We start from the raw sequence: 56,897 nt of genomic DNA, 5'->3' as shown, positions 1-56,897 counted from the left end.
AATTACCAAACGCTGCGCGAGCCGTTTATCAACTATGGGGAGCTGATGGCGGGCTGGCAGTCGGTGGGTAATTCCGACACGTACTGGACGGTGCAGTACACGCGCCTCTTTGCCTACGGCGAAAGTGCCCTGGTGCAAACTTCGCTGCACAACGACCTCAGCGCCAGCATTACGCAGTTTTTTGGCCTTGCGACGGCCAGCGCCAGCGCCGACGTGTTTGTGGGCAATACCCACGACTTGGTGCTGACTTTTGACCTGAGCCATCCGTTTCGGCTGCCCGTGCTCGCCCACGACACGCTGTCGATAGAGCCTACGGTGGAGTTTGGGGCCGGCAGCCAGCACTTCTACGCCGCCTCGCTCGCCACCACCAGTCAGGTAAGCAGCAAGCGGCGCGGCATCGTAACGAGGTCTGTGGAGCCGGCTACCCCGGCTTTTAGCTCGCTGGGCTACACGCTTTCGCTGCCCGTTACGCTGGCGGCCGGGCGCTTTAGCGTGGCGGCCACCCCTAGCTACCTGGTGCCGCTGCACGTGCCCGCGGGCGGTTACGACGCCTCGTTTTTTTACCTCACGGTGGGCCTTTCGCGCACGTTTCGGTAGGCTGGCTAGGCTGGCAGCGCGGCCACGGGCGCCAGGTGCAGCTGGTCCAGTATCTGCTGCACCAGCTGCTCGGGCGTGTCTTCAATGTTGAGTTTCAAGCCGTAGGCGGGGCGCTCCAGCGTGGCCAGCTGCGAGGCGAGCATATTGGCTTTCATGTAGTGGCCCAGGCGGTTAGCAATGCGGGCGCGCAGCACGGCGGGGTCGCCGTCGAGCAGCACCCATTGAATGGGCAGGCTGGCCCCGGCCTGCAGCGTTTGGCGGTAGCTTTCCTTGAGCGCCGAGCAGGCCACCACGGCGCCGCCGGCCACTTCCCACTGGCCAAAGTCCTTGGCCAGGGTGGCGAGCCAGTCGGCCCGGTCGGCGTCGGTGAGCGGCGTGCCGGCCGCCATCTTGGCCACGTTGGCGGCCGAGTGAAAGTCGTCGCCATCGTAGAAAGGCCGGCCGAGGCGCCGGGCCAGCAGCTCGCCCACAGTAGTTTTACCGCAGCCCGACACGCCCATGATGAGAATGATTGGTTGGTTCATGGCCACAAATAACGCCCGCTAGGGATTACCAATGCCGTCGGGCGGCGGGTTGAGCGGGACCTCGGGCGCAGGGTGGGCGGTGCGCCAGGCCCGCCAGTCCCGGTGCGCCCGCCGCAGGTCGTGCCAGATGGGGCCCACAAACAGGTTGAGGCGGTAGCTGTAGTACCAGCCATCAAAATCCTCTTTATAATCTATCTCTTTGAGCGATACCCGGTAGCCCACCGCCCCGCTGACCCCAACCCAGCGCGTGGGCTTGAGCAACACGCCAAACCCGATTTCGGCGGGAAAAAATAATCCTTTATTGTCGGTCGAGACGTTCCCTTTTTCGTCGGTAACGGTGTAGTGGCTGCGCCCCAGCCCGATATCGACCGGAATACTCAGCTCGATGAAGCGGCGGCGCAGAAAAATATAAGTGAAGTTTGGGGTTAAATACCTAAGATTCAGCTCTGGGCTAAAAGTATCCTTGAGCTTGGCATTCTTACCTTTGCCCGAGTAGGTATACAGCTGCGAGTAGCTACGGCGCAGCGTGTAGCCGCCCAGGCCCAGGCGGTAGGGCTTGCCGCGCGGCAGCAGGCCCAGGTTGAGGCCGATAATGCGCACAGCCGATGACTGCACGAAGGAGTTGCGGTTGTCAATACTCAGGCTAGGCAGGAAGCGCGGGCCGCGGTGCTGGTACACGGCATTGTCGGTCTTAACCACTCGCTGCGCATGGCTACCAAAGGCTAGCCCAATCGCAAACAGCCCACAACCGCCCGCCCGTAGCACAAAACGTGGAATAAATAGCACGTTAAAGTAGCAATATTAGACTGAGTAAAGGAGTAGTCAGCAAGATAGGTAGCCGGTGCTAATTACCACGCCTAGACAATAGCCTAGCCGCTCGGGCCGGCCGCTCGGCCAGTGCTAAAGCCGGAGTGGGTTACTTACTTCTGTCGCCCCTTACCCAGTGCTGCTTGGCCCGACGCCTTACCTTGTTTGCCCGCCACTCACCGGGCTGGCCCTTGACACTACCCAGCCAGCGGCAGCGTAAGCGGGCTAGCAGCAAGCGCGACTGCGCCCGCAGGTGCCCGCAGCAGGGCCGGTGGGGCTAGCGCGCCGCCGTGGGCAACAGGCCTTCGTCGCAGGCCAGGGCAAAGGCGGCATAATCAGCCTCCACGGCGGCCTGAGCCGTGGCCGCAAATGCCAGTATCTCGCCGCCCCAGCTACCTACGGTGGCGCCGCAGTCCCGTAGGGCATCGGGGCCGGCGCTACCCCGGTGGCCCGCCGCCCGCAGGTGAGCCCAGGCCAGCAGATGCCCAAAATCGGCTAGCGCTTGCTCGAAGCCAGCCGAATCGGCGGGCAGGCTGTCAAAGTTCAATTTATCGGCCACCGGCTGCAAGGCTCGCAGCACGAAGGGCCGCCCACCGAGCTCCAGGTCTTGCAGCAGCGCCGGGCACACCGCCTGCAGGTAGCCCTGCGCCGCAACTACGCGGGCCGCTTCGGTGGGCCAGGCAGGCTGCGGCACCGGGCTAAACGGAGCCGGCGCGGCCGGCAGGGCCAGCTTCAGGTCCAGCAGCCGGGGTAGCTTGCCGGGGTGGCAGCTGCGGGCCAGCAGGGCGTAGCGCGGCACGCCCAGGCTACCTACGCCGGCGATGCGGCCGGCCACGTCGAGCAGGGGGCCACAGGGCGGCACAGCCTGCGCCAGCCGCCAGTTTTCAACGGCGCGCAGCACGGCTAGGTGCTCGGCCGGCGGCAGGGGGCGCAGGGCGGCTACTTTGTGGGCCCGAAAGTGCCAGCCGTTGCGGCGGCTCGTGCGGCTGGCCAGCAGCTCGCGCTGGCGGCGCTGCTGCACAGCCTTGAGCAACTGCCGCACCACACCCCGCGCCGTGGCCCGCTCCAGCAGGTAGGCCTTGCCGGCGGCCAGCGCCGCGGCATAAGCCCTCAGCAGGAGTTCGGCCTGGGCCTGCTGGGCAGCAGCCGGCAGGCCCAGGCGGGCCGCCGCTAGCCGCACGCTCACCAGCAGGCGGCCCACATCCCAGCGCAGTGGGCCTAGCGCGGCTTCATCAAAATCATTCAAGTCAAAATAAACCAAGCCGTTATCGCCCCGGTACGAGCCAAAATTCTCGATGTGCGCGTCGCCGCACAGCCAGCCTACCGGCCCGTCGGCCAGGGCCGGCGCCGCCCCAAAGCGCGTGTAGTACAGCGGCGCACTACCCCGGAAAAACGCTAGCGCCTCGACGCGCATCCGGTGGTAGCGAATGGGTAATAGCGCGGGTACCCGCCCCGCATCGTGCAGTTGAAAAAAGGCGGCAATGGCGGCGGGCGTAGCGGGAATTTTGGCGGCAGACATAAGCAAGCAGGCGGCTGGGCTTAAAAAGCCAGCAACTTAAGCAGCTTTTCTAGTCATTGGCTGAAGACTGGCCCGGCCGCTCTACAGCGGCCGCAGCAGCACCCTGGCGGGGGCGCCGTCGCTGCCCACAATAGTGAGCGGCAGGCACAGCAGCTCGTAGTGGCCGGGCTCGATGTGCTGCAGGGCTAGCCCCTCAATCACGCAAATGCCGGCATCGAGGAGCGCGTGGTGGGCATCGGCCTTGCCCACGGAGAGGTAATCGACGCCCACGCACACCACGCCCAGGTCGCGCAGGTAGCGGGCCGCGTCGCCATCCAAGGCCACAAAATCGGGCTTGAACGGCTCGGTGCTCCAATCGCTGCCGGAGATGCGCGTTTTAAATAAAATCCGCGCCCCGGTCCCGGGCCTGATAGCCAGCTGCTGCACTTCGGCCAGACTAATGCTGGTGGGGTCGTGGATTGTTACCACGGTGGCCGGCCCCATGAGGCGGCCCAGGTCGAGGGTAGTCGCATCGCCGGCACCGGTGGTGAAGTGCAGCGGCGCATCGACGTGGGTGCCGGTGTGGGCGCTCAGGTGCAGCTCGGTCACGTTGGCGGCGTCGCCCCGGTCCTGGCTCAGGGTGCGGGTCACGGTCACGCCGAGGTTGTCGGGCCAGTGCACCATCTGGGTGCGAATGGGCGTGGTGGCATCGAGCCAGGGAGCAGGTACGGGCATAAGGTTAAGGTTCTTGGCTTTGGCGTTGGCCATTCATTATTTTGGGCTGCAAGAGCTTGGCGATGAGGCCCGTCCAGCCGGTTTGGTGGCTAGCCCCGAGGCCGTGGCCGGTATCGCCGTTAAAGTACTCGTTGAAGAGGACGTAGTCCTTGAAATTGGGGTCGTGCTGCAACAAGTCGCTGTCGCCGAAGCAGGCGCGGCGGCCCGTGCCGGGGTCGCGCAAAAAGAGCTTGGTGAGGCGCACCGTGAGGGCATCGGCCACGTCCAGCAGCGTCGAGTACTGGCCCGAGTGCGTCGGGTATTCCACCTTAAAATCTTCCCCGAAGTAGTGGTGAAACCGCTGTAAGGCCTCAACCAGCAGGAAATTAACCGGCATCCAGATGGGGCCGCGCCAGTTGGAGTTGCCGCCAAACAGGTCGGTTTCCGACTCGGCCGGCTGGTAATTTACCGTTATCTCCGTGTCTCTGAACACGTAGGGCTTGTCCTTATACACCCGCGACAGGCTGCGCACACCGTAGTCCGACAAAAACTCCTGCTCATCCAACATCCTGAACAGCAAGCGCTTCAGGCGGTGGCCCCGCAGCAGGCTGAGCAGGCGGCGCGCGCCCTTGCCCGGCTCCTGCCAGTGGCTCACCAGCGAAGCCAGGTGGGGCCGGTTATCGAGCAGCCAATTCATGCGCTCCAGAAACAGCGGCGCGCTGGCCAGCAGGTCTTCGTCGAGCACTTCCACGGCAAACATCGGAATCAGGCCCACCATCGTGCGCACTTTCAGCAGCTCGTGGCCGCCCTCGGGCGTGTTGAGGGCATCGTAGTAAAACTCGTCTTCGTCGTCCCAGAGGTTCAGCGCGCTGTTGCCCACGTTGGTCATGGCCTCGGCGATGTAGAGAAAATGCTCAAAAAACTTGCTCGCCAGGTCCTGATACACCGGATTGGTCTGGCTCAATTCCAGCGCAATGCGCATCATATTGAGCGCAAACATGGCCACCCAGGCCGTGCCATCGGCCTGCTCCAGGTAGCCGCCGAAGGGCAGCGGCGCCGAGCGGTCAAACACACCGATGTTGTCGAGCCCCAGAAAACCGCCTTCAAAAATATTGCGCCCGTCGCGGTCCTTGCGGTTTACCCACCACGTAAAATTGAGCAGCAGGCGGTGAAATAGGGTTTGCAAAAACTCCACATCGCCGCCGTCGCCGCGTTGCTTCTGGTCCATTTTATACACCCGGAACGCCGCCCAGGCGTGCACCGGCGGGTTTACGTCGCCAAAGCGCCACTCGTAGGCCGGCAGCTGGCCGTTGGGATGCATGTACCAGTCGAGGCACAGCAGCCGCAGCTGGTTTTTGGCAAACGCCGGGTCAATCTGGGCTAGCGGAATGCAGTGAAAAGCCAAGTCCCAGGCCGCGTACCAGGGGTATTCCCAGGTATCGGGCATTGAGATGATATCGTTGTTATCCAGGCTTTTCCAATCGCAGTTGCGGCCTCCAAGACGCTCGGGCGGCGGGGCGGGCTGGGCAGGGTCGCCGGCCAGCCAGCGCGGAATGCTGTAGTGGTAAAACTGCTTGCTCCAGAGCATGCCGGCAAACGCCTGCCGCTGCACCAGCCGGGCGTCGGCATCGGCAATATCCTGCTGGCTTTCCGCATAAAAAGCATCGGCCTCAGCTTGGCGCTGGGCGATAAGCTGCGCGAAATCGGCGAAGGGCTGCACCAGCCCGGCCGGCCCCAGCCGCAGCCGTACCTGCTGGCTAGCCCCGGGCGCCAGCGTGAGCAGGTAGTGCGCGGCAGCCTTGGTACCGGTGCGGGCCGGATTTACGGCATCTTGCTGGTTATTAACAACGTAATTATGAATACCATCCTTAAAAAAATGCTCGGTCGAGGGGGCGTTGAATAGCCGCTGGGTATTAGTATTGTTGTCGCAAAACAGCCATTCCGGCGCGCCATCGGCGTAGCAGGTCAGGGAATTCAGCTCGCGGTGGCTCAGTTGCACCGTGCCATCGGCGCGCGCCGTGAGGCTGGGCCGGTAGTTATCGTAGCCCCAGGCCCAGGTGTTGCGAAACCACAGCTGCGGCAGCACGTGCAGCACAGCTTCGGCCGCCCCCCGATTGAAGATAGTGTATTGAATAAGAATATCTTCGGGACCAGCCTTGGCATATTCCACAAACACGTCGAAGTAGCGGCCATCGGCAAAAATGCCGGTATCGAGCAGCTCAAACTCGGGGTCTCTGCGGGTGCGCTTTTTGTTCTCGCCCACCAGCTGCTCATAAGGGAAAGCGCGCTGGGGGTATTTGTAAAGCAGCTTCTGGTAAGAGTGCGTGGGCGTGTTGTCGAGGAAATAGTACAATTCTTTCACGTCCTCGCCGTGGTTGCCCTGCGACCCGCTTAAGCCAAAAAGCTGGTCTTTCAGAATGGCGTCCTGGCCGTTCCAGAGGGCTAGCGACAGGCACAGGCGCTGGCCGCTGTCGCAGAAGCCCGCTAGCCCCTCTTCGCCCCAGCGGTAGGCGCGGCTGCGCGCCTGGTCGTGGGTGGTGTAGTTCCAGGCATCGCCGTTGGCTGAATAGTCCTCACGCACCGTTCCCCACTGGCGCTCAGACAGGTAGGGGCCAAACCGCCGCCAGGGCTGCTGGTCGGTATCGGCTTCGAGAAGGCGCTGGTGTTCGGGGGTCAACTGGTAGAAGCGAAAAAAGCGTTGTCATTGCGAGCGCAGCGAAGCAATCGCACCAGAACCATACAAATAAACGAGCCGGATGCCGGCCGTTCGGGTGCGATTGCTTCGCTGCGCTCGCAATGACACGTTGCTTTGCCTTAGCCGCCCGTGGCAAAACCTGGATACAGGGTCATGCCGCCGTCCATAAAAATGGTTTGCCCGGTGATGTAGTCGGCCTCGTCGGAGCACAGCCAGGCGGCTAGCCCGCCAATATCCTCGGGCTCGCCTACGCGATTGTACGGAATGAGGGTCAGTAGCTTAGCTTCGGCCTCGGGGGTTTCCCAGGCCGTGTGGTTGATGGGCGTTTTGATGGCGCCCGGCCCGATGCTGTTGACCCGAATTTTGTGCGGGGCCAGCTCCTGGGCCACGCTTTTCATCAGCTCCATGATGCCGCCCTTGCTGGTGGCGTAGTTGACGTGGCCGGCCCACGGAATGACTTCGTGCACGCTGCTCATGCACACGATTTTGCCGGCGGCCTTGCTCACATCGGGCTGCACGCCCCGCTTGATAAACTCGCGGGCGGCTTCGCGCAGGCACAGAAACTGGCCGGTCAGGTTCACGTCGAGTACCTTCTGCCACTGCGCCAGGCTCATGTCGACAAAGGCCGAATCGACCTGAATGCCGGCATTGGCCACCACAATATGCAGGGTGCCAAAGCGTTGAATGGCCTGCTGAAACATGGTCTGCACCTGGTCTTCCTTGCTCACGTCGGCCTGGATGGCTACGGCCGTGCCGCCGGCGTCGGTAATTTCCTTTACTACGGCGTCGGCCGCGTCAGAATTACCGATGTAGTTGACGACGACCGAAGCGCCGCTGGCGGCCAGCGACTTGGCCACGGCGGCGCCGATGCCAGAGCTAGCGCCCGTTACGAGCGCGTATTGCCCCGCCAGGCGGGGAGAGGGGGAAGTAGGCATAAAGCTGGGAAAAGGGGCCGCGCGCAAACCGGCCATCGGCTGGGAGGCTGCGGGGTAGACGAGGTTTTGCCGGCTGAGGTTTTCCTTGCTGGTGTTAATGCTAGCCCCTCATTAATCCTTCACCGCCTTTTGCCCGGCGCGGGCTGGTGTATAGCTAGCCGATACCTTTGCGTTGTGCGTGAGCCGCTGCGTGCTACCGGCCAGTCCATGTTTGTTGTTATGCGTTCCCTTCTGTTTTGGCTTATGTTGGTGGCGGCGCTGCCAGGCCGGGCTAGTCTGCCCGCCCAGACCCTGCCCGAGGTAGTGGTGCTGGGGCACGCGGGCAAGCACACCGGCGTTTTGCGGCAGCTCGATTTGACGCCCGCCCAGGTGGCCCGCCTCAACACCCTTATCGACGAAGACAAAGCGCAGCGCAAGCAGCGCCTCACTCATCGCCCCGACGAAACCGAGCACGCGCGCCGCCAGGCGCAGGAGGCCGACTTTGAAACCAAAATTCAGGCGGTGCTCTCCCCTGCCCAGCTAGATAAATACCAGGAGCTGCGCGGCCTCAAGCCGGCGCGCCCGCTGCCCGAAATGCGGGTGCCGGGCAGCCGGCAGTAGCAATGCCTACGTCCAGCGACTGAGAAACTGCGCGAAGGCCTCTTTGTATTGCTCGCCCACCGGAATGGTTTCGTTCCCGATTTGCACGGTGAGGCGGCGCACGGCCTCGATTTTATCGAGCGCCACGATAAAGGAGCGGTGAATGCGCAGAAAGCGCCGGGCGGGCAGCTTCTCTTCCATCGCGCGCAGACTCATGAGCGAAAGCAGGGCGCGCGGCGTGCTCTTGAGGTGCACCTTCACGTAGTCTTTCAGGCCTTCCACGTAGAGAATATCGCTGAGGGACACGCGCACGAGCTGGTATTCTACTTTCAGGAAAATGTGCTCTTCCTCGGGCGCGGGCGGGGTGGGCGCGGCGGCCTCGGCGCTGGCGTGGGCTAGCTCGGCGTAGGCGCGGGCCTTGTTGGCCGCCCGCAAAAACTCTTCGTAGTTGAAGGGCTTCACCAGGTAGTCGAGGGCATCGACTTTGTAGCCTTCCAGCGCGTACTGCGGGAAAGCGGTGGTGAAAATGATGCGCGGCGCCGCCGCCTGCTGGCCCAGCACCCTGGCCAGCTCCAGGCCGGTGAGCTCCTGCATTTGAATATCGACAAACGCCACGTCCACTTTTTCGGCCAGCTCGTGCAGGCCTTTCAGGGCTTCCACGCCGCTGCCATAGCGGCCCACCAGCTTCAGAAAAGGTGTTTGCTCGATAAAGGTGCAGAGCAGGGCTAGCGCCAGGGGCTCATCGTCGATGGCAATGCAGGTGATGGGGGTCATAGGAAATTATAAGCTAAGCGCTGAGCATTGCCAGCACGAGCATGCGCAACAATAACAGGCAATCATCGCCTACTAACGGAAAACTAGGCACCCGACACGAGTAGTTTAAGGTGTATCTCAAACTCGTTATCGGCGGTTTTGGGCGTCACCCGCAAGGTATAGCGGCCAGGGTAGAGCAGGTCGAGGCGGCGCTGGGTATTGGTGAGGCCAATGCCATTGGAGCCGGCCAGGTCGGTGCCGACCATCGGAAACAGGGTATTGCGCACCTCTATTTCGAGCTGCTGGGGCGTGGGCTGGCGCAGGCCAATGTAGATGCGGCTGGGGGCAGTGGCCGCCACGCCGTGCTTGAAGGCATTCTCGACGAAGGGCAAGAGTATCATGGGCGCGATGAGCACCTCACGCACCGGCTCGGGATGGGTAAAGGTGACCTGCACGCGGTCGGTAAGGCGCAGCTGCATCAGGGTAATGTAGTCCTGAATAAAGGCCACCTCCTGGCTGAGCTGGGCGTGACCCGAGGCCGTGTCGTAGAGCACGTAGCGCATCATGCGCGAGAGGCGGTGCAGGGCCGCCCGCGCCCGCTCGCCGTCGATGAGCGTGAGCGAGTAAATATTATTAAGCGTGTTAAAGAAAAAGTGCGGGTTAATTTGGGCCTTGAGCAGGCTCAATTCGGCCTCAGTGCGCTCCTGGTCGAGGCGCTCGCGCAGGCGCGCCTCCTGCTGCCAGTGCTGCACCACCGTGATGGCCGTGCCAATGCCCAGCACGAGCAAGGTGATGAGCAGCCCCACTAAATCGAAGCGGCTGCCGCGCGCCGGGCGGGGTGGCAACCCACCGGGCCCGGCGCGCCGCTCGGCCTGCTCGGCCGCGTGAAACGCCTGGTGCATCAGCTCAGACAGGTGCAGAGTAGATTCGAGGAAGCGCCCCAGCAGCAGTATAATGGCTACCGTGGCGGCCAGCGCCAGTACAAACCAGCCGGTGCGCCCGCGCAGCAGCAGGCGCGGCACGCTCACCCGCGCCGTCACATAAAAGGCCCCCATCCAGAAGATGAGCAGCGCCCCCTGCTTTACCCAATACTGCACGGGCAGCTCAACCCGGCCCTGCATGGGCTGAAAAAGCAGCAGCGCCAGCGCCAGCAGTCCCCACGCCAGCACGTGAATCAGCGGCGTGAGAAAACGCTGGAAAGAAAAACCGGACATAGCACAAGTAGTAAGCAGGTCAAAAGTAGCCGCCCGCCCGGCCCGTCTGGGCCCGCACCCGACCACCGGGCCGATTGTGCCGACTGCGGCCCGGCTTTCACCGTTCAGCAAGTCCTCATTTCTTTGCTACTTTTACTAACCTGTCTACCTGTGCGCTTCTCTCCCACCCAACCGCACTTCACTCTTGCTACTTTTCCACTCCTCCCTCAGCCGGCTAGCCTGCCTGGGCCGCCGCTGCTGGCCCGGCCGCGGCCGGGCCCCCTGGCCCCACTTACTGGCCCTGGCCCTGCTACTGGCGCTGCCCCGCCCCGCCGCCGCCGCCGCCGAAGACACGCTGGTGGCTAGCCTCGCTCGCCCCGCGCAATTTCTCGATGACCGGTTTTACAGCGTGCTGGAAGACCCGGGCGGGCAGTTGGCCATCGGCCAGGTAAGCAGTCCGGCCTGGGCCGGGCACTTCGCCACGCTGGCCGGTACCCGGCGGCCGCCTAATATCCAGCACCCGCGCAGTGCGTACTGGCTGCGCTTCACGGTGCGCGCCGATGAGGGGCCGACTAGCGACTGGTACCTGGAGCTGTATGACTCGCACACTGGGGCCGCTACGCTATTTCGGCCGCTGGGCGTCGCGGCTTCCGGCCAGGTGCTGGCCTACGACAGCATTATAACCGGGGCCAACTATCCGTTTGCCACGCGCCCGCTGCCCTACAAGAATTTCCTCTTCGGCCTGCCCCTGCGCCACGGCCGGCCCGTGACGTACTACCTGCGCCTGCGCTCCGACTCGCCCACCAGCTTCCGGGCCATGCTGCACAGCGGCCCCGGCCTGCTGCCCGAAATGAGCCTGCAATACTGGCTGCTGGGTGGCTTCTACGGCGTGCTGTTTATTATGCTGGTTTACAACTTGTTTCTGTATTTTTTTCTCCAGGAAAAGTCGTACTTTTACTACGTACTTTACGTGCTGAGCGGCGCGCTGCTGTTTCTATCGGAAGACGGACTAGGGTTTCAGTATTTGTGGCCGGGCAGCGCCCCGGTTAATCACTTTATAGCCGTAGCGGCCCCGGTGCTGCTGCTGCTCACTTTTGCCCAGTACGCCCGCTCTTTCCTCGATACGGCAGCGCGGCTACCGCGCCTCGACCAGGCTATTCGCTGGGTGGTACCGCTGAGCGGCGCACTGCTGGTGCTCGATGCAGCCCTCATTCACTTGGGTTTCAGCTTTTGGCTTTATTTGCTGCCGTATGGGCTGCTGTACTACGCGGCCTGGCGCGCCTACCGGGGTGGGCTGCGGGCGGCACGCTACCTACTGCTGGCCCAGGCGCTGGTGGCGGGCAGCCTGGCTTTTCTCATCAGCCGCAAGCTGGGCATCGAGTTTTACAACAATGCCTATACCGTTTACAGCCTCAACATGGCGTTTGTGGTGGAGGTGGCCGTGCTCAGCTACGCCCTGGCCGACAAGATAAAGAGCCTGATGGACACTACCTTGCTTACGCAGCGCCGCCTGCTCAAGCAATTGCGTAAAAGACACCAGGCCCAGGACCAGCTCGTGGAGCAGCTCCGCGAAAACCAGGCGCTCAAAGACCAGCTTAACACGGAGCTGGAGGCGCTGGTGGCCCGCCGCACCGACGAGCTGCGCCAACAGAACGAAACCATTGCCACCCAAAACCGCGAGCTACTCGAAACCAACAGCCTACTAGCCCTGCAATCGGCCGCCATTGAGCAGCTCAACCGCGACCTGAGCCGCGATTTGCAGGACCAGAAGGAAGCCCGCCTGCAAGCGCGCGAGTTTGACTTTGGCGAGTTCAGCCAGCTTTATCCCGATAAGGATGCCTGCCTGCGCTACCTGGCCGACCTCAAGTGGCAGCACGGCTACCGCTGCCGCAAGTGCAACCACGAGAAAAGCTGCGAAGCCCGCGAGCCTTTTGCCCGCCGCTGCACCCGGTGCCGCTACGTCGAGTCGGCCACCACGGGCACGCTGCTCCAGAAGTGCAAGTTCCCCATCGTGAAAGCGCTCTACGCGGTGTTTCTGCTGCACGCTCACCGGGGCCGCTACGCCCCGGCCGAGCTGGCTAGGGTGTTGGAGCTGCGCCCCGCCACCAGCTGGGCTTTTGCCCAGAAAGTGCTGGCTGCGCTGGAGCGCCGCCGGCAGGCGCCCGACTACGAGGAAGGAGAATCGTGGACGCACGTGCTCTTCGACGACACAACCAATGCCGACGTGGAAACGCTGCTGGAAACCGCCTGATTTAACATGGCGCACCCATTAGCTACCGGGTACAATTCGCCATAAAACCGGGTTAATCATTTTTCAGAAAAATTTCTGTTTTGGTGCGTTGTTTTTTAGCCTTAGTCGCTCAGCGCCCAAAACACGGCTCATGACTTTTAAAGCCTCAATAGCTCGCATTGCGCGTGTGCACTAGGTGTAATGAGAGGTAGTACCAAAGCGATAAAAGCGCCTTTACGGGCTATTTTGAAGGAATAGGCCTCATTTTTTTACAAAACACTTTAGCTACTTTTGACCGGTAGATGTGGCTGCTAAACTTAGTAGTTCTGGCTAATTCTACCTCGTTTATGCAATCGTTGCCGGTCCCGCAACCGATTGCAGACCCTTTGCTCTGAAATGTTGGTCTTTGGCACAGCACTGTTAGCTGGCTAGCCACTTTTTTATTCCTTTCCCCACCCTTTTTTCACTCATAGTATGAAGCGAAAGCTTTACCTAGCCCCGTCGTTTCGACATACGGCAGTGCTGCTGGCCTGCGGGCTGCCAGTAGCTGCCGGGGCCACTACTCCTCACCTGCTGCCCACGTCGGCGCTGCACGTCCTGGTCGACGTGCCGGTGACGGGCCGGGTAGTAGGGCCGGATGGCAGGCCCCTTCCTGGTGTTACGGTGCTGGTACGAGGCACCACGGTTGGCAGCACTACCGATGCCGATGGCCGCTTTGCTCTGCGGGCGCCCGAGGGCAGCACATTGCTGTTCAGCTTTATTGGCTACATTGGCCAGCCGGTGGTAGTCACGAGCGCCAATGCCTCGAACGTGAGCGTGACTATGACCGAAGACACGCAGAAGCTCAACGAAGTAGTAGTAGTAGGCTACGGCACCCAGGAACGCGGCAGCGTGACGGGCGCCATCTCATCGGTAAACGGAGCAGAGCTAGCGCGTCAACCGGTTCCAGATGTAACGCAGGCCCTGCAGGGCAAAGTAGCTGGCGTAACCATTACCTCTAATGGTGGCACGCCGGGTGGCTCAGGTGGTAGCTCGGTACGCGTTCGTGGTATAACCTCGGCCGGCAACAACTCGCCCCTTTACGTTATCGACGGCTTCCCTATCGCCACAGCTACGGATGGCAGTGGCAATGCCATTGGTAACGAGTTACAAGGAATCAGCCCCGATGATATCGAAACCATTGATATCCTGAAAGATGCGTCGGCCACCGCTATTTACGGAGTACGCGCTGCTAACGGGGTAGTATTGATTACGACCAAGCACGGTAAGGCTGGCCAATCAAATGTCAATGTTAATGCTTATACCGGGGTTCAGTCGGTCGCCCGCCGCCTGAATCTATTAAATGCCCAAGAGTACGCCGTTATTAACAACGAAAGCCGTCTGGCTGCTGGCAAGCCTATCGTGGTAGACCGCCTGCGCGACCCGGCCTCGCTGGGCACTGGCACCGATTGGCAAGATTTGGTATTCCGCCGGGCGCGGATTCAAAACTATTCGCTAGGGGTAAATGGGGGCAGCGATAAGGCGAATTATGCCTTATCAGCCTCTTATTTCCAGCAGGATGGTATCATCATCGGCACCAATTTTGAGCGCTATACGCTGCGTGCCAACGGCGAAGTGAAAATAGGCCGGATGTTGAAGGTGGGTAACAACATTCAGCTTACGCACCTCTCCGACCGCCAGGTAACGACCAACAGCGGCGAGTACGGCACTATTCAGCAGCTTATCCGGATTCCGGCCACTATCCAGCCCTACCGCTCCGATGGGTACTGGTACGAGCCCACCGGTAGCACCGACAACTTTATTGAGGAGAACCCCCTAGCCAGCGCCCAGCGCACCGACCAGCGTTACGTTCAGAACCGGATTCTGACCACGTTTTACGCTGAGCTGCAGCCGCTGAAAGGCTTGCGTATCCGCTCCAACGTAGGAGCTGACCTGCTTTTTAGTACCTTCAACTCTTTTGCGCCTTCAGCTCCGCCGTTTCCCGGCGTCACGTCGCGCTACGCTACGGCGGGGGCCTCAGCCACTTCGTCGTACGGCCCGAGCTATCTGATTGAGAACACGGCAACTTACGACAAGCTCATTGCCGATAAGCACCAGGTGACCTTTCTGCTCGGGCAGTCGGCGCAGGAATTCAACTACAGCAATGTGGAGGCTTACCGCACGGGCTACCTACGCAACGACCTGCGCGTTATCAACGCCGGGCCCATTAACACCCAACTGGCCAACGCTGGTATCATCAGCTCGCCGCAGCACCTGGCCAGCTACTTTGGCCGCCTCAACTACGAGTTTGCCGGCAAATACCTGCTATCGGCCGTAGCCCGCTACGACGGCTCGTCGGTATTCCCTCCTGGTGAGAAGTTTGGCTTCTTCCCAGGTGCTTCAGTGGGCTGGCGCATCTCCGAGGAACCATTCCTCAAAGGCAACCGCGCCATCAGTAACCTGAAGCTGCGCGCTGGCTACGGCCGGGTAGGCAACCCCCTGAATGCCGGGCGCTTCGCTTACCTATACTCAATTAACTTCGGCATCACGTATCCGTTTGGCCCCGAGCCGCAAACCATCAACACGGGCGGTGCGCCCACGCGCTTGGCCAATCCCAATCTGCGCTGGGAAAATAACAACCAGACCAATATCGGGGTGGATGTGGGCTTCTTGGACAACCGCATTGAAGCCTCGATTGACTTCTACAACCGCAACTCGCCCAACCTGATTGCGCCCGTGCCAGTGTCTTTTGCTTCGGGTACTTACCAAAGCGTGAATACCAACGCGGCCTCCGCCTACAACCGGGGCATCGACTTCTCGCTGACGACCCGCAACTTTATTGGCTCGAATGGCGGCTTCAACTGGACTACTTCGGTAACGCTATCGGCCTTCAAAACCAAGCTGGAATCGCTGGGCCAGGGGGTACCTTACAACGGGGCTGGTACCCTAGCAGGCGACGCCATCGTGCGCTACGACGCTGGTCAGCCCTTCGGCTCGTTCTACGGCTACGTGGCCGACGGCCTGTTCCAGACGGCCGATGAGGTAGCCAAGGCCCCCAAACAGGAGAACGGCACGGCCCCCGGCGATATCCGCTTTAAGGACCTCAACGGCGATGGGGTGATTACTGCTGCCGACCGAACATTTATTGGCAAGCCCAACCCCGATTTCACGTTTGGCATTACCAATACATTGAACTTCAAGGGCTTTGACCTAAGCGTGTTTATCAACGGGTCGAAGGGCAATCAGATTTACAATCAGAACCGCTACCTGCTCGAAAGCGCGCTTTACGGTAGCTTCAGTGGCGGCTCTATCGTGCTCAACCGCTGGACCGGCCCGGGCACCAGCAACGACGTGCCCCGTGCTATCGACTCGGACCCCAACCGCAACCTGCGCGTGTCGAGCCACTTTGTAGAAGACGGCTCGTTTGTACGCCTCAAAAACGTGACGCTGGGCTACACCTTGCCCGCTAGCGTGCTGAGCCGCATCTCGTCAAAACAAATTCGCGTCTACGTTACTGGCCAGAATCTCATCACGTTGACGCATTACACGGGCTTCGACCCGGAAGTAAGCGCTAGCGGCGTCGACCTCGGAATCTATCCGCAAGCGCGGGTGTTCACGGGCGGCGTAAATATTGGATTCTAACTTTCACGCTCTTGTCTATTCCCACTCAACAATGTTTACTTTTACCTACTCACGTGGTGCCTATCTGCTGGCGCTAGGCCTGCTGGCGGGCTCGGCTGGCTGCACCAGCAAGTTTCTGGAGGAGTCGCCTTCGGACCAGATAACGGACGCTAACTTTTATAAAACCCAAAACGATGCCATTCAGGCCGTAAACGCCGCCTACAGCGAGCTGACGAAGGAAGGTCAGTACAACGCCGCGCTATGGGGCATGGACATCGGGGCTGACATCTCGACCACTGGCGGCGGCGGTGGTAGCGACGGCATCGAGTACACGCAGCTCGACGACTACAACATCCCGTCGACCAATTTCGTGTGCAGGCGCCTCTGGGAGGGTTCGTACATCGCCTTGCAGCGCGCCAATATCGTGCTGCAGAAGGTGCCGCTCATTACCGGGATGGACCCTGCCATTCAGAAGCGCTGCCTGGGCGAAGCGCAGTTTATCCGGGCCAAAATGTACTTTGACTTGGTGCGGGCCTTCGGCGACGTACCGCTGTACACGGCCCCGCCCACGGGGGTCGACCAGGTAAACATTGCGCGCACGCCGCAGGCCGATGTATACAAAGTGATTGAGAGCGACCTGACGGCCGCCATCGGTAACCTGCCGGCATCGTATAGCGGCGCCGACCTGGGCCGCGCCACCAAGTGGGCCGCCCAGGGCCTGCTGGCTAAGGTGCTGCTCACCGAAGGCAAAAAAGCCGAAGCCGCCGTGCAGGCACAGGCCGTTATCGACAACTCGGGCAAGACCATGTGGGCCAAATACGGCGATAACTTCGTGGTAGCCAACGAAAACAATAACGCCAAGGAGTCGCTCTTCGAGGTGCAGTTCACCAACGGCCGCAACCAGTATGACCGCAATAACGTGGGCTCGTCGATGAACCAGTTCTTCGCGCCCCGCCGGGGCGGCCTCGTACCAGCCGGCGATGGCTACGGCTTCAACGTACCCGAGCCCGACTTTGTGGCCGGCTACGAGCCCGGCGATACCCGCAAGCCCGTGAGCGTGTGGGTGCCCGGCGATGTATCGCCCAACGGCAGCATTCAGCCCGCTAGCCTACCCGGCTCGCCTTTCGGCTTCGACTGCAAGAAGTGGTTTGTGGGTATGGTGAACACCAACATCTGGGACTCGCCCCAGAACGTGGCGGTGCTGCGTCTGGCCGAGATGTACCTAATTGTGGCCGAGGGCCTGGGTGCTACACCCGCCGGCTACGAAGCCCTGAACAAGGTGCGCCGCCGCGCCTTCGGCGCCGACTATAACACCCCCAACGCCGCGCACGACCTGAATGCCTCGAACACGCCCAACTTCCAAGATGCAGTAATTCGGGAGCGCAAGTACGAGCTGGCCTTCGAGTTTGACCGCTGGTTTGATATGAAGCGCACCAAAACGCTCATTTCGGGCATGACGGCCCAGTCGGCCTACCTAGCCACGCTAGGGGTTAGACGCGGCATTCCGACCGAGAAAAACTACGTGCTGCCCATTCCGCAGTCGGAGCTTGATGCCAACCATAATCTTGTGCAAAACCCAGGCTACTAAGCCATTTCACGGAACATATAGCCTAGTTTTAACATGAAAAATATTTGGAACAAAGCTGCCTGGGCGCTGCTGGCCGGCCCCTTGGCGCTGAGCGCGTGCAGCAAAAATGATAAGGGCAGCTTGCAAGGGCCGGTGCCGGCGGCTAGCTTCACCAGCACTGTCAATTCGACGCAATACCCCATCACCGTTACCTTCACCGACAATAGCACGGATGGCTTTATCAACCAGTGGGACTTTGGCGATGGCACCACGGGCACCGGCCAAACCGTAACGCACACCTACACGCAAGCCGGCAGCTATAAGGTACGCCTCACCGAGTCGGGCCGGGGCGGCACAAATGCAACGCCCCAGACTACTGTCGTTATTCCATCGCTGTGCGGCAACGCCGGCTTCTCAGCCTTGGCTAACTGCCAGAGCAACGTGGCTGGGGCGCGGGTATTTACTTACTCTAACGACGCGGGAGCCGTAAAGCACCTCGACGCCAGCAACAACGTCACGTATTCGTCGCCCGCCAACTCACTCACTTCCTGCCAGGCCGACGACCAGTTTACGTTTAGCGGTACCTCGGCCAGCTACACTTACGAAAGCAACGGGGGCACCTACGCCGGCGGCACCTGCGGGGCCTCGCAGTCGAGCAGCGGCGCGTTTGTGTACAAGCCGGGCGGCGGCGTCAACGGGTTAGGGCAGATTATTCTGCAAAAGGCCGGCACCTTCATCGGCGAGCCGGTAGCGGTAACCAACCTGACCTACGACATCATTGAGGCGAGCAGCACCGTGCTGCGCCTGCGCGGCACCCTAGCCGACGGCACCAAGACGGAAGTAACCCTAGTGCCTTTCGATGCCGTAACGCGGGTGAAGCAGTTGCTCACCAATGGCACCCAGAAAACCTGGCTGCTGGACAACACCTCGGCGGCGCCCATCATTGTAGGCACTGAAGACAAGCCCGGCCAGTACTACGCCGGCAATACCGCCGGTGGCCAGCTTCCCGCCTGCCAGGCCGACGACGAGTTTACGTTCTCGGCGGCCAATGTCTACACTTACGATGCTAAGGCCGAAACCTTCGTGGCTGGCGTTAACGGGGCTGCTGGCTCGTGCCAAGCCCCGCGCTCTGATTCGACGCCCTTTACGTTTGGGCCGGCCGATGGGGCCGGGCTAGCCCAGTTTGTGTTGGGCAAGGCCGGCATGTTTATCGGCGTCACCGATGCGCCCGACCTGACTTACCGCATTCTAGCCATCACCGACAAGACGATGCTGCTGCGCGCTGGCACCGGCAAAAACGGAGCCGTTGTTTTTACCATAAAGCTGGTAGCCAAGTAAAATTATTCTCTACCTAACCGTGTTGCCAGGGACCCGGCGAGCAATTCACCGGGTCCTTTTTTTATATTTTATATGCTCCTAATTCCCCACCCTTTTCGCCTGAGTCCGGCCGGGGCCGGCCTTTCGCTGGCGCTGCTGCTTGGTACCTCGTGCACCGAAAACAAGACGCCGGTTATTCCGGCGCCGGTAGCGCCACCCACAGTCGTCAATGCCGATACCCGCGACTATGCCCAGTATACTGAGCTGATGTGGAGCGACGAGTTTAATGGCTCCGGGCCGGTCGATGCTACCAAGTGGATGTACGACACGGGCGGCGGCGGCTGGGGTAATCAAGAGCTGGAAACTTACACCACCTCGACCAACAACGTCTTTCAGAACAGCGGCAACCTGATTATACAGGCCAATAAAGAGCCTAGCGGCAGCCCGGCCTACACCTCGGGGCGCGTGCTCACCAAGGGCAAGCAGAATTTTCAGTACGGCCGCATTGATGTGCGGGCCAAGCTACCCCAGGGCCAGGGCGTCTGGCCTGCCATCTGGATGCTAGGCAGCGACATCGACCAGAACAACTGGCCGAAGTGCGGTGAAATCGACATCATGGAGCTGCGCGGGCAAAACCCGACGGAGATTCTGACAACCATGCACTATGCCGACAACTCAGGCAACCACCAGCAAAGCGGCATCGACCATATCAAGCTACCCGACGGCAGCAGCTTCGCCAATGATTTTCACACGTATAGCGTGGTGCGCAGCAAAGACCAGATTCGCTTTTATCTCGATGGCGCGCTGTATTATTCCTTCACCAGCGGCACGGTGGGGTCTAATCCTTACCCCTTCAACAACAATTTTTTTGTGGTACTGAATGTGGCCGTGGGAGGCAATTTTTTGGGAAATCCGAATGGCTCTACGGTATTTCCGCAGCAGATGCAGGTCGATTACGTGCGCTATTACCAGTATAAATAGTTCCGAAAGCCTCTTGGTCCACAAAAAATGGCCCCGCGTAGGCGGGGCCATTTTTTGTGGACTAGGTAATGCCCTTTTTGGCACTGCTGGTGTTTTTGGCCCGGTTTTTCTAGGCTTTGCTTTATGAGTAGCTGCCTTTGGCAGCTGTAGCTTTGGTATCCTGCTGCCTCGTTTCGGCGTAGGGGCTAGCTAGCCTAGGGTTTTCTGGTTGCCAGCATTTACCAGCCGCGTACGGCGCCTGCTACTAGCTCACACCTGGTTCACACGTAGCTGCGCTATGTAAGCCTTGGCTGCCTTGCTCACCACTATTGTTACTGGTGGCGTTTCTTGCCTCCCCATGACCCCGACCATCGACCTGCCCGCCGCTTCGGCCCCGGAGCCCGCACCCCTTTCCAAAGCTGTTGATTTTCAGCTAGCCTTTCAGCAAAAAGAAACCTTGATTGCTGGGTACATGGCCGCCTTTGCGGTAGTGTATTATCGCCAGCCGGCCGAGCGCAGCGCCGTCCAGCTGCAAGCCACCTTGCGGGTAGAAAATGCCGTAGCGGCTTTTCCGCCCGCCACAGCCCTGCTCAACCTGAGCGATACGCTTACCCTGGCCGAGGTAGAAGCCGAGGCGGCTGGGCAGCTCGTGATGGGTCTGGCCGGCGTGGCCGAGCAGCTCGGGGCGGCCATCACGCGCTGCCGCATCTCCTTTCCGGCCCCCGAAGCTCAACATCCTATTCACGAGTGGTGCGTGACCCTGGACTTTGCTACTGACCACACGGTGGCCGTCAGCTTTGCCTGCACGGCCGGGCTGCCGGGGCCCTGGGGCGCAGCCTACCTGCCGGCCCACGTGCAGCGGGTATTTGAGCAAATCGGGCAGCACCCTGCTACGCCGGTGGGCTACGTATTTTTCCTGGCCGACGAAGAAGTGGGGTTGCTGCGCCAGTTCCGGACCGTGCCGCAGCACGTGGCCGAGGGTGGCCCGCAGCAGCTGCACCACTTATTTGAAGAAACAGCCCACCTTTACCCCAATCAGGTGGCCCTGAGCTGGCTAGCCGACACGCGCACCTACCAGCAGCTCAATGAGGAGGCCGACCAGCTAGCCGCCCGTCTGCAGCGCCAGGGCGTGCGGGCCGGCGACTTCGTGGGCTTGTTCATGGCCAAATCTATCGAGTTGTACGTGGGCATGCTGGCCGTGCTCAAGGCGGGTGCCGCCTACGTGCCGCTCGACTTGTCGTTTCCGGCCGACCGCGTCACGTTTATCCTGGGCGACTGCGGGGCGCGGGCCCTGCTCATCAATCGGCCGCTGCCCGAAGGCTTTGAAGGCTGGCCGGGCCAGGTTATTGACCTGAGCGAGCCCGCGCCGGCGGCGCCCGCCCTCCTGGAGCCGGTAACCGGCGGTCCCGATTCTATTGCCTACGTCATTTATACCTCGGGCACCACAGGCCTGCCGAAGGGGGTACTCATTCCGCACCGCAGCATCTGCCACCTGATTTGGGCCGAGCAGGTGCTGTTTCACCCCACCCCGCACGACCGGGTAGTGCAGGGTTTTTCGGTGGCCTTCGATGCCTCGCTCGAAGAGCTGTGGCTAGCCTGGGGCGCGGGCGGCACGCTGGTGCCGGTGCCCGAAGAAACCATGAAGGCGCCCGATGCGCTGCCGGGCTTTCTGGTCGAGCAGCAGGTCACGGTGTTTTCGACGGTGCCCACGCTGCTTTCGCTGCTGCCGGGCACCATTCCGACGCTGCGCCTGCTCATTCTGGGGGCGAGGTATGCCCGCCCGAGCTGCTTACCAAATGGGCTAGCCGGCAGTGCCGGGTAGTGAATACCTACGGCCCCACCGAGGCCACGGTAGTAGCCACGGCCGCCGACTTCGTGCCCGGCCAGCGCCTCACCATCGGCCGGCCGCTGGCGGGCTACGAATCCCTGCTGCTCGACCAGCTCGGCCAGCTCGTGCCGCTGGGCCAGGCCGGCGAGCTATGCATTGGCGGGCCGGCGCTGGCCGCTGGCTACCTCAATCGCCCCGAGCTGAGCGCTGCTAAATTTAACACCGTTAGTGAGTTGCCGAATGGCTTTGTCGGTCGCCTCTACCGCACTGGCGACCTGGCCCGTTTCGAGGCCGAGGGCAACATCGACTTTCTGGGCCGCATCGATACGCAGGTCAAAATCCGGGGCTTTCGCGTCGAGCTGGCCGAAATTGAGAGCCTGCTCTTGCAGTGGCCGGGCATTCGCAACGCCGCCGTAGCCCTCAAAGAAGGTGCTGATGGGGTCAAGAAGCTCATCGCCTACCTCATTCTGGCCCCCGACCACCTGCTCGACGAGCGCGCCGTGCGGGCCTACCTGCGCGAGCGGCTAGCCCCCTATATGCTGCCCGCCGCGCTGGTGCCACTCACCGCCTTTCCACTACTCACCAGCGGTAAAGTGGACCGCAAGGCCCTGCCCTACCCCGTGAGCGGCGACCAGCCGCCCGCCCGTGAGCTTACCCTGCCCCGCAACCCGCTCGAAGCTGCTATTTATGCCGCCTGGCAAAAGCGCTTCGACACGGCCGACATTTCGGTTACCGACGATTTTTTCGACATCGGCGGCAATTCGCTGCTGGCTTCGCTTATCATCTCTGAGCTGCGCCAACAGCCCGATTTTCAAGGCCTTTCGGTGAAGGAGATGTACACCCGGCGCACCATCGAAGCACTGGCGGCGGCCGTGGCAGCTGATGCTGCTACGGCCGCCGCCAGCCCCGCACCCGACCCCGCGCTGGCTAGCCCCCTCACGCGCGCCAGTACCTTCACCCGGCTCATCACGGCCATCTTGCAGCTAGGGTCGGTAGCGGCGTTCTACGCCGTGCCGGTATTTTTTCTGAACCTGTCGCTGCACTTCCGGCCCGTCTTTGCCGAGTGGTCGTACCTGGCCCTGGTGCTGGCCGGGGTGGCATCGGTGGTGGGCTACGTGCCGCTGGCCTGCCTGCTGGTAGTGTTGGTAAAGTGGCTGATTATCGGCCGTTTCCGGGCCGGCGAATACCCCCTGTGGGGCTTCTATTATTTCCGCTTCTGGGTGGTGAAAAAGCTAGTGGAGGCCGCTCCCACCCCCCTGCTCTCGGCCACGCCCTTCCTGGCACTTTTCTACCGCCTGCTCGGGGCCAAAATTGGCAAAAACGTGTACCTGGGCACCACCCGCGTGCTGTGCTTCGACCTGCTGACCATCGGCGACGGCGCTAGCATTGCCCGCGAGGCTGCCCTACTAGGCTACCGTATTGAGCGCGACCGCCTTATCATCGGGCCTACTACGGTGGGCCGCGACGCCTACGTGGGTTTGCGCGCCATTATGGATGGCCACACCAGCCTCGGCGACGGCGCAGAGCTCGACGACCTGTCGGTGCTGCCGGCCGGCCGCCAGGTGCCCGCCCAGGAAGGCTGGCTAGGCTCGCCGGCCCGGCGCGTGCGCGAAGTGCCCCTCACGCCGCTGCGCCCAGTGGCTGGGCCCGGCGCGGGCTACCTGCTGGCGCAGCTGAGCGCCATCGCACTCATGCTTTTGGTACCCACGGTAGCTTCACTGCCCATCATAGCCCTGCTGTACGAAAGTGTGCAACGCTTTGGCGCTGAGCCATCTTTATTATCATTACTCCCACTTTCAGCCCTCTACGTTCTGCTGCTGATTGTCGTGCTGGTTGCCATTAAGCGCGTGGTGGCCGGCCGCCAGGCCGATGGCACCCTGCCACTATACAGCCTCGCCTACGTGCGCCACTGGGTGGCCGATGCCGTGCTAGCCCAGAGCCTGACGCTACTCAAATCGCTCTACGCCACCATCTACACGCCCTTCTGGCTGCGGCTGCTGGGAGCCAAAATCGGGTATCGGGCCGAAGTTTCGACCCTCAACCACATCTCGGCCGAGCACCTCACCGTGGGGGCCGGCTCATTTCTGGCCGACTCGGTGAGCGTGGGCGCGCCGCGCGTGCAGCACGGGCTGGTTTCGGTGCTGCCCACGGTGGTAGGGCCCCGCACCTTCGTAGGCAATGGTGCGGTGCTGGCCGGCGGCACCGTGCTGGGTACCAACAACCTGATTGGTGCGCTCTCCTCCGCCCCTACCGATACGCCACCCGACGGCACTTCGTGGGTAGGCTCGCCCGCCTTTTTGCTACCCAACCGGCCGGTATCGACGTCCTTTGCCCCCGAGTTGACGTTTGACCCGCCCGCGCGGCTGGTGTGGGCCCGGCGCATCATCGAATTGTTTAAAATCGTACTGCCTTTCACCTTCACTTTCATTACCTTCGCGGTGCTGTATCACTACTCGCACTGGCACCTGCTACACTACACTTTTTGGAGCAGCGTAGTAACGGGTACCGGCGCGCTGGTGGGGCTGATTTTCGGTTTCTCCATTCTCACAGCTCTTATCAAGTGGATACTTATTGGTCGCTACCGGCCCTCTGAGAAGCCCTTGTGGTCGTCGTTTGTGTGGCGCAATGAGCTGGTCAACTCCTTGTGCGAAAGCTATGTGTATCCATTCTGGCAAGCGGCGCTGCTAGGCACCCCGTTCGCCACCTGGTTTTTCCAGCTCATGGGCAGCCACTTTGGCCACTCAGTGTACATGGACACGACGGAAATCACGGAGTTTGACTTGGCCTGGGTGGCCGACCACGCGGTGCTCAACAACGGCTCTACCATCCAGACGCACTTGTTCGAAGACCGGGTCATGAAAATGTCCAACCTGCGCATTGGGCGTTACGCCACCGTAGGCACCTCCTGCGTCGTGCTCTACGATTCGGTTATCGGCCCCGGCGCTACGCTCAAAAGTCTCTCGCTGCTCATGAAAGGCGAGCAGCTACCGGCCAACACCCGCTGGCAGGGAATTCCTAGTTCTTTCATTCCCAATGGGTAAGCGCACCCACCAACCCATCATGTAGCAACGCCCCCTTGCCGAGCCCTTGGCAAGGGGGCGTTGTTTACTTTAGCCAGCTACTGCGTGGGCTAGCCCGGCTTAGTATCACTAGCGAGCCCCGCGTTTTTAGCATTTGCATTGGTGGGCCGGTCATCGGTGCTGCCATCATAGCTACCGGCGAATGGGTCGTACTTTGCGGCCACCGCGGTAGCTGCTTTGGTCGTAACGGGCGCTTGGTCGGCGCCTGGCTGGGTGGGGTCGGGGGGCTGGTTCACCTCGGTAGCAGGTTGCTCGTTGGTAGGCATGGCGGAGCGGTAAATGAGTAATAAAAACACGGAGCCTCTTTTCTCCTGCTTCACCCGCCCACGAAATTTATGCCCTAATCTACTGGTGGGGCGGCCTCACCGGGCTAGCCGTGGCTACCTTGCCAGCAGTTTTGCTGCATACCTTGTCCTCCTTTCTTCACATTTGGCAGGCCGACCTAATCGCTGACTACCCTAGCTGGGCAGTGGCCGAAGCTACCCTATCTCCTGCCGAGCTAGGCCGACAGGCACGCTTACGCACCGCTACCCTACGCCAAACCTTCGGGCGCGCCCACGGCTTCCTGCGGGCAGTACTGGCAGTATATACTTCCCAGGCAGCCCGGCTTTTAGCATTTTCGACCACTGACCTAGGCAAGCCCCAGCTGCCAGACACGGCGATACACTTCAGCCTTTCGTACCGGCCGGGGCGGGCGCTATTGGCAGTGTCGAATGCTGCCTCGGTGGGGGCCGATGTGGAGCCGCTGCGCCCGCTGGCCGATGCCGCCGCGCTGGTCGCCGACCTGTTCTCTCCCACCGAGCAGGCCGCCCTGCGCGCGGCACCGCCGGAGGGTTGGTGGCCGCTATTCTACACTATCTGGACGCGTAAGGAAGCCTATGCCAAGGCTTTAGGCATGGGACTGACAATGCCTTTCGCCGGGTTTTCAGTACTGGCGCCACCGTGTGCGGGGCCGGTAGTGCTCACGGCACCCCCAGACGCCAGCCTGCACAGCTTTGCGGCTGGGGCGGGCTACCAGGGGCCGTGGCTACTCTGGCTAGCGAGGTGTTGCTAGTACCACAGCACCTTATTTATCCTGTTGATTTATAATATTCTACCACTACTATGCTTGAAAAAAACCGGCTGATTTGCCCAGGCTAGCCGGTACCGGCTACCACGAGTGGCGGATTTTTTTGCGTTAAGATTTAAAACAATGTACCTACATTAATTGTCTTCCTATCACTACTCGTAAATCTTTCTTCTTATGGCACAATCAGTTTTGCATCCGGCGGCTAGCCGGGGCCACGCCAACCACGGCTGGCTCAACTCTTACCACACCTTTAGCTTCGCTAACTACCAGAACCCTAGCCGAATGCACTTTGGCGCGCTGCGCGTGCTCAACGATGACACGGTGGCGGGCGGCATGGGCTTTGGCCGCCACCCGCACGACAATATGGAAATCATCAGCATTCCGCTCGCGGGCGACCTGGAGCACCAGGACTCGCTGGGTAATAAGGCCGTGATTCGCCAGAACGACGTGCAGGTGATGAGCGCCGGCACGGGCGTGGCCCACAGCGAAAAAAACCACAGCGCCACCGAAGCGGTTAAGTTCTTGCAAATCTGGGTATTCCCTAATAAGCGCGGGGTAGCGCCGCGCTATGCGCAGCAGAGCTTTCCGCCGGCCGAGCGCCACAACCGCCTGCTGCAAGTAGTATCGCCCAACGCGGCCGAGGGCGAAGTGTGGGTCAATCAGGATGCCTGGTTTCACCTCGGCAATTTTGACCAGGACTTTCACACTGATTATCAGCTCAAAAAACCGGGCAATGGGGTGTATGCCTTCGTGCTGGAAGGCGACGTGACCATCAACGGCCAGGCCTTGCACCGCCGCGATGGCTATGGCCTGTGGGAAGTCGATAAGCTTGCTATCCAGGCCGATAGCGCGGCTGAGCTCCTGCTCATGGAAGTACCTATGCAGTTTTAATAAGTAGCGCGGACTTTGCAGTCCGCGCCTTTACTTCACACGCGGACTACAAAGTCCGCGCTACCTCTTTCCCATGAAAACCCGCCTTACCCGCGCCGACGAGCGCGGCCTGAAAGACATTGGCTGGCTGCAGAGCAATTTTTCGCTCAGCTTTGGCCCCTACGCCGACCCCGAGCGCAGCGGCTTTGGGCTGCTGCGCGTGTTCAACGACGATTTTGTGCAGCCGGGCGGCGGCTTTGGCATTCACGGCCACGCCAACATGGAAATCATTTCGGTGATGCTAGCCGGCAGCATGAACCACAAAGACACGCTGGGCTACACCGAGGTAGTGCACCAGGATTGGGTGCAGATTATGAGTGCGGGCAGCGGCCTGCGCCACGAAGAGCACAACGTGGGCGAGAGTACGGTCAATTTTTTGCAAATCTGGATTGAGCCCAAACTGCAGAATATAGGCCCGCGCTACCAGCGCCGCTCTTTTCCCGAGGCGAAGCGCGAAAACCAACTCACCACCATCGTCAGCAATGAAGAAGGCCAGGCGCACTGCTGGATAAACCAAAATGCCAAGCTCTCGCTAGGGTACTATACTGAGGCCCAAATTATTGATTACCAGTTTAAGCCACTCAACAAACTGTTATTCCTATTTGTCATCAGCGGGTCAGTTATGGTCGGTAAGCAAGCCGTGGCCGCGCGCGAAAGCCTGGGTATCTGGGACACCGATACAATCAGCATTGCCTGCACGCCGGGCACGCGCTTTTTGCTGATTGAGGCGCCCATTAATCACTAGCGCTACGTGCCAGGAAGTATGCGTAGCGGGCACGGTAAGTAATGGCTCACTGTTGCTGAATTGCTTCTTACTTTTACGCCGTGCCCGAGTACTTGCTTTTCGTTGATACCGAGACGTCGGGCCTGCCCGCCGACTGGCGCCGGCCCTACGCCGAGCCGGGCGCGTGGCCGCATGTAGCCCAGATTGCCTGGCTTATCTACACGGTGGCCGGCGAGCTGGTGAAAACCGAAAATCACTACATTCGGCCCAGCGACTACGACCTCACCCCCGCGTCGATGCAGGTGCACGGCCTCACGCTGGCTTACCTGCACGAGCACGGCGAGGCCCGCCTGCCGGTGATGCAGCGCCTGCATGATGACCTGCTGCGCTACAAACCCCTGGTAGTGGGGCACTTCATTGAGCTTGACTACCACATGGTAGGCGTCAGCTTTCACCGCTCGGGGCTGCCCAACGCGCTGCTGGGGCTGCCCACCTTTTGCACCATGCGCCTCACCGAACGCTTTTTGCAGCCCATGCGTCAGCAGTACCTGCGGCTGGCCGACCTCTACCAGCGGCAGTTTGGGCGGCCCATGGGTCAGCAGCACGATGCCCTGGCCGATGCCGAGGCCACGGCGCAGTGCTTTTTTGAGTTGCGCCGCACCGGCGACATCGACGCCGAAACCCTGGCTAGCCAGCGTCAGCTCCAGCCGCCATCCACTCACGCGGTGCTGGCCGCCGCCCGCCGGCCCTTCTGGAAGTACTGGCTAGGGATGATTTAGGCTTTTAGGTTACTATTTTATCGTTTGTCATTGCGAGCGCTGCGCTCGCAATGACAAACGTTTTTTGTTATTTGCCACCCGATATGATAAACCGCCTCGCCTTTCTGCGCACCGTTGCGCCCTTTAACCTGCTGCCGCCCGAGGTGCTTGAGGAAGTGGCGGCGCTGCTGCAGGAGGTGACGCACCCGCGCGAAGCCGTTATCTACCACCAGGGCGAAACCAAGCTGCGCGGCGTCGATTTGATAATTGAGGGCGGCTACGATACGTATTTCGTTGATGGCCAGCAGGTGCGGCATTTGCCTGAAGTTTATGGGCCGGGCACCTGCTACGGCGGCGTGTCGGTGCTGCTCAACAAAAAGCGCTCGCTGCGCACGGTGCAGGCCCGGGCCGGCACGCGGGTGTATTTTCTGCACCGCAACGACTTTCGGGGTCTTTGCCTGGGCTACGAGGCTTTTTTTCAGCATTTTACCACTCGCTACGGCCGCCTGATGCTCGACGAGGAGTATGCCCAGCTGGTGCACCCCGGCCCGCAAACGCCCCAGAACTTCATTGCTGCCGACGAGCTGTACTCGCGCCGCATGGCCGCCGTGGAGCTGCGCGAAGTGCTGGCCTGCCCCGGCAGCACGCCCACCCACGAGGTGGCCCGGCGCATGGCCAAGGCGCGCAGCAGCTGCTACTTCGTGCTCGATGACGACGGCCAGCAAATAGTAGGCTACGTGACGGACATTACCCTGCGCGACAAGGTGGTGGCTAGCCTCGGCGATGCCCGGCTGCCCATCAGCACCTATCTCGACGCGCCCACGCGCTCGGTGAGCAGCGAGGCGTTTGTGTATGAGGCGCTGCTGCTCATGTTTCGGACCAAGACGCGCTACCTGCTGGTGGAGGCACCTAGCGGCGGCTACCTAGGCTTTATTTCGCGCAATAAATTGCTGGCCGAGCAGGCACAGTCGCCTTTCCTGTTCATTCAGGGCGTGAAGCAGGCCGTGTCGCTGCGCGAGTTGCGGCGCAACTGGCAGAAGGTGCCGGATATCGTATTTCAGCTCCTCGACCGGGGCGTGAAGCCCGAAATCGTGAACCAGGTAATCACGACCGTGGCCGATACGATTGCCCTGAAAGTGATTGAGGACGTGATACGCGAGCTGGGGGCCCCGCCGGCCCGGTTCGTATTTATTGTGCTGGGGTCGGAAGGGCGGCAGGAGCAGACGCTGCTCACCGACCAGGACAACGCCATTATCTACGAAGATAAGGCCAACGAGCACCGCGAGGAGGTGCGCGACTACTTCCTGCGCTTTTCGACCGAAGTATCGGACCGGCTCAACTCCATCGGCTTCAGCTTTTGCGAGGGCGGCTTTATGGCCAAAAACCCAAAGTGGACGCACTCGCTCTCGCACTGGAAGCGCAACTACCTGGAGTGGCTGCACGAGTCGAACCCCGAGAACGTGATGCGCTTCGCGGCATTTTTCGACATTCGCTTTTTATATGGCGAGGCGGGTATTCTGGACGAGCTGCACGATTTTCTGGACACCGAGCTGCAAAAGCCGCTCGACCGTTTTTTGCACTACATGGCCACCAATGCCCTGCAGTACGAGCCGCCGCTCACGTTTTTCAACAACATCCGCACCTTCGCGGTGGGCGACCAGCAGGTGGTGAATCTCAAGAAAATCATGTCGCCCATCGTGGACGCGGTGCGGGTATTCGCCCTCAAAAACCGCGTCTTTGTCACCAACACTGGTCAGCGGCTAGCCGCGCTGCGCCAGCTAGGCGTCTTCACCGAGAAGGAATACCAGGAGCTGCTGCAATCATATTACTACCTCATGGGCATGCGCCTGAAAAAGCAGGCTACCCAGATGATGCACGACAAGCTACCGCCCGACAACTACCTGGACCCCAAAAACTTAACCAAAGTGGAGCGCGTGACATTGAAGGAGATTTTCAAGGTTATCTCCGATTTGCAGTTGAAAATCAAGGTCAATTTTGCCAAGATGCTGAGCTGATTTTCAGTTGCGGTTCTGCCTAGCAAAACAGTACGTCCGTCCTGCTGAGCCTGTTGCAGCATCTTACTCGCCACATCAGGGTCCTACCCCGGCGCCCCCTAGCAAGGTGCTCCGACAAGTTCAGCAGGACGAATATTTGAGAAGAACCACCCCCTAGCGCTGCGACGAGTCGCGCACTATCAGCTTGGGCTTGAGCACGATGCCGCGCGGAGTGGCGGGCGAGTGGCCGGGGCTAGGCAGCATTTTTTGCAGCAGCTGCACGGCGGTGCGGCCCATTTGCTCGCAGCGCTGGTCTACGGTCGTGAGGGCCGGCTCGGTGAGCTGAGTAAAAACCTCGTTGCTGAAGCCGACGATGGCCACGTCTTCGGGCACCCGAAAGCCGAGCTTTTTGGCCACCTGCATACCCCCCACGGCGGCTAAGTCGTTGGAGCTGAATACACCATCGGGCCGGCGCGTGGCCGAGAGGCGCATGAGGCCGCGCATGGCGGCAGCCCCGCCCTGCTGGCTCAGCTCGCAGAAGGCAATGAGGCGCGGGTCGGGCGTGAGGCCGTGGGCGGCTAGGGCGTCGAGGTAGCCCTGGTGGCGGTTTTTGTGGATATTGACGTGCAGGGGGCCGGTAAAGTGCGCGATGCGGCAGCAGCCCTGCGCAATAAGGTGCTCGACCACCTGGTAGGCCCCGAGATAGTCGTTGAGCGTCACCGAAGTCACATTTGGGCCTTTAAAGCCTTGCACCACGCGGTCGAAGAATACGAGCGGCACCCCCTGCTGGCGAACGCCCTCAAAATGCTCAAAATCAGTAGTAGTATCAGAGAGCGAAAGCAAGATACCGGCCACCTGCGCGCCCATCAGCAGCTCGATAATCTGGCGCTCCTGCTGGGCATCCTCATTCGACTGGCATATCATCACGTTGAAGCCCGCCTCGCTAGCCTCGCTGGCGATGCCGTGAATGACTTCGGGAAAAAAATAGCCCGTGATATGCGGCACTATCACGCCCAGCGTGTTGCTGCGACCCCGGCGCAGGCCGGCGGCCAGCGGGTTGGGCTGGTAGTGCAGCTCTTTAGCGAGCTGGCGCACGCGCGCCTTAGTGGCCTCGCTCACATCGTGGTGGTCGGCCAGGGCGCGCGAAATAGTCGAAGCCGACAAGCCCAGGGCCTTGGCCAGGTCGGTGATGGAGGCGCGACGATTCATAAGCAGCAAAAAAAGGCGAAAGCACAACAGAACGACCACAAAGATGGGGCCGCTGGTTCCCTACCGCGATGCGACAGGCAAACTTAGCCTCGCTGCGCCCAGGCGCCACCGGCCTAAAACTACGCTGCTTACGTATGTAGCCGAACGCCCGGCCGGCCGCAAATGTTGCCGACTGTATTAGCCTGGCTGGTGTAGCTTGCTGTATGAAGTCGTTTCCCCTCTGGCGCGTGCTGGGTGTTGGTTTTTTGCTTCTGTTGCTGGCACTGGGACTAGCGGGCTGGCTAGCGACGACCCGCTACGCCCGGCCCTACCTCAAACAGCTGGTGCGGACGCAACTGACGCACAACTCGGAGCTGGTGCTCGACCCGTTTGAGGTGGATTTTTCACTGTGGCGCGACTTTCCGTACCCTACCGCCTCGCTCAGTCACCTTACCCTGCGCGACAGCTCGCATCACCGCACGCTGCCCGTACTGCGCCTGGGCCGCGCCGACCTGCGCCTGAACCTGCGCGAGCTGCTGCACCGGCGCGTGCAAGTGACGCGCCTCACGCTGCGCGACGTGGCCATCGGCCAGCGCGTCGATTCGCTGGGCCGCACCTGGGGCCTGCGCGGCAAAAAGCGCACCGCCGCTAGCCCGCCGCCCAAAATCGACTTGGCACTTGACTCCATCATTATTTATAATTTCGGAATTTTTACCCGCAACGATTTTATTCACAGCGCTTTACGCGGGCGCGTCTTTCAGGCCCGGCTAGCCGCCAGCCTGCACCAGGGCCTGCTGGCGGTGCACGGCCGCTTCACTGGTCGCCTCGACCGGCTTAGCAACCGCACCGGCGACCTGCTGGCCAACGAGCCGGTACAGGCCAGGTTGAATTACCGCTATGATTTTGCGCGGCGCCAGGGCGAGTTTTTCAACACCCGCGCCACGCTCAACAGCGATACCATTCGCATCAGCGGCACCCACACGGCCGATATGGCCAGCGGCACTGGCCCGCCGCGCGGCACCTTTCTCAACCTGCGCTTTGCCGGCAGCCAGCCGCTGCTGGCGGTGCTGCACGCCACGCTGCCACCCACGCTGCGGCCCATTTTGCACGGAGCCAGCAGCCCGAGCAAAGCCCAGATTGAGTACCTGATGTCGGGGCTAAGCGGGCCGCAGGTGCGCCCGCACATTGTGCTGCACTTCGGGATGCGCAACGCCCGCATTCAGTGGCCCGACTCGGCGCGGCGCATCGACCGCTGGGATTTGCAGGGCACCTACGACAACGGCCCCGCCCACGCGCCCCAGACGATGACGCTAAACCTGAGCCAGTGCCGCGTGTACTCGCCGGCCGGCCAGCTCGATATGGCGTTTTTGCTGCGCAATTTTCAGCGGCCCTACGTGCAGGGCCGCCTGCACGGCCGCACCGAGCTGCCGGCCCTCATGGCGCTGCTTTCACCCGAGCATTGGTATGCCCGTAGCGGCATTGCCGACCTCGATGTGCAGCTGCACGGCCTGCTGCCCGCCGTGACCCAGCAGCAGCGGCAGCGCGGGCTGCTTCGCAAAAACCTGGCAATACACGGCACTGCCACCCTGCGCAACGCCACTTTTGAGCTGGCCGGCCACCAGGGCAACTTGCATGGTCTCAACGTGCGCATTGGTCTCAACGACAGCTTATGGCAGCTTTCCAATGCTTCGGGTGTACTGGCGGGCATGAAGTTCAACGCCTCGGCTACTACACTGTATTTACTCGACTACTTCACCGGCCAGCACCCCACCACCGATATCAAGGGCAGCTTTGCAGTCGATGCGCTCGACCTTGTCCGGCTGCGGCAGCTGCTGCGGCCCAGCGCCACCGGCCCCCTGCTGGCGCACCAGCGCCGCCCGGCCCGCAGCCTGGTCGACCGCCGCCGCATTGCCACCACGCTGGGCAGCCACCTCATTCCGGCTGGCATGCACCTCGATGTAGCCCTGCGTTGCGGCCGGCTAGCCCTAGCCACCGATACCCTGCGCGACATGGCCGTGCGCATTCGCCACGACGGGGTGCGCGTGCAGCTTACCGGCATCCGGGGCAAGCTCTGGGATGGCGAGGTGCACGGCGAAGCCCAGTGGCCCACCGACTCAGCCAACCGAGTGGTGCCCGTCTCCTACAATGTTGATTTTCATTTTGATACGCTCAATTACAAGTCTTTGCTGGAACGGCTCTCGCGCCCGCCCCGGCGCTCGCGCACGTCGCCAGCCAGCCCGGCCATCCGCGAGCTGCTGCTGGCCGCCAATGGCAAGCTGAGCTACGAAATCAACTCACTGCTGCTGCCCGATGGCGAAACCGTGCGCGACCTGCGCCTGCGCTTCGACAAGCAGGGCTCGGCGCTCAACCTGCCTTTCATCTACTTTGTGGCGCCCCAGGGCGGCGTGGGCAGCGGCTCGGCCACGGCACAGGTTGAGGGGCTGCGCATCGTGCACGCCGACGCCAACCTCTACCTGCGCTACCCCACCCTCGACGTGCCCCAGCTGCTGCGCATGCTAGCCAGCGTGGCCCCGCCCCGCACCGACTCGGCGGCCCTGGCGGCGCGGCGGGCACTCCGGGCGGCGCGGCGCGCCCGGCGGCTTGCGACCGGCGTGGCCCCCAGCTCGCTTATCACCAACGGCCGCTTTACGGCGCTGCTGCGCGTAGAAGCCGACCACGTACGGTACGCGGCCGTGCAGGGCGCTAATTTTCAGCTCGTCACGCACTTACAAGCGGGTGAGGCCATTCTCGACGACTGCACTGTGAGCACGCTGGGCGGGCGCGTGACGCTGCGCGGGCGCCTCATCACCGACGCCGGGCGCCAGCACCACCCCTTAAAGGTGCAGGCGCTGCTGGAGGACATTCAGCTGCCGGAACTGTTTGGCACGGCCACGGCCATGCGCCTCAACGTCATGAACAGCAGCAATATAACAGGTCGCCTGCGCTGCGCGGCGGCCCTGCGCACCGACCTCGACGAGAAATTCCTCCCTAACCTCGACAATACCAACGCCTACCTCAAGGCCGACCTGCGCGACCTGGAGCTAATAAACGTGGAGGCGCTCGAAGACGCTTTCAAGTTCTTTAAAAAACGCACGAGCCACTTGTATTTTGAGCCCGTGAGCAGCGAGTTTGCCCTGAGCCGGGGCGAGCTGCTCATCCCCAACTTACGCCTCAACAGCAACCTCACCGAGCTGCAAGTAAACGGCCGCTACGACCTCGATGGCCGCGCCGACCTCTACGTGGGCATGAACCCGCTGCACGCCCTGCTAGGCTCTAACAACAAGCGTATTGCCCGCATCCAGGCCGGCGAGGCCACTACGCGCCACGACGCTAAGCTCAGCTACGTAAACCTGAGCCGCGACGCACCCCACAGCAAGTACCGCATCAAGCTTTTCCAGAAACAGGAGCAGCAGCAGGCCCAGGCCGCACTGCGGCGGCAGTTCCGGCAGCTGGTCATTACGCAGCGCCTCGATACCACGCTGCGCCTGCTGCCCGGCTCGCCGCTCGTGGCGCCGCAGCCCAAGCTAGCCACGTCGCCGCGCAGCAGCGAATAGCAAGATTTTCTAGTACGTGAGTTGGAAAAAAGAACGGCAGGCCGAGTACTGCTTCGCGGTGCTCGGCCTGCCGTTCTTTTTTCTGGGCAGTGCCACTGGGTGGCTCAAGAGACTACGCCCCCAGAATAGCGTCAATCTCAGCCAGCTCGTCGGTACTGAACTGGTAGTTTTTCAGGCAGCCCACGGCGTCGAGTACCTGCTGCGGCTTGCTGGCGCCGATGATTACCGACGTCAGGCGCGGGTCTTTCAGCACCCAAGCCAGGGCGAGTTGAGCCAGCGTCTGGCCGCGCTGCTGGGCCAGGGTGTTCAGCCGGCGCGCTTTTTCAATATTGGCCGGGTTGAGCTGGCTTTCCTCGATGGCGCCGTTGCCAAGCTTGCGGGCAGCCCGCGAATCGGGCGGCACACCCTGCAAGTACTTATCAGTGAGCACGCCCTGGGCCAGCGACGAGAACGCAATGCAGCCCACGCCCTCGTCGGCCAGCGCGTCGAGCAGGCCGCGCTCGGGGTCGCGCACCAGCAGCGAGTACTTGGGCTGATGGATGACGCAGGGCGTGCCCAGCTCGCGCAGCACGGCGCAGGCCCGGCGCGTTTCGTCGGGCGAGTAGCTGCTCAGGCCCACGTACAGGGCCTTGCCCTGGCGCACCAGCGCATCGAGCGCGCCCATGCTTTCCTCAATGGGCGTGGCCGGGTCGGGCCGGTGGTGGTAGTAGATATCGACGTAGTCGAGGCCCATGCGGCGCAGGCTTTGGTCGAGGCTAGCCACCAGGTACTTGCGCGAACCGCCGTCGCCGTAGGGGCCGGGCCACATGCCGTAGCCAGCCTTGGTCGAGATAATTAATTCATCGCGATAAGGCTTAAAATCAGTCTTATACAGCCGGCCAAACGTTTCTTCGGCCGCGCCGGGGGGCGGGCCGTAGTTGTTGGCCAGGTCGAAGTGCGTCACGCCCGCATCGAAGGCCGTGCGCAGGATGTCACGGCAGCCGCCTAGGGCGTTCACTTCGCCAAAATTTTGCCACAAACCCACCGAAATGGCGGGCAGGCGCAAGCCGCTACGGCCGCTGCGGCGGTATTCCATCGAGTCGTAGCGGGTGGGGCTAGCCAGGTAGGTCATAAAAATCTGTTACTAATCTTTGATTATCAATCGTTTGTCATTGCAAGCCTGCGAACCAATCGCACCCGCACGCTATCCGAACGAAGCCGTTCTGATGCGATTGCTTCGCAAGCTCGCAATGACAAACGATTTTGAATACGGCGCAGCGGCAATTATGCGTTAAAATCTGCTATTTTGCTGCCCTATGTCTCGCTTTTTATTTTTCCTAGGCCTGGCCGGGCTAGCCCTGGCTGCCCGGCCCGCCGCTGCCCAAACCACCGCTGCCACCCGCGCCCAGGATTCGGCCTTCGTGCGCCAGAACTACCGCAAGGTCGAGCAGCTCATCCCGATGCGCGACGGCACCAAGCTAGCCACCATTCTCTACGTGCCGCTCGATGCCGCCAAGGGTCACCCCTACCCCTTCCTGCTGGAGCGCACGCCCTACTCGGCCGGCCCGCGCGGGGCCGACAGCTACCTCACCCGCGGCCCCGGCCCCAGCCGCGAGCTGAGCCAGGAAAAATACATTTTCGTGTATCAGGACGTACGCGGCCGCTACCTGTCCGAAGGCCAGTTTGAGGAAATGACGCCCGCGCTGGCTAGCCACCCCACCAAGGCGGCCAAAGGCAAAAACGCCCCCCACGACGAAAGCACCGACACCTACGATACCATTGAGTGGCTGCTCAAAAACGTGGCCGGCAACAATGGCCGCGTGGGCATTATGGGCATCTCGTATCCAGGGTTTTACGCCAGCGCCAGCCTGCCGTTTGCGCATCCAGCGCTCAAAGCCGTGTCGCCGCAGGCGCCGGTTACGGATGAGTTTATCGGCGACGATGCCCGGCACAACGGGGCATTTTTCTTGCTCGATAATTTCGATTTCACCAACTATTTCGACGTGCCCCGGCCGCAGCCGCTGGCCGAGTACCAGCAGCTTTTTCCGCTGAAAATCGCGGACGCCTACCAATTCTTCCTCGACCTGGGGCCTATTAAAAATGCTAATCAGACCAAGTACTTCAACCAGCGGGCGCGCATCTGGAACGAGTACTTGGCCCACGACACCTACGACGCCTACTGGCAGGCGCGCAACATCCGGCCGCACCTCACGGGCGTGAAGCCGGCCGTGCTCGTAGTGGGCGGCTGGTTCGATGCCGAAGACCTGTTTGGCGCCCTGCACACTTACCAGGCTATCGAGAAGCAGAACCCCGGCGCCACCAACCGCCTCGTGATGGGCCCCTGGACCCACGGCGCCTGGAGCCGCCCCGACTGGAGCAAATTTGGCCCGCTCAGCTTCGGCCAGAACACCGCCGCCTACTACCGCCAGCAGTTGGAAACGCCGTTTTTCAATTATTATCTGAAAGACAAAGGCACGTTTAACGCGGCCGAAGCCACGGTATTTGACACGGGTACGAATGAGTGGAAAACCTACCCGGCCTGGCCACCGAAGGCTAGTCAGCTGCGCCCATTTTATTTTCAGCAGGATGGTACTCTTTACGGAGTAGCAGAAGGGCAACTTGCTCCTTATCAGAAAATAGCTAACCACGTTACTAGAGCACCAGTTATTCCGACGCCGCTCGGCTTCTCCGAATACATCAGCGACCCGGCCCACCCAGTGCCTTATGCCGAAGGCGTGCTGAGCAGCCGCAACAACGAGTATATGGTGCAGGACCAGCGCTTTGCCGCGCAGCGGCCCGACGTGCTTACCTTCCAGACCGCGCCGCTAGCCCAGGATATGACCGTGGCCGGCCCGCTAGGGGTATACCTCTGGGTGAGCACTTCGGGCACCGACGCCGACTTCGTGGTGAAGCTCATCGATGTGCTGCCCGACGATGCCGTGGCCGACCCCGCCGCCCCCAGCACCACGCTGCCCGGCACCCAGCGCCTGGTGCGCGCCGACGTGTTTCGGGGCCGCTACCGCACGGGCTTTGACAAGCCGACCGCCTTTCAGCCCAACGTGCCTACCGAAGTAAAATATGAGCTGAACGACGTGCTGCACACCTTCAAAAAAGGCCACTGCCTGCTGGTGCAGGTGCAAAGCACCTGGTTTCCGCTCGTGGACCGCAACCCGCAGCAGTTCGTCAACATCTCCACGGCCGAGGCCGGCGACTTCAAGAAGGCCACCATCCGGGTGTACCACGAGCCGGGCCACGCCTCCAGCCTCACGCTGCCGGTGCTGGGGCGGTAGGCCCACCCTAGCCACGCGGCGGCCGTACAAGCAGTTCTATGAAACGGCGCCACTTTCTTCCGCTGGTAGGGCTAGCGCCCCTGGGCCTGGCCGCCGCCAGCTTGCGCAGCGCGCGACTTATGCAACCCGAAAAGCTGTATTTCAAAGACGACGGCACCATCCCGAATAGCCACTATCCGCTACTGGTGTACCGGCAGGCCTTTACGGCCCGCGATGCGGCCGGCGCGGCGTGGCTAGAAAACCACTTTGCGGCGAATGGCTGGACTAACTCCTGGCGCAATGGGGTGTACCCGTTTCACCACTACCACAGTACCTCGCACGAGGTATTGGGCGTGTATGCCGGTTCGGCGCTGCTGCATATGGGCGGCGAGGCAGGGCAAAAGGTGCGCGTGCAGGCCGGCGACATCCTCGTTATTCCGGCCGGCGTAGGGCACAAAAACCTGGGCAGCGACAACCTGGGCGTAGTCGGTGCCTACCCCGATGGCCGGCACTGGGACGTGAACCGAGGCCTGCCCGGCGAGCGCCCGCAAACCGATAAAAACATCGCCGCCCTGCCCCTACCCCGCACCGACCCGCTGCTAGGCAACACTGGTGGCTTGCTCAGCATTTGGCGGTAAAGCCAGTATATACCCCAAAAAGAACGTCAGGCTGAGCCTGACGTTCTGGGTTATTAGGCGTAGGTCGGTTTGGCTAGCTAGCCTGCTTCTGAGCGTGCCAGAGCACCAGCTGCCAGCCTTTAGCGGCGTCTTTGATATACACCACCACGTACTTGATGCGCGTGAAGCTGGGCTGCCCGTCGGCACCGGGGCCGAGGTCAATCTGGATGAGCGCATTGACGACGGCCGTGCGGTCATCGTTATAAGGGCGCACCACCATGTTTTCAATATCCACCTGGTCGTAGCGGCTCTGGCCGCTGGCAATGGAAGCGAGGTAGCTCACCTTGTTGTCCTGGTGGCCGTTGGAGTGGGTATAGATGAGGTCGTCGGCGAAGATGCTTTCGAGCGTGGGCAGGTCTTTGGCAATTTGGGCGTCGAAGCGGCGGCGCTCCAACTGTTCGATTTCTTGAATGGCAGGCATCTAAGCGAAGTAAGGAGGATTGAATAACACAACAAAGAACGTCATGCTGAGCTTTTGTCACTTTCTAAAAAAGCGTGAGCTGTCCGCCGTGGCTAGCCGGGGCCGTTTCCCCGTCCAGATTCGACAACGCCAGGCCCAGCAGACGCACGCCTTTGGGCACAGGCAGGAGCGCGGCCAGAATTTCCTGGCCGGTGCGCAGCAGCGAAGCTTCGTCGGGCACGGAGGCGGGCAGCGTGCGGCTGCGGGTTATCTGCTGAAAATCAGCGTACTTTACTTTTAGCGTGAGCGTGCGGCCCGACTGGCCGGTGCGCTGGCAGTAGGCCCACACTTTGGCGGCCACTGGCAGCAGGGCGGCCAGCAGCGCGGGTAAGTCGTGCAAATCGTGGGCAAACGTGGTTTCGGCGCCCACCGACTTGCGCGGGCGGTCGGGGCGCACGGGGCGGTGGTCCTCGGCATGGGCGATAGCGTGGTAAAAGCTACCCGCCTTGCCAAAGTGCTGGCGCAGCAGCGCCTCGGGCTGCTGGCGCAGGTCGGCCCCGGTGAAAATGCCCAGCGCGTGCAAACGCGCCGCCGTGGCCGGCCCGATGCCGTGAAACTGCCCCACCGCTAGCCCCTCCACAAAGGCCAGCCCCCGGCCGGGCGGAATCACAAACTGGCCGTTGGGCTTGCGGTGGTCGGAGGCCAGCTTGGCCAGAAACTTATTGTAGGAAATACCCGCCGAAGCCGTGAGCTGGGTGCGCGCCAGAATTTTGGCGCGCAGCTCGCGGGCCACCTGGCTAGCCAACGGCTCGTGCTTGAGGTTGTGGGTCACGTCGAGGTAGGCCTCGTCGAGCGCCACGGGCTCGATGAGCGGCGTGTACTCGGCCATAATCTCGCGCACCTGGCCCGACACTTCCTTATAGACCTCGAAGCGCGGCGGCACAAACAGCAGCGCGGGGCACAGGCGCCGCGCGGTGCTGGCCGGCATGGCCGAGCGCACCCCGTATTGCCGGGCCTCGTAGCTGGCGGCCATCACTACGCCGCGCGCGCGGGTGCCGCCCACGGCCAGGGGCCGGCCGCGCAGGGCGGGGTCGTCGCGCTGCTCCACGGAGGCATAAAACGCGTCCATGTCGAGGTGAATGATTTTGCGCGGCGCGGCGGCCGGCGTAGTTGGCGTCACGACTACAAATTTAGCCCGGCCCGCCCGCTGGCCTCCTTACTGCGGCAGCAGCACCGTGAAGGTCGAGCCCACGCCCAGCTCGCTCTCGACGGCGATGCGCCCGCCGGCGTTTTCCACCATCTTCTTCACCATAAACAAGCCAATGCCACTGCCCTCCACGTGGCTGTGCAGGCGCTCGAAGAGGCCGAAAAGCTTGCGCAGGCCGGCTGGACTGATGCCCAGACCATTATCCTGCACCGAAAGGCGCACCTGCCGGCCCTCGGGCTGGGCCCGCACGCGCACGCGCGGCAGCCGGTCGGGCGAGCGGTACTTGAGGGCGTTGTTGAGCAGATTATAAATGAGGCTGCGCAGGTTTTTTTCCAGGAAAGTAACCGCCACGTGGTCGCCCAGGTCCAGGTCGAGCTGCGCGCCGGTGCTGCGGACCAGCGGCGCCAGGTCGAGGCACACATCGTGCAGCACGGGGGCCAGCGGCACCGGGGCAGCGGGCAGGCCGTGCTCGCGATGCAGCTTGGCCACGTCACTGAGCTGCTCGATGGTACGCTGAAAACGCTCGACCGACTTGGTGAGCATACCCAGAATGTCATTGACCGGCGGGCGCTGCCGGGCCTCGATGGGCAGCTCGTCGGTGAGGGCCACCAGCAGGCCTTCGATGTTGGTAATCGGCCCCTTAAGGTCGTGCGAGGCGGTATAGATGAAATTGTCGAGGTCCACGTTCACGCGGGTAAGCTCCTCGTTGTTGTCGCGCAGCAGGCGCTGGGCCTGGGTGATGCGCTCCTGGGCCACCTTGTGCTCGTGAATGTCGGTATAGGTGCCAATCCACTGCACCACCTCGCCCTGCTCGTTGCGCGAGGGCAGGGCGCGGCCCAGCATCCAGCGGTAGTCGCCAGCGGCGCTAAGAATGCGGCACTCCAGCTCCAAAAACTCTTGGTTGGCTAGACTACGCTCCCAGCGCTGCATACAGGTAGCAAAGTCGTCAGGGTGAATACGGCTGGCAATCTGCTCAGCCGAAACGGCCTGCTCACCTACATAGTCAAACCAGCGTTGGTTGAGGTAGGTGGTGGCCCCAGTGAGGTCGGCCGTCCAGGCTATCTGCGGAATACCTTCGAGCACGCGGCTCACCTCGGCGGCGGCACGCTCCACGGCCTGGCGGGCGGCCTGCTGGCGCACCAGTTCCTCATTTTTGCGGTCGAGCAGGGCATTCTGCTTAACCACGACGGAGCGAATCGTCGAGATTTCCCTATGGGCCGACATATCGGCCAGCAGCACCGCCAGCGTGGGTGTGCCGCTAAAGGTGAGCACGTTCATCGACACTGAGAAGGGACGCAGGGCGCCGTCGCGGCCGTTTTGCAGCGGCAGCTCGCCGCGCGCGTGCGTGTTCCAGCCCACTAGCCACAGCTCAGCCCAGTAAGCCTGGTACTTAGCCGGGATAAAATCGGTAAATGGCCGCCCCAGCAGCTCGCTCAGGCTGCAGCCCAGCGCGGCAGCCAGCGCGGCATTGCAGTACAGTATCAGGCCATCGGGGCCGAGCAGCACGGCGCCCTCGCTCATCTGCTCGATGAGGTGGCGGTAGCCATAGTCGGCGCTTTCGAGGGTAAAAATGCGCGGCCCATCGGCCCCCTGAATGGCTAGCGCATCGACGGCCCCCGTACGCACGGCCACAATCAGCTCCTCAGCCTCGCGCAGCCGCTGGCGCAGCTCTTCGTTTTCCTGGGCCAGGGCGGTGGCGGGGGAGTCATGGGGTGGCTAGGGCAGGTGGTCTATTCCTAATACTGCTAATACGGTGGCCCGGTTCGAGAGGTCGCCGATGAGCTGGCGGCGGGGCAGCGGCTGCTGGCGCACCAGCGTCGGGGCCGCGATAATCTGCTCTTCCCCGGCCAGCTGCGGCTGCTGATACATATCAATGATACGCAGCACGTAGCGGCCGGCCAGGTACTGCTCGCAGATTTCCTTGATATTGCGCACGGCCCGCGTCGAGTTGGGGGTTGCGCCCGCCACGTACAGGCGCAGCACGTAGAGCGGCTCAGCAGGCACAGCCGGCGGGGAAGGGTCCATTGCCACGGCCTAGCGGTGCTGGGGCCGTAAGTCGAGCCCCACGATAACCCGCTCCTCGTTGGAGAGGTCGCCGATAACCTTGCGGATGGGCTCGGGCACCTTACGCACTACCGTGGGAATGGCCAGAATCTGGTCGCCCTCGGCCAGCTGCGGATGCTGCATCAAATCAATTACTTCGAGCTGGTAGCGCCCGGCTACGTACTGCTCGCAGTAGCGGCGCAGGTTGGCCAGCGCCGCAATCGACTTGGTCGTTTGGCCGGCCACGTAGAGGCGCAGCTCCCAGGTTTCGCCGGCAGGTAGCTCGGTACCATTCGTCATTTCTTCCCTCACTTCCATCATAACTTACAGTCATACGGCGCTTAGGGCCGGGCGTTGGTCTGGGGAGTTAAATAATCGGTGGATAGGCCCGTGGCCAGGGCCGAGCGGCCGTCGCGCAGGGCCGCTTCGCGCGTCTGCTCTTCGTCGCTCACGCGGCGCAGTTCTTCTTCGACGGTTTCAAACTCGGTGCGCAGGTTGGCAATGGTCGCCTCCAGCACGCGGCGCTTGCGCTCCAGCTCGCGGTCGCGGCGGTCGGCCTCGTGCTGCTTCACCACGCGCTGGGCTTCTTCCTGAATGCGCTGGGTGAGGCGGCCCGCGCCGGTAATAATACCTTCGGGGCCGATAATGACGTCGAGCAGCTGAATGCCGTGGCTGGTGACGAGAAACTCGCGCACCTGATTGGAGTGCGACATCCCCCGGGCTTTCAAGATGCTGAGCCCCCGGTTGCGCTCACCCACGCCTTCGAGGTCGCGCACCGAAATCCAGGTATCAACCAGCGACGATACGCCTTCCTCCGTCATTTCCATCTGCCCGTTGCGGGCGCTGATGAGTGCCGTAAATAAGGCCGTAATCCCGTTAACCTTCAGAAAGTCAATCATCCGCGTGAGCATGCTACGCACTTCGCTCAGGCTACCCACCGACACCAGGTTGCTGATGGGGTCGATAACCACGGCCTCGGGCCGGTAGTCACCGATGGTTTTGTGCAGCGTCACAAGGTGGCGCTCCAGGCCATTGAGCGTGGGGCGTGAGGCTTCGATGCGCAGCAGACCCTGGTCTACGTAGGGCCTGAGGTCGATGCCCACCGACAGCATGTTGCGCATGAGCTGGGCCGGCGATTCCTCAAACGCGAAGTAAAGGCAGCGCTCGCCGCGCCGGCAGGTTTCGGCGGCGAAGGAGGCGGCCAGGGTGGTTTTGGCGGTGCCGGCCGTGCCGGTGAGCAGCACGCTGCTGCCCCGGTACCACCCCTTGCGCGTGAACATTTCATCGAGGCCCGGCACGCCCGACGAGATAATCTCGTTCGACACCGTGTGCTCGAGTTTGAGCGAGGTAACGGGCAGCACCGAAATGCCGTCTTCGCTGATGAGGTACGGGTATTCGTTGGTGCCGTGGGTACTGCCGCGGTATTTCACAATGCGCAGCCGGCGGGTGGTTATCTGGTCGATTACGCGGTTATCGAGCAAAATCACGCAGTCCGACACGTACTCTTCCAGTCCTTGCCGGGTGAGTGTGCCATCGCCCCGCTCGGCGGTGATAACAGTCGTTACGCCCTTGTCCTTGAGCCAGCGAAACAGCCGTCGAATCTCGGAGCGCAGCACCGCTTCGTTGGGAAAGCCCGCAAACAACGCCTCGATGGTATCGAGCACTACGCGCTTGGCCCCAATGCTGTCGATGGCGTAGCCTAGCCGAATAAACAGGCCGTCGAGGTCGTACTCGCCGGCCTCCTCTATCTCGGAGCGGTCGATATGCACGTGGTCGAGGCGCAGCTGCTTATCGGTCTGCAGCTGCTTGAGGTCGAAGCCTAGCGAGGCCACGTTAGCGGCCAGCTCGTCGGCCGTTTCCTCGAAGGTCATGAGCACGCCCGGCTCGTCGTACTCCTGAATACCGCGCACCAGAAACTCAATGGCCATCAGCGTTTTGCCGCAGCCCGCGCTGCCGCACACCAGCGTGGGGCGCCCCAGCGGCAGGCCACCTTCGGTTATTTCGTCGAGGCCCTCGATGCCCGTGGGAGCCTTCGGCAGCTTCGGCAGGGTGGCCGCCGATGAAGATGAAGCTGTTTGCATAAAAAGATAGTCAGCGCAGAATTGTCCGGAAAGTTACGGCTCCGGCTAGGGAAAATCTGCGGGCGGGCTAGCGTTTATTTTTTTGGCGGCGCGCCCGCCGGGCGGCCTGCTGCTCGCGCTCGGCCCGGCGCGCCTCGCGCAGCAGCAGGCGCTCGGGCAGCCGGGCCATGAGGCGCTCGCGCACGTACTGGGCCAGGTGCGAGAGCGGAATAGTGTGCGCGCTGCGCAGGTACTGCGCCACCTCGCGCTGGCGCAGGGTGCTGGCCCCGGCTAGCCCCCGCGCCAGCAGGTACTGCTTTATTTCCTCGACCCACAGCAGGCCGGCCAGCGGGGCGCGCTGCACGGTGGCATTGTAGCCGGCCGGGCGGTGCGGGCGCAGCTCATCAGTACCGGCCGGGGCCACCAGGATGCCCACCCACTCGGGCAGCCGCGGCAGCAGCTTGGGCAGGTGCTTTTCGGTGACTACAAACGTGACGAAGTCATATACCTCGGCGTAGCAGCGCAGTTGGTTTTCAACGCGCTGCAAGGTGTCGCCGTCGCCCTTTACCTCGTAGCCGTGCATGAAGTGCTCGGTGATGTGCACCACATCGGCGCGGGTACTGCCGGTGGGTAGCTCGTCGATGTACACGCCGCCCAGTAGCAGCGGGTAGAGCCGGGCGCGGATGGCGGGGTCGTTCATTTGTACCTTCAAAAGTAAAACGGGCGGCCCCGCACGGCGCCCGCCGCGTGCCATGCTACCCGATATTACCACCGAAGCCGACGTTAAACTTTTAGTAGACAGCTTCTACGAGCGCGTGCAGGCCGACCCCGTGCTGGCCCCGGTTTTTATAGATTTTGCGCACGTCGATTTTAGACACCACCTGCCGCAGCTCTACGATTTTTGGAGCGGCATCTTATTGGGTACCAGCCGCTACCAGGGCTTTCCCCTGCGCAAGCACTTCCCACTGCCCATTGGGCTGGCGCATTTTGAGCACTGGCTAGCCCTGTTTCAGGCCACGGTCGAGGCGCATTTTGCTGGCCCCACCGCCGAGCTGGCCAAGCAGCAGGCGCTGCACATCGGGCGGGTATTTGCCACCCGGCTAGGGCTGCTCAGCGCTCCTGATGGCGCCCGCCCCATCGGGTAGCAGCTACCTTTCGAACTATCTTTTCTTTTCTTCTAATGAACCAGTCTACCCGCGCCGCCCTCGTGGCCGAACTCACCCAATTACTTGCCGGTGGGAATGCCCACGTTACTTTCGAGCAGGCCCTCGCCGGTTTGCCCGCGCCCCTGCGCAACCAGGTCGTGCCTGGGGTACCCTATACCGTTTGGCACCTGGTGGAGCACCTGCGCCTTGCGCAAGCCGATATTCTGGAGTTTTGTGTAAACCCGCGGTACGTAGCCCTCGATTGGCCCGCCGACTACTGGCCCGACAAAACCCTGGCCGTGGATGAGGCCGGCTGGCAGGCCACGCTGCACGCCATCGCCCACGACCAGCAGCGGTTTACCGACTTGCTGAACGACCCGGCCACCGATTTTTTTAAGCCGCTAGCCCACGGCGAGGGCCAGAACATCTTACGCGAGGCGCTGCTCATCGGCGACCACGCCGCGTATCATATCGGCGAGATTATTCTGCTGCGTCGATTACTGGAGGGTAAATACAGCCCCCACGCGTAAAGGCCTATTTTTTAGGCTTGAATGCCGCCCCACTAACTTATCGTGGCAAGCTTTTCCCGGCAGCGCCCACTCAACAGCGGCAATACAGCGCATCCCCTATTGACCGGCAGCAAGGGTGGCAATTGGTTACTGACGGACTTCCGCGCTGGTTTTGTGGCCCGTAGCGGGTCATCGTTTTGCGGCCTTACCGAAGGCTATAGGGCGGAGTCTTTTAATGGCCTGGGTTGCAAAAAGTGGTCAACCAGTACGGCTAGCAGCGCGCCAGCTACTGGGGCCGCTACGTAAACCCAGGCAGCGGTTAAATTACCGCTCAGCAGGGCGGGCGCCAGTGAGCGGGCCGGGTTCATGGAAGCTCCGCTGAGGGGGCCGCCGACCAGCGCTTCGAGCCCCACCGTGGCGCTGATGGTAAGCCCAACCAGCAGCCCTTGCTCGTAGTAGCTCGACGTAACGCGCAGGATGACAAGCATGAGCCAGAAGGTAAGGCCCAGCTCGATGCCAAACGCCTGCCCCGCCCCGTGTGCGGGGAGCGTTGCCCCCAGCGACGAGCCAGGAGTAGCCACCAGCCACACTAGCCCGCTCCCGATAAGGGCACCGGCTAGCTGGGCCAGCACGTAGGGCCCGACCCGGCGGCCCGGAAAACGCCCCGCCGCCCAGAACCCGATGGTTACCGCGGGGTTAACGTGGGCGCCGCTCACGTGGCCAAGGCTTTGAATAATAATCAGCACTATCAGCCCAAAAGCGGCGGCCACGCCGCCGTGGCCCAGGTTGTGCGCTTGTTCGTCTACTACCACCGCGCCGGTACCAAAAATCAGCAAAAAGGCAGTGCCAAGCACTTCGGCCAATAGACACTGTCGGAAGGTGGGGGTCATACGAAGGCCGGGTTTGGGGCCCAGCAGGCCAGGCACTCAGAAACAGAAGGAAAGCGCCTGCTTTAGGATGATTATTAGCTATGGTCATGCTGGCCACCGGCCCTGCCTATGCCACGGTGCCGCCGCAGCTGGAGCCCGCCCCGGCCGTGCAGCCGTAGCAATGCTGGTTGACCACGATGGCCCGCTGGGCGAGAGCCACCGCGTCGAAGTCGCGAATATGCTGGCTAGGGCTAGCCACGTGCAGGTCGAGCATCTGGTTGAAGTCGCAGTCGTAGAGGCCACCATCCCACCCTACGGAAATGGTATCGCGGCACATCACGCCGGCCGCTGCCGCCGGGTTAAAGGCAGTAACGAGCTTTTCCATGTAGCCGGCGTAGTTGCCCGATTCGACGAGGTAGTCGAGGAAACGACTCACCGGCAGGTTGGTGATGGCAAATAAGCTATTGAAGACAATGCCGTGGTCTTTGAGCAGCGCCCGCTTAAACTGCTGCTCCAGCGCCGCCTGCGGGCCGGGCATGAACGCGCCGGCCGGGTTGTACACCAGGTTCAAAATTAGGCCGCTGCCGGGCTGGCCGTAGCCCACGGCGTTCAGCATTTGGAGGGCCTGAATGGAATCGGCAAACACGCCGTCGCCGCGCTGGCGGTCGGTTTTATCGGCTGAGTAAAATGGCAGGGAGCTAACGACTTCCACCCCGTGCTGCTTGAAGAACTCGGGCAGGTCGTGGTACTTCTTATTGGCCACGATGATAGTCAGGTTGCAGCGCACCAATACTTTACGACCTAGCTTACTGATTTCTTCCACAAACCAGCGGAAGTCGGGGTTCATCTCGGGCGCCCCGCCAGTGAGGTCCACGGTCGGAATATCCGTCTGCGCCAGCGCATCGAGGCAGAGCTGCATCGTGTCGCGGGTCATGATTTCCTTGCGGTCGGGGCCGGCATCCACGTGGCAGTGCTTGCACACCTGGTTGCACATCTTGCCCACGTTGATTTGGAGCACCGCCGGCGCCACCGGCCGCAGCGGAAACAGGCCCGCCGCCTGCATCTTCTGGTGAAAAGGCGGCAGGTGCAGCACCTCCACCACTTCCTGACGCAGCACGGTCAGCTGAAAAGCCGAATCGGCTAGTTGGTTGCCGGTGGCCTTAAGAGATTTTGTCATGATGAGTAGCGCGAACTTTCAGTCCGCGTCAGGAACGTTCAAACGCGGACTAAAAGTCCGCGCTACGGTTTACATGGATAACTCTTTAACTTTATTCATCATCTGCACACCGTGCACCAGGGTGGCGCCGCCGCGAATGGCCGCGGCCACGTGCACGGCCTCCATCATTTCGGGCTCGGTGCAGCCTTTTTCGAGGGTGTCGGCCGAGTAGGCGTCGATGCAATAAGGGCACTGCACGGCGTGGGCCACGGCCAGGGCAATAAGCGATTTTTCGCGGGCCGTGAGGGCACCTTCGGCGAAAACAGCGCCGTAGTAGGCGAAGAATTTATCGGCAAACTCTTTCTGAAACTCGCCGATGTTGCCGAATTTTTTGAGGTCGGCAGGGTTATAATACGTTTCCATGCGCAGGGTTTAAAAAAATTACGAAAAAAGAGTGGTAGTCAGATTGCCGGCCGGCTACTCGTAGAAGTTGCGCAATCGGCGCTGGGAAGTTAGCACCACCCAGTCGCCGAGCCGGGGCAGCAGCGCATGCACCACCAGGATAAGGCGGCCCAGGGCCGAAATAACGGTGCGCCGCCGCCGCCGCCGGATGTGGCGCACAATAATGGCCGCTACCTGCGCCTGCGACTTTTGCCAGCGCGGCGGGCGGTGCGCAATGGGCACGGGCCGGCCCAGCGCGTCGAGCACCCGCTTGTCGGGGTCGTTCTGGGTAAAGCCGATGTGCACTACGCCGAAGTGCACGCCCGTGTCGGCCAGCTCCAGGCGCAGGGTGTGGGCCAGGTTGGCCAGCGCGGCCTTGCCGGCGCAGTAGGCCGAGCCGCTGGGCATGCCATTGAGGGCCGAGATGGAGGAGATAAACGTGACGCTGCCCCGGGCCCGCAGCAGGTGGGGCAGCGCCGCCTTGAGGGGATATACCGAGCCGTACACGTTACTATCGAGCACCCGCCGAAATACTTCGGGCTGCATAGCAAGAAAGTATGCGCGCATGGAAATGCTGGCGTTGGTAATCAGGATGTCGAGCCGGCCGAAGCGGGCGATGGCCACCGCCACCAACTGCTCGCAGGCGGCATAGTCGGTGACGTCGGCCACGCAGGCGGCCACCTGGAAGCCCTCGGCGGCGAGGGCCTGGCGGGTGTGCTCCAGGCGCTCGGCCTGGCGGCCGTTGAGCACCACGGCCGCACCCTGCTGGCAAAAGGCGCGGGCTGTTTCGCGGCCGATGCCCGACTCGGACCCCGTAATCAAGGCGACTTGGCCCGTGAGCGGGCCGCTGGGGTTACTGGACATAGCCGTGGGTGGTAAACCAGTCGAAGGCCTCGGCCACGGCTTGTTTGATGGATGTTTGGGGAAGCGACAATTCGCGGCGGGCTTTCTGCGGGGTAAAGTAGTGGCCATCGTTCGCCACGGCCACCATCGCCGAATTTACCTGGGCCGGCCGACCGGTGAAGAAGGCCTTGAGGTCGCACACCGCGCCGTAAAAGTTGGCCAGCGGCGGCGGCACCGGCCAGCGGGGCGGTGATACGCCCAGCACCTTGGCGATGAGGGTAAAGACTTCCTGGTAACTCAAGTTCTCGCTGCCCAGAATGTACGATTCGCCCACGCGGCCCTGTGTGAGGGCATTGACGGTAGCCACAGCCACATCGTGCACGTGCACGTAATTTTTACCCCCTAGCGGGTAGCCAGGCAGGACGCCGCGGTGCAGCTCCAGCAGCAGGGCGCCCGAGGTAGGCTTGGCATCGCCGGGGCCTAGCATGAAAGTGGGATGTACCAGCACGGCGGGCAGCTGCTCGCGGGCTACGGCGCCTAGCACGCGGTCGGTAGCGGCGCGCTTGCTATCTATGTAGGCAAGGCCGTAGCGGCGGCCGGCGTAGGGCCGGGTCTCGTCACCGGGCCGGGCTTTGGTGCCAAAGCCGAAGACATTGGCTGTGCCCACGTACACCAGACGCTCTACCCCTCCCTTGCGGGCTAGCCGCAGCGCCTGCTCGGTGCCGTGGATATTGGTGTCCCAAATGGCCCGGCTGCGGGCTGGATTCACCTGCGCCAGCGCGGCGGCGTGGATAATGGCCCCGCAGCCATTAATAGTATCGGCCAGGGCCTCTTTACGCATTATTTGGGATAAGTCCAGCTCACACACCTCGATAGGTAATGTCTGCAAGGGTGGCAGGGATGAAGTGCCCGTCGCTAGCCCCGGGCCGGACCGCACCACCGCCCGCACGGGGTAGCCCCGGTGCAGCAGTTCGGCCACGAGGTGGCGACCCAAAAAGCCGTTGGCACCGGTCACGAGCACGCGAGGAAGCATGGGCTAGCGGTAGTTGAGCAGCAGCTTGTAGGTGCGGGCAATGCGGGGCGGCGGCAGCTTGAGGAAGTACATGGCGAAGGCCGTCAGGTTGGCCAGCTGCACGCGCAGCCAGCCATTGGTTTCGTACTTGCGGGCCGACACCACCACATTGAGCGGCACAATGTGAAAGCTAGCCACCCGCCGAATGCGCTGAATAATCTCGAAGTCTTCCATAATGACGAACTGCTCGTTGAAGCCTCCTAGCTGCTCGAACAGTGCCCGCGTGACAAACAGCGTCTGGTCGCCGCCCCGGCTCATGATGCCTTTAAAGCGCGTGCCGTAGCTATTAATACGCAGCAGCGGGTGCTCGGAATCGAACCGGAAGCGGTAGCAGCCGGCCGCGTGGCCCCGGGCCACGGCCGCCCGGATGGTGGCGACGTAGTCGGGGTGAATGCCCACGTCGGCGTGCACAAAGTACAGCACCTCGCCCTGGGCCTGCTGCGCCCCGTAGTTCATCTGGGCGGCGCGGCCGGGCCGGGGCGAGTCGAGCACGGTGGCCCCGGCGGCGCGGGCCGCGGCGGCGGTGCCATCGGGGCTGCGCGCGTCTACTACCAGAATTTCGATGGCCTGGGGCGGCGCGTGGCGGCGCAAGTCGGCCACCAGCCGGCCGATGTTGGCCGCTTCATTATACGTAGGGATGATGACGCTGAGCATGGGGCAAAACTGCTACGGGACTGCAACTTCCGGCTTAATTGCCAAAGACGGTGCTAAAGCCAATGCTAACCAGATTAAAAAGCCTCTCCTACAGTCAAATAAAAGCCGCTCGACTGCTGCCCCACGCCATAGTCGAGCCGCACGTTGAGGTGGTCGCGCCGGTTGGCCGTGAAGCGCAGGCCGGCCCCGCACGCCCCTTTTGGGTCCCGCAGGCGCAGCGGGGTCTGGTCATCGCCGAGCGTACCCACGCCGCCGAACACCACGGCCCCGAGCCGCTTGTAGACGTCCAGGCGCACCTCAGCTTGGATTAGCGTTGCGTTTTGGTCGCGGTAGCGGCCCTCGTAGTAGCCGCGCAGCCGCCGCGAGCCGCCCAGCAGCGAAAGCGCATTAAACGGCGCCGTGCCCACGACAAAGCTAGCGAAATAGTTGACGGCCAGCACGGCGTGCTGACCCAAGGAATGGTATTCCGACACATCGGCCACGTACCGGTCGAAGCGCGTCGTTTCGCCGGCCGGGCCCGCGCCCGCTGCCCGGTTCCGGATGAAGTAGCTCAGGTCGGCCACTACTCCCTTGCGGGGAAAGAATACGTTGTCGCGCGCGTCGTAGAACAGGCCCAGCCCGCCGCCCGTGAGGCGGCTGCCCCGGCCGCCCGCCACCGTGCCGCCCGCCAGCAGCCCGCCCGCCGCTACGCTGCTTATGCGGTAATCTTCGTACTGGTAGCGCAGGCCGGCGTAGAGCCGGCCCCGCCCCAGGCCAGCGCCCACGCGCCGGAAAGCATTGACCCGTACCCGCGGAAAATTTACGCCGTACAGCTCGCGCGGCAACTGCTGCTGCCCCAGGCCGTAGAAATAATAGTTGTAGCGATAGTAGCCCGCCTCGCCGTAGGCATAGTAGCGGTTGTGGTCGTAAAAGGCCTGGAAAGGCAGGTACAGCAGCAGCTGGTGGTTCTGGGTGTAGGCCAAGGCCAGCGTGAATTGCGAAGGGCGAGCGGCCGCAAAGCCATCGTCGCGCCGAAAGCGAATCGTGGCCGTGGCCGCCCCGCCGTAGGCTAGCCGGGTTTCGGGCGTGTAGTACACGATGGGTACCGGAATCAGGGCCAGGCGTTTAGGGAGCACCGTATCGGCAGGGGCTAGCCCGGCAAAGCTCAGCAGCACGGTGACTAGGGGCATGGGAAGCTGAACAAATTTCCGAAGTCTACGAAATAGCTGCGGCAGAAGGATTGCCGGCCGGCAATCTTTGCTACCCCCGTTTGCCGTAGATACCTTCCGATGAACAAGCTCATGAAAACCTCGACCCTGGCCGCCCTGACGCTAGCCGCCGGCACGCTGACCGCCGTGGCCGTGGTGGGGCCCCGCCTGAACCCCGTGCCCACCCCGGCCTACACCGCTGCCGCCGCCAGCACGCCCGTCGACCACGGTGCGTTCGACAAGCTGCTCAAAAAGCACGTTACCGCGCAGGGACTGGTCAGTTACGTGGGCTTTAAGGCCGACGAAGCGGCTTTTAATCAGTACCTGGCCCTGCTGAGCAAGAACCCGCCGGCCGCCAACTGGAGCAAGGCCGACCAGATGGCCTACTGGATAAACGCTTACAACGCCTACACCATCCGCCTCATCCTCGACCACTACCCGGTGCAGAGCATCAAGGACATTGGCTCGAAAATCAAGATTCCATTCGTGACCACGCCCTGGGCGGCTAAATTTTTCAGCATTGGGGGCGAAAAAATGAGCCTCGACAACATCGAGCACGGCATCCTGCGCAAGAAGTTTGACGACCCGCGCATCCATTTTACCCTGGTGTGCGCCTCCATTTCCTGCCCCCGCCTGCGCAATGAGGCCTACACCGCCGCACAGCTGGAAAAGCAGCTGGATGACCAAGGCCACGACTTTTTAAATAACCCGGCCAAAAATAAAATCAGTAAGCCGGACGCCCAGCTCTCGAAGTATTTTGACTGGTACAAGGGCGATTGGGAAAAGAACGGGCAGTCGGTGGTGAAGTGGGTGAACCGCTACTCTGCCACCAAAATCGACGCCAACACCAAGATTACCTACCTGGATTACAACTGGAATCTGAACAAACAGTAGGCACCCGGCTTAGCTTCACAATACATTTCTTCGCCCCCCTTCATGAGTTACCTCGAAACAACCGCCGACGTGTACCGCCAGGCGGCCCAGGAGCCCCAGGTGGGCCTCTGCTGCACCACTAACCCCGTCTGGCAGTTGCCCGGCCTGAGCATTCCGCAGCGCATGCTGAGCATGAACTACGGCTGCGGCAGTACCGTGAACCCGCGCGACCTGACCAACTCGCCCACCGTGCTCTACGTGGGCGTGGGCGGGGGCATGGAGCTGCTGCAGTTTGCGTATTTCAGCCGCCGCCCGGGGGCAGTGATTGGCGTGGATGTGGTGAGCGAAATGCTCGATGCCTCGCGCGCCAACATGCAAACGGCCGAAGAGCAGAATGACTGGTTCCGGAGTGAGTTTATTGATTTGCGCGCCGGCGATGCCCTGCACCTGCCCGTGGCCGACGAGAGCGTGGACGTGGCGGCCCAAAACTGCCTGTTCAACATCTTCAAGCTCGACGACCTGCGCCGCGCCCTGCAGGAGACGTACCGCGTACTCAAGCCCCACGGCCGCCTCGTGATGTCGGACCCCACCTGCGAGCAGCCCATGAGCGACGAGCTGCGCGCCGATGAGCGCCTGCGCGCCCTGTGCCTCACCGGCTCGCTGCCCCTGCAAGAGTACCTGAATATGATTACCGAAGTAGGCTTCGGCACCGTGGAAGTGCGCGCCCGGCGCGCCTACCGCGTGCTCTCGCCCCAGCACTACGCCACTGATGAGCTGATTTATATCGAGAGCGTAGAGGTGTGCGCCATTAAAGACCCCATGCCGGCCGATGGCCCGTGCATCTTTACGGGTCGCACCGCTATCTACTATGGCCAAGAAGAGTATTTTGACGACCACAAGGGCCACGTGCTGCTGCAAAACCAGCCCCTGGCCGTGTGCGACAAAACTGCCGGAGCCCTGGCGGCGCTGGGCCGCGACGACCTGTTTATCTCGCCTTCTACCTACCACTACGATGGCGGGGGCTGCTGCTAAGCGGCTAGCCTAATCCTCTGCACAAAGAACGTCATGCTTCCCGGCGGTCAGCATGACGTTCTTTCGTTTAATGCTTAGTAACTAATGGTGTTACTCACCCTGCTTTTTCTTAGTGCCCCGCCAGCGCCGGCCGTGGCCACCCGGCCCGTCGGGGCCGACGTGCGGCGCTATGGCATCGAGGTAGCGGGCATTCGGGTGGGCACGATGACGGCCACGCGGCAGGCCCCGGTGGGGCCCGACCAGGTGTACTCGCTGGTGAGCGACGTGAAAGTGAACTTTCTGTTTTACCACCTCAAGATTTACTATCAGGTAACCAACCATTTTCGCAACGGCCAGCTGCTGCTCTCGACGGTGGAGGCGCACACCAACCAGGGCGACTTTGCCTCGAAGGCCGAGTGGAAGGGCGACCACTACGACATCGTGGCCGACCAGTACAAGCACCACTACAAGGCTACCGAGACGCAGCCCATTCGCTACGCGGTAACCAATATGTTTTTTGGTGAGCCACCGGCGGGGCAGGCCCGGGCCTTTGCCGAATACTTCGGTGACTACTTTGCCCTGACCAAGGGCCAGCCCGGCACGTACCAGGCGGAGCGCGACGGCCGCGAAGATGAGTACCACTACACCAACGGCCAGCTGGTTACGATTATCAAGAAAAACCCGCTGAAGAACTTTATCATCCGCCTGCTACCCTAGCGGGGCGGCCGGCCCAGTGCTAGAGGCTAGGGGTAGCAGGCGAGCTGCGCAGCTGCTCGCCTGGGCTCGGGCTAACCAGGGTTTTGCCGACTCGCAGTGCACTACTGATACACTTTCTGGCCGCGCTGCAGCCAGATGCCCCAGGCAGGCGAGTAGGCGTGCACCCGCGCGGTGGGTTGATTGGCGCCCGTATAAACCGGCTGGCCCTCGTTGACCCACTCGAAGAGGCCGCCGAAAAGGTTGCGCACGTTGGTAAAACCAGCCTGCTTGAGCTGGGCGCCGATTTTTTCGCTGCGCGCCCCTACCGAGCAGTACACCACGATGGGCGTATCCTTGGGCAAATCGTGCACTTCGGCCAGCGAGAAGGCAGTGTAACCCACCAGCCGCGCCCCGCGCAAATGGCTAACGGCAAACTCCGGGGCCTCGCGGGTGTCCAGGAGAACGGGGGCCGGCGCGTGCCGCAGCTGGGCCACGCTCACAAAAGGCACCGACTCGTGGAGCAGCCCCCGCAGCATGGCCGAGTAGAGGCCGTTGGTGGTGGAGGGTGCGGCGGGTTTGCGGCGCAGGCAGACTACCAGCCCTACCAGCGCCAGCACCCCCAGCCCAAGGAAAAACCGTTTCATAGGTGATTGCTGAAAAAATAAAACTACTTGGCGAGCCAGGCTAGCCGGGCGGCCACTTCGCTCGCTACGTAGTGCGGAGACGCCCCGGCCAGCCGCCTAAGCTACGGGGGCGCAGCCGGGTAGCGTTCAGCAGGACCGGCACGCCTTAGTCGCTGGCTAGCCACTGCCGCAGGGCATAGCCGGTGAGCGTGCCGAAGCCCACTACCAGCAGTACATGAAACGGCACCAGGCCATAGCGGCCGTAATAAACCCCGGCCGTTAACCCCGCCAGAAAATACAGCGTCAGCACGCCCTCGGCCAGGGGGAGCTGGCTAGCTTCGCGCGGGTGGTAGCGGTGAGCGGGCCGCGCGGGCACGTGCCCGGCCCCCAGCTTGGGGGTGCGCACGAAAGGCGAGGCCCGGCGCAGAAAGCCCAGCAGCACCGCCCGGGCGTTGCGCAGCGCCAGGCCCATCGACAAGGCCAAAAAGAGCCCGAGCGTGGGCCCGAACCAGCGGCCGGCGGGCGGCCCCGCCCGCTGCCAGGCGGTGTAGTAATAATAAACCAAGGGCAGCAGCAAAAGCACAAACCCGGCGGCAAGCTCGAAAGCGGGCTCGAACGCAGCCTGGTGAGCCCGCACCGCTACCAGCGGCACGCTCAGCAGCGCCATTACCAGGATAACGGCAAACACGGTACTATTGAGCAGGTGAAACGTGGCATGCAGCTTGGTAGCCACGGACAAGGCCGGGGCGCGCCACACGTGGCCGAGGTGCTTGCGGGCGGTTTCGGCGGCACCCTTGTTCCAGCGGTGCTGCTGCGACTGCAGGGCATCGAGGCGGGCCGGCAGCTCGGCCGGCGCCACCACCTGGGGCAGGTAGCGAAAGCGCCAGCCGCGCAGCTGGGCGCGGTAGCTCAGGTCAAGGTCTTCGGTAAGCGTATCGGCGTGCCAGCCCCCGGCGTCGGCAATGCAGGTGCGCCGCCACACGCCGCCCGTGCCGTTGAAATTGAGAAAGTGCCCCCCCGCCTGCCGGCCCACCTGCTCCACCAGAAAGTGCGCGTTCAGCCCGAAGGCCTGGAGGCGCGTGAGCAGGG

At 62.1% G+C, this 56,897-nt stretch carries 49 protein-coding genes (2 of these 49 running past the window's edge); 22 read left to right on the top strand and 27 right to left on the bottom strand.

What is annotated here, in order from left to right; genetic code table 11:
- A protein-coding gene (locus GKZ68_RS03630) for a hypothetical protein (RefSeq protein ID WP_173110807.1) crosses the window boundary here: on the top strand, positions 1 to 597 show its 3' portion. Its footprint begins 267 nt before the window's first position; the window shows 597 of its 864 coding nt (coding positions 268-864); its start codon lies beyond the left edge, outside the window; the stop codon is at positions 595 to 597.
- 5 nt (positions 598 to 602) lie between these two features.
- Here the strand turns inward: GKZ68_RS03630 and GKZ68_RS03625 are convergent, their stop codons facing one another.
- The 6 genes from GKZ68_RS03625 to GKZ68_RS03600 all read right to left on the bottom strand — a co-directional run bounded on the left by GKZ68_RS03625 (position 603) and on the right by GKZ68_RS03600 (position 7,770).
- Positions 603 to 1,121, bottom strand: a complete 519-nt coding sequence (locus GKZ68_RS03625; protein ID WP_217275306.1) for a gluconokinase — start codon at positions 1,119 to 1,121, stop codon at positions 603 to 605.
- Positions 1,122 to 1,139: 18 nt separating this feature from the next.
- The gene (locus GKZ68_RS03620; protein WP_173110805.1) at positions 1,140 to 1,820 is read right to left on the bottom strand and encodes a hypothetical protein; all 681 of its coding nucleotides are present in this window, start codon (positions 1,818 to 1,820) and stop codon (positions 1,140 to 1,142) included.
- A gap of 385 nt (positions 1,821 to 2,205) precedes the next feature.
- Entirely contained in the window at positions 2,206 to 3,447 is a 1,242-nt protein-coding gene (locus tag GKZ68_RS03615) for a DUF2252 family protein (protein WP_173110803.1), read from the bottom strand.
- Positions 3,448 to 3,528: 81 nt separating this feature from the next.
- Positions 3,529 to 4,161: a cyclase family protein gene (locus tag GKZ68_RS03610; protein WP_173110801.1), complete on the bottom strand. Its 633-nt coding sequence runs from the start codon at positions 4,159 to 4,161 to the stop codon at positions 3,529 to 3,531.
- Positions 4,162 to 4,165: 4 nt separating this feature from the next.
- Entirely contained in the window at positions 4,166 to 6,817 is a 2,652-nt protein-coding gene (locus tag GKZ68_RS03605) for a glucosidase (protein WP_173110799.1), read from the bottom strand.
- A 137-nt stretch (positions 6,818 to 6,954) separates the two neighbouring features.
- The gene (locus GKZ68_RS03600) at positions 6,955 to 7,770 is read right to left on the bottom strand and encodes an SDR family oxidoreductase (protein ID WP_173110797.1); all 816 of its coding nucleotides are present in this window, start codon (positions 7,768 to 7,770) and stop codon (positions 6,955 to 6,957) included.
- A gap of 219 nt (positions 7,771 to 7,989) precedes the next feature.
- Here GKZ68_RS03600 and GKZ68_RS03595 point away from each other — a divergent pair, with 219 nt between their 5' ends.
- Positions 7,990 to 8,370: a hypothetical protein gene (locus GKZ68_RS03595; protein WP_173110795.1), complete on the top strand. Its 381-nt coding sequence runs from the start codon at positions 7,990 to 7,992 to the stop codon at positions 8,368 to 8,370.
- Between the two features lie 6 nt (positions 8,371 to 8,376).
- Here the strand turns inward: GKZ68_RS03595 and GKZ68_RS03590 are convergent, their stop codons facing one another.
- Both GKZ68_RS03590 and GKZ68_RS03585 read right to left on the bottom strand, forming a co-directional pair.
- Positions 8,377 to 9,123, bottom strand: coding sequence for a LytTR family DNA-binding domain-containing protein (locus tag GKZ68_RS03590; RefSeq protein WP_173110793.1), 747 nt, complete (start codon positions 9,121 to 9,123; stop codon positions 8,377 to 8,379).
- An 83-nt stretch (positions 9,124 to 9,206) separates the two neighbouring features.
- On the bottom strand, positions 9,207 to 10,316 hold the full coding sequence (locus GKZ68_RS03585; protein WP_173110791.1) for a sensor histidine kinase: 1,110 nt from the start codon (positions 10,314 to 10,316) through the stop codon (positions 9,207 to 9,209).
- A 184-nt stretch (positions 10,317 to 10,500) separates the two neighbouring features.
- Between GKZ68_RS03585 and GKZ68_RS03580 the strand changes: the two genes are divergently transcribed.
- The 7 genes from GKZ68_RS03580 (at position 10,501) to GKZ68_RS03550 (ending at position 24,838) form a co-directional block, all read left to right on the top strand.
- Positions 10,501 to 12,546 carry a 7TM diverse intracellular signaling domain-containing protein gene (locus GKZ68_RS03580; protein ID WP_173110789.1) on the top strand — a complete coding sequence of 682 codons (2,046 nt, stop codon included), beginning with the start codon at positions 10,501 to 10,503 and terminating at the stop codon, positions 12,544 to 12,546.
- Positions 12,547 to 12,999: 453 nt separating this feature from the next.
- Positions 13,000 to 16,146: a TonB-dependent receptor gene (locus GKZ68_RS03575; RefSeq protein ID WP_173110787.1), complete on the top strand. Its 3,147-nt coding sequence runs from the start codon at positions 13,000 to 13,002 to the stop codon at positions 16,144 to 16,146.
- Positions 16,147 to 16,177: 31 nt separating this feature from the next.
- Positions 16,178 to 17,713: a RagB/SusD family nutrient uptake outer membrane protein gene (locus GKZ68_RS03570; protein ID WP_173110785.1), complete on the top strand. Its 1,536-nt coding sequence runs from the start codon at positions 16,178 to 16,180 to the stop codon at positions 17,711 to 17,713.
- 33 nt (positions 17,714 to 17,746) lie between these two features.
- Positions 17,747 to 19,030, top strand: a complete 1,284-nt coding sequence (locus tag GKZ68_RS03565; RefSeq protein ID WP_173110783.1) for a PKD domain-containing protein — start codon at positions 17,747 to 17,749, stop codon at positions 19,028 to 19,030.
- Between the two features lie 72 nt (positions 19,031 to 19,102).
- Positions 19,103 to 19,990 carry a family 16 glycosylhydrolase gene (locus GKZ68_RS03560; RefSeq protein ID WP_173110781.1) on the top strand — a complete coding sequence of 296 codons (888 nt, stop codon included), beginning with the start codon at positions 19,103 to 19,105 and terminating at the stop codon, positions 19,988 to 19,990.
- Between the two features lie 337 nt (positions 19,991 to 20,327).
- Positions 20,328 to 21,791: an AMP-binding protein gene (locus GKZ68_RS21865; RefSeq protein ID WP_173110779.1), complete on the top strand. Its 1,464-nt coding sequence runs from the start codon at positions 20,328 to 20,330 to the stop codon at positions 21,789 to 21,791.
- Entirely contained in the window at positions 21,755 to 24,838 is a 3,084-nt protein-coding gene (locus tag GKZ68_RS03550) for a Pls/PosA family non-ribosomal peptide synthetase (RefSeq protein WP_254244249.1), read from the top strand. The genes GKZ68_RS21865 and GKZ68_RS03550 overlap by 37 nt, the downstream gene beginning before the upstream one ends.
- Before the next feature lie 89 nt (positions 24,839 to 24,927).
- Here the strand turns inward: GKZ68_RS03550 and GKZ68_RS03545 are convergent, their stop codons facing one another.
- Complete coding sequence (locus GKZ68_RS03545) at positions 24,928 to 25,143, bottom strand: hypothetical protein (RefSeq protein ID WP_173110775.1); 216 nt, start codon at positions 25,141 to 25,143, stop codon at positions 24,928 to 24,930.
- A 143-nt stretch (positions 25,144 to 25,286) separates the two neighbouring features.
- Here GKZ68_RS03545 and GKZ68_RS03540 point away from each other — a divergent pair, with 143 nt between their 5' ends.
- From GKZ68_RS03540 to GKZ68_RS03520, 5 genes are all read left to right on the top strand, one after another.
- On the top strand, positions 25,287 to 25,931 hold the full coding sequence (locus GKZ68_RS03540) for a 4'-phosphopantetheinyl transferase superfamily protein (RefSeq protein ID WP_173110773.1): 645 nt from the start codon (positions 25,287 to 25,289) through the stop codon (positions 25,929 to 25,931).
- Between the two features lie 189 nt (positions 25,932 to 26,120).
- Positions 26,121 to 26,837 carry a pirin family protein gene (locus GKZ68_RS03535; protein WP_173110771.1) on the top strand — a complete coding sequence of 239 codons (717 nt, stop codon included), beginning with the start codon at positions 26,121 to 26,123 and terminating at the stop codon, positions 26,835 to 26,837.
- A 73-nt stretch (positions 26,838 to 26,910) separates the two neighbouring features.
- Positions 26,911 to 27,621 carry a pirin family protein gene (locus GKZ68_RS03530; RefSeq protein ID WP_173110769.1) on the top strand — a complete coding sequence of 237 codons (711 nt, stop codon included), beginning with the start codon at positions 26,911 to 26,913 and terminating at the stop codon, positions 27,619 to 27,621.
- Between the two features lie 80 nt (positions 27,622 to 27,701).
- Positions 27,702 to 28,379 carry a 3'-5' exonuclease gene (locus tag GKZ68_RS03525; RefSeq protein ID WP_173110767.1) on the top strand — a complete coding sequence of 226 codons (678 nt, stop codon included), beginning with the start codon at positions 27,702 to 27,704 and terminating at the stop codon, positions 28,377 to 28,379.
- A gap of 83 nt (positions 28,380 to 28,462) precedes the next feature.
- Positions 28,463 to 30,373, top strand: a complete 1,911-nt coding sequence (locus GKZ68_RS03520) for a DUF294 nucleotidyltransferase-like domain-containing protein (protein WP_173110764.1) — start codon at positions 28,463 to 28,465, stop codon at positions 30,371 to 30,373.
- A gap of 153 nt (positions 30,374 to 30,526) precedes the next feature.
- On the opposite strand, the gene GKZ68_RS03515 is transcribed toward GKZ68_RS03520, so the two are convergent.
- Positions 30,527 to 31,561 (bottom strand): LacI family DNA-binding transcriptional regulator, encoded by a 1,035-nt coding sequence (locus tag GKZ68_RS03515; protein WP_173110762.1) that lies wholly within the window; start codon positions 31,559 to 31,561, stop codon positions 30,527 to 30,529.
- A gap of 203 nt (positions 31,562 to 31,764) precedes the next feature.
- Here GKZ68_RS03515 and GKZ68_RS03510 point away from each other — a divergent pair, with 203 nt between their 5' ends.
- Positions 31,765 to 35,094, top strand: a complete 3,330-nt coding sequence (locus GKZ68_RS03510) for an AsmA-like C-terminal region-containing protein (protein ID WP_173110760.1) — start codon at positions 31,765 to 31,767, stop codon at positions 35,092 to 35,094.
- Between the two features lie 112 nt (positions 35,095 to 35,206).
- Here GKZ68_RS03510 and mgrA read toward each other — a convergent pair whose 3' ends face one another.
- Complete coding sequence (gene mgrA / locus GKZ68_RS03505) at positions 35,207 to 36,205, bottom strand: L-glyceraldehyde 3-phosphate reductase (RefSeq protein WP_173110758.1); 999 nt, start codon at positions 36,203 to 36,205, stop codon at positions 35,207 to 35,209.
- A 184-nt stretch (positions 36,206 to 36,389) separates the two neighbouring features.
- On the opposite strand from mgrA, the gene GKZ68_RS03500 reads away from it, so the two are divergent.
- Positions 36,390 to 38,363, top strand: a complete 1,974-nt coding sequence (locus GKZ68_RS03500; protein WP_217275304.1) for a CocE/NonD family hydrolase — start codon at positions 36,390 to 36,392, stop codon at positions 38,361 to 38,363.
- A gap of 119 nt (positions 38,364 to 38,482) precedes the next feature.
- Positions 38,483 to 38,980 carry a cupin domain-containing protein gene (locus tag GKZ68_RS03495; RefSeq protein WP_217275303.1) on the top strand — a complete coding sequence of 166 codons (498 nt, stop codon included), beginning with the start codon at positions 38,483 to 38,485 and terminating at the stop codon, positions 38,978 to 38,980.
- Between the two features lie 73 nt (positions 38,981 to 39,053).
- Here GKZ68_RS03495 and GKZ68_RS03490 read toward each other — a convergent pair whose 3' ends face one another.
- The 7 genes from GKZ68_RS03490 to GKZ68_RS03460 all read right to left on the bottom strand — a co-directional run bounded on the left by GKZ68_RS03490 (position 39,054) and on the right by GKZ68_RS03460 (position 45,429).
- Positions 39,054 to 39,440: a nuclear transport factor 2 family protein gene (locus GKZ68_RS03490; RefSeq protein WP_173110754.1), complete on the bottom strand. Its 387-nt coding sequence runs from the start codon at positions 39,438 to 39,440 to the stop codon at positions 39,054 to 39,056.
- Between the two features lie 64 nt (positions 39,441 to 39,504).
- Entirely contained in the window at positions 39,505 to 40,599 is a 1,095-nt protein-coding gene (gene dinB, locus GKZ68_RS03485; RefSeq protein WP_302052006.1) for a DNA polymerase IV, read from the bottom strand.
- 36 nt (positions 40,600 to 40,635) lie between these two features.
- The gene (locus GKZ68_RS03480; protein ID WP_173110752.1) at positions 40,636 to 42,258 is read right to left on the bottom strand and encodes a PAS domain-containing sensor histidine kinase; all 1,623 of its coding nucleotides are present in this window, start codon (positions 42,256 to 42,258) and stop codon (positions 40,636 to 40,638) included.
- Positions 42,259 to 42,342: 84 nt separating this feature from the next.
- Entirely contained in the window at positions 42,343 to 42,651 is a 309-nt protein-coding gene (locus GKZ68_RS03475) for a circadian clock KaiB family protein (protein ID WP_173110750.1), read from the bottom strand.
- Between the two features lie 9 nt (positions 42,652 to 42,660).
- Entirely contained in the window at positions 42,661 to 42,990 is a 330-nt protein-coding gene (locus tag GKZ68_RS03470; protein ID WP_254244146.1) for a circadian clock KaiB family protein, read from the bottom strand.
- 20 nt (positions 42,991 to 43,010) lie between these two features.
- The gene (kaiC, locus tag GKZ68_RS03465) at positions 43,011 to 44,750 is read right to left on the bottom strand and encodes a circadian clock protein KaiC (RefSeq protein WP_173110748.1); all 1,740 of its coding nucleotides are present in this window, start codon (positions 44,748 to 44,750) and stop codon (positions 43,011 to 43,013) included.
- 67 nt (positions 44,751 to 44,817) lie between these two features.
- Positions 44,818 to 45,429, bottom strand: coding sequence for a sce7726 family protein (locus GKZ68_RS03460; protein WP_173110746.1), 612 nt, complete (start codon positions 45,427 to 45,429; stop codon positions 44,818 to 44,820).
- Between the two features lie 52 nt (positions 45,430 to 45,481).
- On the opposite strand from GKZ68_RS03460, the gene GKZ68_RS03455 reads away from it, so the two are divergent.
- Together GKZ68_RS03455 and GKZ68_RS03450 are read left to right on the top strand one after the other, a co-directional pair.
- Positions 45,482 to 45,874, top strand: a complete 393-nt coding sequence (locus GKZ68_RS03455) for a group III truncated hemoglobin (RefSeq protein WP_173110745.1) — start codon at positions 45,482 to 45,484, stop codon at positions 45,872 to 45,874.
- A gap of 35 nt (positions 45,875 to 45,909) precedes the next feature.
- Positions 45,910 to 46,404 carry a DinB family protein gene (locus GKZ68_RS03450; protein ID WP_173110743.1) on the top strand — a complete coding sequence of 165 codons (495 nt, stop codon included), beginning with the start codon at positions 45,910 to 45,912 and terminating at the stop codon, positions 46,402 to 46,404.
- 194 nt (positions 46,405 to 46,598) lie between these two features.
- On the opposite strand, the gene GKZ68_RS03445 is transcribed toward GKZ68_RS03450, so the two are convergent.
- The 7 genes from GKZ68_RS03445 to GKZ68_RS03415 form a co-directional block, all read right to left on the bottom strand.
- Complete coding sequence (locus GKZ68_RS03445; RefSeq protein WP_173110741.1) at positions 46,599 to 47,273, bottom strand: MIP/aquaporin family protein; 675 nt, start codon at positions 47,271 to 47,273, stop codon at positions 46,599 to 46,601.
- Between the two features lie 106 nt (positions 47,274 to 47,379).
- Positions 47,380 to 48,429 carry an arsenosugar biosynthesis radical SAM (seleno)protein ArsS gene (gene arsS / locus GKZ68_RS03440; protein WP_173110739.1) on the bottom strand — a complete coding sequence of 350 codons (1,050 nt, stop codon included), beginning with the start codon at positions 48,427 to 48,429 and terminating at the stop codon, positions 47,380 to 47,382.
- Between the two features lie 69 nt (positions 48,430 to 48,498).
- Positions 48,499 to 48,831: an arsenosugar biosynthesis-associated peroxidase-like protein gene (locus tag GKZ68_RS03435; RefSeq protein ID WP_068229436.1), complete on the bottom strand. Its 333-nt coding sequence runs from the start codon at positions 48,829 to 48,831 to the stop codon at positions 48,499 to 48,501.
- A 54-nt stretch (positions 48,832 to 48,885) separates the two neighbouring features.
- Entirely contained in the window at positions 48,886 to 49,713 is an 828-nt protein-coding gene (locus GKZ68_RS03430) for an SDR family oxidoreductase (protein WP_254244145.1), read from the bottom strand.
- Positions 49,703 to 50,725 carry an NAD-dependent epimerase/dehydratase family protein gene (locus GKZ68_RS03425; protein ID WP_173110735.1) on the bottom strand — a complete coding sequence of 341 codons (1,023 nt, stop codon included), beginning with the start codon at positions 50,723 to 50,725 and terminating at the stop codon, positions 49,703 to 49,705. The genes GKZ68_RS03430 and GKZ68_RS03425 overlap by 11 nt, the downstream gene beginning before the upstream one ends.
- A 3-nt stretch (positions 50,726 to 50,728) precedes the next feature.
- Positions 50,729 to 51,418 carry a TIGR04283 family arsenosugar biosynthesis glycosyltransferase gene (locus GKZ68_RS03420; protein ID WP_173110733.1) on the bottom strand — a complete coding sequence of 230 codons (690 nt, stop codon included), beginning with the start codon at positions 51,416 to 51,418 and terminating at the stop codon, positions 50,729 to 50,731.
- A gap of 74 nt (positions 51,419 to 51,492) precedes the next feature.
- Positions 51,493 to 52,587 (bottom strand): BamA/TamA family outer membrane protein, encoded by a 1,095-nt coding sequence (locus GKZ68_RS03415; RefSeq protein WP_173110732.1) that lies wholly within the window; start codon positions 52,585 to 52,587, stop codon positions 51,493 to 51,495.
- Positions 52,588 to 52,686: 99 nt separating this feature from the next.
- Here GKZ68_RS03415 and GKZ68_RS03410 point away from each other — a divergent pair, with 99 nt between their 5' ends.
- The 3 genes from GKZ68_RS03410 (at position 52,687) to GKZ68_RS03400 (ending at position 55,206) form a co-directional block, all read left to right on the top strand.
- The gene (locus GKZ68_RS03410; RefSeq protein WP_254244144.1) at positions 52,687 to 53,499 is read left to right on the top strand and encodes a DUF547 domain-containing protein; all 813 of its coding nucleotides are present in this window, start codon (positions 52,687 to 52,689) and stop codon (positions 53,497 to 53,499) included.
- A gap of 42 nt (positions 53,500 to 53,541) precedes the next feature.
- Complete coding sequence (gene arsM, locus GKZ68_RS03405; RefSeq protein ID WP_173110730.1) at positions 53,542 to 54,510, top strand: arsenosugar biosynthesis arsenite methyltransferase ArsM; 969 nt, start codon at positions 53,542 to 53,544, stop codon at positions 54,508 to 54,510.
- Between the two features lie 84 nt (positions 54,511 to 54,594).
- Positions 54,595 to 55,206: a DUF6134 family protein gene (locus GKZ68_RS03400; protein ID WP_254244143.1), complete on the top strand. Its 612-nt coding sequence runs from the start codon at positions 54,595 to 54,597 to the stop codon at positions 55,204 to 55,206.
- A gap of 101 nt (positions 55,207 to 55,307) precedes the next feature.
- Here the strand turns inward: GKZ68_RS03400 and GKZ68_RS03395 are convergent, their stop codons facing one another.
- A complete protein-coding gene (locus GKZ68_RS03395; protein ID WP_173110728.1) occupies positions 55,308 to 55,829 on the bottom strand; it encodes a rhodanese-like domain-containing protein in 522 nt (173 codons plus the stop codon).
- Positions 55,830 to 55,974: 145 nt separating this feature from the next.
- Positions 55,975 to 56,897, bottom strand: partial view of a cellulose synthase family protein gene (locus GKZ68_RS03390; protein WP_173110727.1) — the 3' portion only. The gene runs 538 nt beyond the window's last position; the window shows 923 of its 1,461 coding nt (coding positions 539-1,461); the start codon falls outside the window, past its right edge; its stop codon occupies positions 55,975 to 55,977.

The sequence above is a fragment of the Hymenobacter sp. BRD128 genome (genome assembly GCF_013256625.1).
Taxonomy (GTDB): domain Bacteria; phylum Bacteroidota; class Bacteroidia; order Cytophagales; family Hymenobacteraceae; genus Hymenobacter.
Note: the sequence above shows the minus strand (reverse complement) of the source record. Positions and strands in the feature narration are given on the sequence as shown.

Excerpts from the sequence above, each read along its gene's own strand:
- GKZ68_RS03625 (WP_217275306.1), bottom strand. The coding sequence starts at position 1,121 with ATGAACCAACCAATCATTCTCATCATGGGCGTGTCGGGCTGCGGTAAA.
- GKZ68_RS03615 (WP_173110803.1), bottom strand. The coding sequence starts at position 3,447 with ATGTCTGCCGCCAAAATTCCCGCTACGCCCGCCGCCATTGCCGCCTTT.
- GKZ68_RS03610 (WP_173110801.1), bottom strand. The coding sequence starts at position 4,161 with ATGCCCGTACCTGCTCCCTGGCTCGATGCCACCACGCCCATTCGCACC.
- GKZ68_RS03600 (WP_173110797.1), bottom strand. The coding sequence starts at position 7,770 with ATGCCTACTTCCCCCTCTCCCCGCCTGGCGGGGCAATACGCGCTCGTA.
- GKZ68_RS03595 (WP_173110795.1), top strand. The coding sequence starts at position 7,990 with ATGCGTTCCCTTCTGTTTTGGCTTATGTTGGTGGCGGCGCTGCCAGGC.
- GKZ68_RS03590 (WP_173110793.1), bottom strand. The coding sequence starts at position 9,123 with ATGACCCCCATCACCTGCATTGCCATCGACGATGAGCCCCTGGCGCTA.
- GKZ68_RS03585 (WP_173110791.1), bottom strand. The coding sequence starts at position 10,316 with ATGTCCGGTTTTTCTTTCCAGCGTTTTCTCACGCCGCTGATTCACGTG.
- GKZ68_RS03575 (WP_173110787.1), top strand. The coding sequence starts at position 13,000 with ATGAAGCGAAAGCTTTACCTAGCCCCGTCGTTTCGACATACGGCAGTG.
- GKZ68_RS03570 (WP_173110785.1), top strand. The coding sequence starts at position 16,178 with ATGTTTACTTTTACCTACTCACGTGGTGCCTATCTGCTGGCGCTAGGC.
- GKZ68_RS03565 (WP_173110783.1), top strand. The coding sequence starts at position 17,747 with ATGAAAAATATTTGGAACAAAGCTGCCTGGGCGCTGCTGGCCGGCCCC.
- GKZ68_RS03560 (WP_173110781.1), top strand. The coding sequence starts at position 19,103 with ATGCTCCTAATTCCCCACCCTTTTCGCCTGAGTCCGGCCGGGGCCGGC.
- GKZ68_RS21865 (WP_173110779.1), top strand. The coding sequence starts at position 20,328 with ATGACCCCGACCATCGACCTGCCCGCCGCTTCGGCCCCGGAGCCCGCA.
- GKZ68_RS03545 (WP_173110775.1), bottom strand. The coding sequence starts at position 25,143 with ATGCCTACCAACGAGCAACCTGCTACCGAGGTGAACCAGCCCCCCGAC.
- GKZ68_RS03535 (WP_173110771.1), top strand. The coding sequence starts at position 26,121 with ATGGCACAATCAGTTTTGCATCCGGCGGCTAGCCGGGGCCACGCCAAC.
- GKZ68_RS03530 (WP_173110769.1), top strand. The coding sequence starts at position 26,911 with ATGAAAACCCGCCTTACCCGCGCCGACGAGCGCGGCCTGAAAGACATT.
- GKZ68_RS03520 (WP_173110764.1), top strand. The coding sequence starts at position 28,463 with ATGATAAACCGCCTCGCCTTTCTGCGCACCGTTGCGCCCTTTAACCTG.
- GKZ68_RS03515 (WP_173110762.1), bottom strand. The coding sequence starts at position 31,561 with ATGAATCGTCGCGCCTCCATCACCGACCTGGCCAAGGCCCTGGGCTTG.
- GKZ68_RS03510 (WP_173110760.1), top strand. The coding sequence starts at position 31,765 with ATGAAGTCGTTTCCCCTCTGGCGCGTGCTGGGTGTTGGTTTTTTGCTT.
- mgrA (WP_173110758.1), bottom strand. The coding sequence starts at position 36,205 with ATGACCTACCTGGCTAGCCCCACCCGCTACGACTCGATGGAATACCGC.
- GKZ68_RS03500 (WP_217275304.1), top strand. The coding sequence starts at position 36,390 with ATGTCTCGCTTTTTATTTTTCCTAGGCCTGGCCGGGCTAGCCCTGGCT.
- GKZ68_RS03495 (WP_217275303.1), top strand. The coding sequence starts at position 38,483 with ATGCAACCCGAAAAGCTGTATTTCAAAGACGACGGCACCATCCCGAAT.
- GKZ68_RS03490 (WP_173110754.1), bottom strand. The coding sequence starts at position 39,440 with ATGCCTGCCATTCAAGAAATCGAACAGTTGGAGCGCCGCCGCTTCGAC.
- GKZ68_RS03475 (WP_173110750.1), bottom strand. The coding sequence starts at position 42,651 with ATGGACCCTTCCCCGCCGGCTGTGCCTGCTGAGCCGCTCTACGTGCTG.
- GKZ68_RS03470 (WP_254244146.1), bottom strand. The coding sequence starts at position 42,990 with ATGATGGAAGTGAGGGAAGAAATGACGAATGGTACCGAGCTACCTGCC.
- kaiC (WP_173110748.1), bottom strand. The coding sequence starts at position 44,750 with ATGCAAACAGCTTCATCTTCATCGGCGGCCACCCTGCCGAAGCTGCCG.
- GKZ68_RS03460 (WP_173110746.1), bottom strand. The coding sequence starts at position 45,429 with ATGAACGACCCCGCCATCCGCGCCCGGCTCTACCCGCTGCTACTGGGC.
- GKZ68_RS03455 (WP_173110745.1), top strand. The coding sequence starts at position 45,482 with ATGCTACCCGATATTACCACCGAAGCCGACGTTAAACTTTTAGTAGAC.
- GKZ68_RS03450 (WP_173110743.1), top strand. The coding sequence starts at position 45,910 with ATGAACCAGTCTACCCGCGCCGCCCTCGTGGCCGAACTCACCCAATTA.
- GKZ68_RS03445 (WP_173110741.1), bottom strand. The coding sequence starts at position 47,273 with ATGACCCCCACCTTCCGACAGTGTCTATTGGCCGAAGTGCTTGGCACT.
- arsS (WP_173110739.1), bottom strand. The coding sequence starts at position 48,429 with ATGACAAAATCTCTTAAGGCCACCGGCAACCAACTAGCCGATTCGGCT.
- GKZ68_RS03435 (WP_068229436.1), bottom strand. The coding sequence starts at position 48,831 with ATGGAAACGTATTATAACCCTGCCGACCTCAAAAAATTCGGCAACATC.
- GKZ68_RS03430 (WP_254244145.1), bottom strand. The coding sequence starts at position 49,713 with ATGTCCAGTAACCCCAGCGGCCCGCTCACGGGCCAAGTCGCCTTGATT.
- GKZ68_RS03425 (WP_173110735.1), bottom strand. The coding sequence starts at position 50,725 with ATGCTTCCTCGCGTGCTCGTGACCGGTGCCAACGGCTTTTTGGGTCGC.
- GKZ68_RS03420 (WP_173110733.1), bottom strand. The coding sequence starts at position 51,418 with ATGCTCAGCGTCATCATCCCTACGTATAATGAAGCGGCCAACATCGGC.
- GKZ68_RS03415 (WP_173110732.1), bottom strand. The coding sequence starts at position 52,587 with ATGCCCCTAGTCACCGTGCTGCTGAGCTTTGCCGGGCTAGCCCCTGCC.
- GKZ68_RS03410 (WP_254244144.1), top strand. The coding sequence starts at position 52,687 with ATGAACAAGCTCATGAAAACCTCGACCCTGGCCGCCCTGACGCTAGCC.
- arsM (WP_173110730.1), top strand. The coding sequence starts at position 53,542 with ATGAGTTACCTCGAAACAACCGCCGACGTGTACCGCCAGGCGGCCCAG.
- GKZ68_RS03400 (WP_254244143.1), top strand. The coding sequence starts at position 54,595 with ATGGTGTTACTCACCCTGCTTTTTCTTAGTGCCCCGCCAGCGCCGGCC.
- GKZ68_RS03395 (WP_173110728.1), bottom strand. The coding sequence starts at position 55,829 with ATGAAACGGTTTTTCCTTGGGCTGGGGGTGCTGGCGCTGGTAGGGCTG.